This window comes from Colwellia sp. 6_MG-2023, from assembly GCF_030547765.1.
GTDB lineage: Bacteria > Pseudomonadota > Gammaproteobacteria > Enterobacterales > Alteromonadaceae > Colwellia.
The window spans coordinates 115,343-162,070 of record NZ_JAUOPP010000008.1 but is presented as its reverse complement, the minus strand read 5'-3'; the positions used below and the strand labels follow the sequence as shown (position 1 = coordinate 162,070).

Below are 46,728 nucleotides of genomic sequence, written 5' to 3'. Positions count from 1 at the left end.
CACAGAATATTTCAACTAGTTTATTCACGCCCGTTCCTTATTATCTTTCTGTTTTTTCTTGGTCGAAAGATCGGATCGTGGAACGGGCACTTAGTTCAATTTAATTAATTCTTATCCCGAGCTGAGGTTAAATAAGCGATGAGCGGTATAGCAAGAAAAATTAAGTGCCTTAACTTTAATTTTTCTTGCTTATGTTAAGCCTTAGACCAGAAGAAAATATTATATTGAAATCAAGCCATTGTTAATTTGACTTCACTAACGGCAAAGTTAGTCAGATTCTACTAACTTAATACTGTATAAATACGTTAAAATGTAGTCATTATCTTTGCTTGAGCCTCTAATATTCATGAATACTAACAATACCAAAGTTGCTATACCTGCTAGTTTTACGCAGCTTAACCTTATTTCGCCTTTGGTCGCACGTTTAGCTGAGTTGGAATATCAGCAACCAACGTCTATTCAAGCGCAGGCTATTCCTAATGTGTTAGCCGGGCGTGATATTATTGCCGGCGCAAATACTGGGTCAGGTAAAACAGCAACGTTTGCGCTTCCTTTGTTGCAACAACTTTTTAATGAAAAAGCACAAAACAACAAAAGCACTGGCAAGGAGGGCAATTTTGTTAGTGGGTTAATTTTAGTACCTACGCGTGAATTAGCGAAGCAAGTTGCTGACAATATTCGATCTTATGCCGCACACCTTAATGGTGCGATTAAAACCGTGGCAGTATTTGGTGGTGTGTCGGCAAATACTCAAATGTTAGCCTTACGCGGTGGTACTGATATTTTAGTAGCAACGCCTGGGCGATTACTCGATTTGATATCAAGTAATGCTATTAAGCTTGATCGCGTTAAAACCTTGGTGTTAGATGAAGCCGATCGCATGTTGAGCTTAGGTTTTACTGAAGAGCTTTCTGCGTTATTAGCATTAATGCCAACCAAAAAACAAACGTTACTATTTTCAGCAACGTTTCCAGAGCAAGTTAAAGCGTTAACGGAAAAATTACTTAACAACCCTGTTGAAATACAAGTGCAAAATGCTGATGCTAGCACTTTAGTTCAGCGTGTTTTTACCGTGAACAAAGGTGAAAAAACAGTATCACTTGCGCATTTAATAAAACAGCATAAATGGCGACAAGTACTGGTTTTTGTTAATGCTAAAAAAGGCTGTGAACACCTAGCTTATAAACTGTCTAAGCATGGTATTGTCGCTGAAGTGTTTCATGGTGATCAAGGACAAGGTGCACGTAATCGTGTGCTTGAAGGGTTTAAAGCTGGCGAGATTGATGTGCTAATTGCAACCGATATTGCAGCTCGTGGTTTAGACATCGAAAAACTGCCTGTTGTTATTAACTTTGATTTACCAAGAAGCCCGTCAGATTATATGCACCGCATCGGTCGAAGTGGCCGTGCTGGCGAAGTGGGATTAGCGTTATCCTTGATTGATTATGAAGATTATCATCATTTTAAAATCATCGAAAAGAAGAATAAGATCATACTTGAACGAGAAGAAATTATTGGTTTTGAAGTTGATGAAACACTTATTGATCCGTCTTTTTCTGCAAATAAGCCAATGGCGCCGCCAGAAGGTAGGGGTAAAAATAGTGGTAAGAAAAAAGCGAAAAAGAATTTAAAAAGTAAGTCGTCTATTAATACCGATATTTGGGCGGGTTATTTAACATCAGATTCTGAGTAACGCTTAAATATAGATAAGAAAACAAGAAGTAATACACTCAAGTGTTAGCCAGCGTTAGTTTACATTGTTACTAACGCTAGCGTATTTATGGTATTCGCTATCTTTTACCTTTTCTGTCATTAAATTGGTTGTCTGCAAATCGCGTTAACCCTTTTTTATGTGCTGGTGTTCTTTTTCCCTTACCTTGTCCTTGTTTAGGTCTATTTTGTCCAGGGCTGCTTTTAAAGCCATGTGCATTATTTTTACCTTGTCGTCTATCATTATGATTACGTTGCTCATTACGTGTTTCTCTTGGCACTAGGCAGCTTGGTGCAGAGCCAATCAACTTACTTAGTCCCATTTTGGTTAATGCTGCACGTATTTCAGGCCAGTTGTTTTGATCATGATAACGTAAAATTGCTTTATGTAAACGGCGTTGAATTGTGCCCTTAGGAACAGTAATGGTACCGTCGTCTCTAGCAATATTTTTACTGGTTACATTACGTAAAGAGTTAATCTCGGTGTGATATAACGTTGTTGCATTGGCTAAAGGTGATGGGTAAAAATTCTGTACTTGATCAAGTTTAAAGTCGTTATTTTTTAGCCATAGTGCTAAGTTAACCATGTCTCTGTCGGTTGTTCCTGGGTGTGCAGAAATAAAGTAAGGAATTAAATACTGCTTTTTACCTGCGACTTTAGAGTAATGATCAAACATTTCTTTAAATTTATCATAGCTACCCATACCAGGCTTCATCATATTAGCTAATGGACCCGTTTCGGTATGCTCTGGTGCTATTTTTAAATAACCACCAACATGATGAGTTGCTAATTCTTGCACATATTCAGGATGTTCAATGGCTAAATCGTAACGGACACCTGATGCTATAAGTACCTTTTTAATACCTTTTACTTTTCTCGCTTTTCGATACAGCTCTATCGTTGGCGTGTGATCTGTATCTAAATGACCACAGATGGTTGGCCACACACAAGAAGGTTTACGACAAGTTGCTTCAGCTTTTTCACTTTTACAATTAAGCTGATACATATTGGCAGTAGGGCCACCTAAATCAGAAATAACGCCAGTAAAACCTGGTACTTTAAGTTTTATATCTTCAATTTCAGCAATAATAGATTCATGAGAACGAGACTGAATAATACGGCCTTCATGCTCGGTAATAGAGCAAAAAGTACAACCACCAAAGCAGCCTCGCATAATGTTGATAGACGTTTTAATCATGTCGTAAGCGGGGATTTTAGCATTACCATAACTTGGGTGTGGTACACGTTGATAAGGCAAACCAAATACACCATCCATTTCATCTTGCGAAAGAGGTTTGGCAGGTGGGTTCAACCAAATAATTCGGCTGCCATGAGATTGAACTAAAGGTTTTGCCGATGTTGGGTTTACTTCTTGATGAAAAATACGAGATGCATGCGCATAAAGGACTTTATTGTCTTTAACTTGTTCAAAAGTAGGCAAGTTAATATAAGTATTTTCCCAAGGTTTAGCCTTTTTTTCCCATGTAGTATTGCGAGAATAACTACTTTTACTTTCATTAAAATCTGAAATATTGATTACTTGTGCAGTTTTTGTAATATCTTTTAAATCGCTATTTGCTTCAGCCGTGGCGGCTTCATTGTCGCTACAACTTTCTGAGGTTATTTCAGCATAAGGATTGATTATAGGTTCTATTTTACCAGGTCTGTCAATATCACGTGAATCTATACCTTTCCAACCGGGTAGGGCTTGGCTCGCTAAAAATGCACTACCACGAACATCCGTGATTTTTTTAACGTCTTCACCTTTAGCAATACGGTGTGCTATCTCAATAAGAGGACGCTCTGCATTACCATATATGAGTAAGTCAGCTTTTGAGTCAAATAATACTGAGCGGCGAACTTTATCAGACCAATAATCATAATGAGCGATACGGCGTAAACTTGCTTCTATGCCGCCAATAATAACAGGAACGCCTTTAAAGGCTTCTTTACAACGCTGAGTATAAGCAGTTACTGCACGGTCGGGGCGTTTGCCACCTTCATCATTTGGTGTATAAGCATCATCATGACGCATACGACGTTCAGCGGTATAGCGGTTTATCATGGAATCCATATTACCCGCGGTAACACCAAAAAATAGATTTGGTTTACCAAGCTCCATAAAGGCATCTTTTGAGCGCCAATCAGGTTGCGCAATAATACCAACACGAAACCCTTGCGATTCTAACATTCTGCCAATAACTGCCATGCCAAAACTTGGGTGGTCTACGTAAGCATCACCTGTGACAATAATAATATCGCAGCTATCCCAGCCCAATACGTCCATTTCTTTTCTCGACATAGGAAAAAATGGTGCTGTACCGTACATTTCGGCCCAATATTTTGGGTAGTCGAATAAGGATGGCTGTTGTGCTTTGATCATAGAAGAACTCAATTTATTTGGTAATATTCAGCATGCTGAAACTTAGCGCGCGATCATAACAAAAATTGAGTGGTTTTTCTAAAGGTATCTATTATCTTTAAATACAATGCACTTATGTTGGTATTAATTGGATAAATTTAAAAAGAGTTAGTTGGCTAGGTTTTAATGTAATTTACATTGTTCCATTAAGAAACAATGTGTTTTTCCTTTTTTTGCAGATATTTCGAGTTCTGCAATTTCATCAGCGTTAAATAAACTATTCGATAAAATAACAGCAGAGCAATTACCTTTACTTAATACTGAGGTAATTTGTGCTAATGCTATTTTTGCTCGGTTAGTTACAGAGCTTTTATAATTCACCATAAGTATTTTTGATACATCTACACCATGTGTTTTCGCTAGTTTCTCAATAGAGTTTTCTTCTGGGTTAATAAATAATAACCATTTCTTTTCTTGCTTATGTTGATGGCAGATATGGGCATATTGACTTGAAAGCTCGAAGTCGTTTGTGACGTTAGTATGTTGAAACCAATTTATATTTAATGGTGTTGCTGTATTAAAACTATTTTTTAATTTATTGATATTATTGGTGTTAGTGTTAATCATTATTAATTCCCTTAAGGCATATTAAGTAAAAATAGACATACTGTGTTTATATACAGTATGTCTATTTTGTTTAATATTCAACCTTTTTTTGTAATTAATTTATAATTTAGTTTCATTCACGAGTAGATCAGAAAAATAAAATTTCTTTATAGCAGCATTTAATAGATTTTGTTATGGTGTTTGATACATTGAAAGTTTTCATTTGATAAGTCTTAACCCTTCCAATTAATAATTATAATTGGTTAAGCAATGAGTATAACTATGTTTAGTAACATGAAGATAATATTGGCGGATGACCATCCTTTATTTCGCCAAGCGTTGACGCTTACGTTAAAGTCAAATTTTAGTGGTGCAAAAATTTTTGAAGCACAAACTATTCCCGATCTTGAACAGCATTTACAAAGTGTAAATGATGTTGATTTATTATTACTTGATCTTGATATTCCAGGTGCAAAAGGATTTGACAGCTTAATTGCCATTAGGCGTACATACCCTGAGCTGGGAGTGGTTATTATTTCTGGTTTTGAAGATAAAGAGACCATTTATAAAGCGATGAACTATGGTGCGGCAGGCTTTATTCCTAAATCTACGCCTGTGCCAGAAATGGTTATTGCGATAAAAGAAGTACTAAGCGGTACGTTGTGGACCCCTGATGGTAAGTTTAATGGTCATGATACCGAAAAAAATATTGCAAGTGAGAAAGTTGCGTCGTTAACTCCAAAACAACATAAAATATTATTAATGTTTGCTGATGGTTTATTAAATAAACAAATTGCTTATGAATTAGGATTATCTGAATCTACAATCAAAAGTCATGCAAGCACTATATTTTTAAAATTAGGTGTTAGAAGCCGCACTCAAGCAGTAATCCTTTTGAATGAAGTGCAATCAAGTCAGAGCGTTTTTGGTCAAACTTCTATCGAATAGCTGAACGCTCTGATATCTATCTAGTGCTAAATTTATTGTTAGCACTACTTATTTGCATAGTTCTTAGCGAGCTCTTTTGTTAGCAATGCGCTCATAAGCGCTCGTAAAGCTAGCGGTTTAATAATTTTTTGTAAGTAACTAATATTATTTTGTTTGGCAAGTGCCATCAGGTTTTCATCTGTGGTTGCTGTTATTAGTACTGCTGGTAAAGAATATTGACTTGTTGACCTTAGCTGCTTAATTAATTCAATTCCGTTAATTTGATGGTCGTTGTTTTCTTTGTTGCGCTCATCATTTCTTAGCTTATGCATCGTTAGGTTTAAATCTTCATTTTTAGCTTCGGTTAGTTGATAATCAACCAAAAAAATGTCTATTTCATCTTCGTGTTTTCTATAAATTTCTTTGGCTTGTTGAGCGTTAATTGCGGTAAATACTTGGCATTGCCATGCCCTTAACAATGTTGACATTCCCTCAAGTATTGCTTGTTCATTATCAACACATAAGACGCCGACACCTTGTAAATTCATACTAGCAGTAGGTTGTACTTGTTGATCTTTCAACATAGATTGAATAATTGGAACATTAATACTAAATAAGCAACCGTGTCCGGCTTGAGATCTGAGATTGATTTTATGATCCAAAATATTGGCTAAACTTTGTGCTATGTTTAAACCCAGCCCTAGCCCTTTAGGTCCCATATAATGACTGCTTTTTAATTGGGTAAACTGTTCAAATACTTGTTTTTGTTTTTCTATTGGGATACCGGGACCATTATCAAATACTTGAATAGAAAGCTCATTTCCTTGTCGACGACAGCCTAATAACACTTTATTTTTTTTGTTGCTTTTATTTGTGTGTGCATAACGAAAAGCGTTACTTAAGAAGTTTTGGATAATCCTTGAAAGTAAGGTTATGTCACTAGCAACAAACAGTTTGCTTGTTTTACAGTGAAACTCTATTTGGTACTCATCTGTTAGCGCATTAAATTCACTGGTTAGCATAATGAACAGTTTCTCTACAGAAATTGACTCAATGCTGGGATCAATATTACCGCTTTCAATACGAGATATTTCATTGAGATCAAGCAATAAGCTATTCGCTATTTCTAAAGAGTTATCTATTTTATTTATTTGTTCGCGAACGTCATGACTGACTTTAGGGTTTAAAGATACTGAAGATGAAAATAGTCTAGCAGCCGATAAGGGTTGTAGTAAATCGTGGCTACATGCTTTTAAATATTGACTTTTTTTAATATGCGCCTGTACGGCTTTAGCTTTTGCTTGTGCTAATTCGAAGTTAGCTTGTGCAAGTTCCTTATTTGCTTGCTCTAATTCTGCAGTACGAAATTGTACTCTTGATTCAAGGTCTGTGTTTTCATCTTTGAGAACTTTTTCTGTTTGACGATATTTAGTGATATCAGAAAATATCATGACAAAACCACCACCTGGGATAGGGTTTCCTTCAATATGAATGTTTTTGCCATTTTTGAGTTTATACTCGGAGTTGTGACGACTACCCGCTTTAATAAATTCGATACGTTTTTCAACTTGTTGATTAATATCTTTAATAAAATAGTCTTGTTGACTTAGGTTGAAATAAATTAACTGACCGATAGGGCAGCCGATATAAATAATGTCACTGGGGTAATTGAAAATATCTACGTATTGTTTATTCCATGCGACTAATTTAAGTTCGCTATCAATAACGGATATTCCTTCACTAACATTTTCAATAGCGCTTTGTAGCACTGTTCGGCTAAATTCTAGTTGCTGGGTAGAGTTGTCTTCAACTAACTTAGCGACTTGATCGAAGGGCATGGTTTGGCCACTGATCGCAAAAGAAGTCACAAGTTTTGCTGATGCTGAGCCTAATACTCGAGCTAGCGTTGTTTCGGCGTGTAGTAATATAGTTTCATTAAATTGTTTACTGTGTTTGTTACGGTAAGGACGATGAAATTGCTTAAAGCATTGTTTTGCTTTTTCTTGACCAATAAAACGGGCAACTAAAAACTCGAGTTCAACAATGTCAACTTTGGGCTGAGTAGGCAAATTCCACTGCGTGTGTAGTCTATTTTTATAGAAAAATTTACTTTGCATTTGCTCTCGAATACTCTGTCTTGTTAATAAAGAAATCAGCCAAAGTGAAATAATGTTGATAAGCAACCCAAGTAAGGTGACTACAGTCGTTTTAGGTAAGTCACTATTTACAAAAGGGTGTTGGTATAAACCTAATTGTGGTAGTAAATTAAAGAGCACCCAAATAGTAAAGCCGCTGCTTATTCCTGTTAGTACACCTGCAAGTGTTGCTTTACGCCAATAAAATGCGACAAATAAAGCAGGCCCCACTTGAGCTATTGCGCCAAAAGCAACTTCACCTAGTGATGATAGAGTATCTGGTGGCGACAGTAATAAAAGGCCATAACTTAAGAAAATAACAAAGAGGACGAGTGCTTTACGAATAAATAAAAGTTGCGATTGAAAATGATTAAAATTGTGATGTTGTTTATGCGAAAACTTAAACATTAACGGGAACACAATTTCATTACTGAGCATAGTACTTAACGCGATTGTAGATACAATTACCATTGAGCTTGCGGCAGAAATAGCGCCCAAAAAGGAGAATAAAGACAGCCATACTTCGCCATGAAAAGCAGGTAAAAAAAGCACATAAGCATCCGCTGGCAATGAATCTCCATAATTCAAATGGCCGGCCAACCCTAATGGGCCAGCGAAAAAAGCAAAAATAAGCACGTAAATAGGCAAAAGCCATCTCGCCATGGCACTTGTTTTCTGCTCTTTTATTTCAACAAACATAACTTGAAATTGTCTTGGTAAACACAAAAAAGCAGACATAACAATAATTAGCATGCCGAACATACCAACAAAGTTAGAAAAATCAAATTGTTGCTTAATACTTAATTGATCTTTTGATAGCGCCCAAATATCCATTGGCGAGTCATAAATAATAAAACACACAAACAAGCCTACCAAAAGAAAAGCGATTAATTTTACGAGTGATTCAAAAGCAATGGCAATCATTACGCCAGGGTGACGCTCTGTTATATCAATTGTACGAATACCAAAAATAATAGTAAATACGGCCAAAATAATGCTAACAATTAACCCTATTTTCCAAATAGGTAAATGCTGGGTTTCTTGTAAAATTTGATAGGAATAAATAATCGCTTTTAGTTGCAAGGCTATATACGGCATAGTTCCGATTAAAACGACTATGGTAATAATAACGGCCAAACTTTGAGATTTACCAAAACGTGCGGAAAGTAAGTCAGCTATAGAGGTTATTTTAAGTTGTAAGCTTGTTTTTATCATCCGCTGAATAAAAGGCCAAGCAAATACAAATAATAAGATAGGAGCTAAATATACTGAAATGTAGGTATAGGAATTATTAGCTGCTTGTGCACTTGTACCTAAAAAACCCCATGAAGTGCAATAAACCCCTAAAGATAAGGCATAAATAATGGCTTGTTGTTTAGTTTTTAGTTTATTTCTGTATTTACCACCTAAGTGGGCAATCAGAAATAATAAACTTATATAGCCAATGCTAACGCTAACCAATAACCAATTTGCAAACATACTTATTCCAGAAAACTAAACCTTCTTACTAAATTTACCATAGTTCACTGACAATATATTTCTATATTTCTATAACTTAAGTACTAGTACTTTGGTTGTTTAAACACCTAATACTAAAGGACTAAGCGCTAGGTGCTAAGTCTTATTGCCGATTGTTACATTTGTTTACTGTTCTATTATGTTTTTGAACAAAGAGAATAACAAAACAATAAATACAAAAAGTAAAACTATAAATAAAAAATATAAAAAAGGGGAAATAGTAATGTTTAGCAATAAGTCTACAAAAAATAAATCTAAAAAATTATTACTTGCTGGAAGTCTACTTTTAGCTACGGGTGTCGCTAATGCAGCTTACGATATTAAGTTGACGGATGAAGATAGCCTATCTTTTGGTGGCTACATTAAAGTGGATGCTCGCTATGTTGATGGCGATGTTGCATACCGACCATATTGGGCCGGATCAGGTACTAAGCTAGATGAAAGCGCTTCTCAGTTTAATCTTTTTGCCAATGAAACACGCTTCAATATGAAATATACCCATGATGATGTTATGGGGTTTATTGAAATGGACTTTTGGGGAGGCGGGGGTAATGAGATTGTTTCTAATTCTGCTAACCCTCGTATTCGTCATGCGTTTATTAAGTATAAAGATGTATTAGTTGGGCAAACATGGTCAACTTTTATGAATACTAGTGCTATTCCTGAGTCAGCCGATTTTGCTGGCGCTACCTTAGGTTTAGTTTTCATTCGACAAGGTCAAGTTCGCTATACCATGGGAGATTTTCAAGTATCAATTGAAAATCCTGAAAGCTGGGGTGGCGATACCGCTAATGACAGTATTCCCGATGTTGTTGCGCGTTATAACCTAAAAGGTGACTGGGGAAATATTTCTTTTTCTGCATTAGGTCGTCAGCTAAATACTAATTTAGGTAATACCGAAACAGCGATAGGTGCTTCAATTGCTGGCCGCATTAAAACAATCGGTAAAGATGATCTTAGGTTCCAACTTCATCAAGGCGAAGTAGGTCGTTATGTTGGTGCAGGTTTTACTCCCGATATTTTCACTAAAACAGATGTGAATGGCAATGTCATTGAAGAAGTGGAAGATGTTACTTCTTATCTTGTTGCTTATCGTCATTATTGGACTGACACTTTAAGAAGTACTGTACTTTATGGTGCTGCTGATGCGGACTCTTCAGGTGCAGATCGTCGTCAATGGGGTGTGAATTTATTTCAAAATTTAACCAAGCAACTAGCCGTTGGTGTTGAAGTAGGTAACTTCACCATGAAAGAGCAAGACGCTGATTCTAATTACGCCCAACTTTCACTGCAATACGTACTTTAGTTTTCAAGTAAAGCGTTGTTGACGTAACAGTTCCCATTTTGTTGTTACGTTTTGGTGGGGGGATATTCCCCCACTTTTTTTAAACGCATCTATTATTTTTATTTATTTAGGAGAGGGAGTATGGCTGAGTCAATACTCAAAGTAGAGCAAGTTTCATTAGCATTTGGTGGTGTGAAAGCGCTAACTGATGTTAGCTTTGAAGTTCCCCGAGGCTCTGTATTTTCGATAATCGGCCCAAACGGTGCTGGTAAAACGTCCATGCTTAATTGTATATCTGGTCGTTATCGCCCTAATTCAGGCAATATCATTTTTAATGATCAAAATGTCACTAAGTTGTTGCCAAATGATAGGGCCGACCTTGGTATGGGGCGTACTTTTCAAAACCTAGCTTTATTTGGTCACATGTCGGTATTAGACAATATTATGGTTGGTCGTCACCACCTATTAAAAAATAATTGGCTTACAGGCCCACTATATTGGGCTTCAAATGCACAAAAAGAAGAGTTAGCACATAGACGATACGTCGAAGAAGTTATTGATTTTTTAGAAATTTCTCATATCAGAAAATCGGTTGCCGGCACGCTATCTTATGGTTTACGTAAACGCGTCGAGTTAGCAAGAGCAATAGCTTTAAAGCCAGAATTAATTTTACTTGATGAGCCCATGGCGGGAATGAACCTGGAAGAAAAAGAAGACATGGCTCGTTATATCCTCGATTTAAACGAAGAGTTTGGTATTACCGTTGTGATGATTGAACATGACATGGGAGTGGTTATGGATATTTCCCATCAGGTGATGGTGCTCGATTTTGGTAAAAAACTAATTTCTGGTTTACCTGATGAAGTGATGGCTGACCCACATGTGAAACGTGCTTATCTTGGTATAGAAGATGACGATATTGAGAAAGCAACAGTCTATGCAGAAAAGGAGGCTAGCTAATGTCAAGTTTAACAGAAGTAGCAGCGAATAAAGATTTTGATATGGGTGAATTAGATACCTTTCCTAAAATACTTCGTCACAATGCCTTGAAACACCCAAATGATATTTCAATGCGTGAAAAAGAGTTTGGTATATGGAATGAATTCACTTGGTTAGATTATCAAAACCGCGTTAAGTGGCTTGCTCTATCATTAAGAGAATTAGGTATTCAACCTAAAGATGCAATTGCTTTATTAGGTGATAACCGTCCAGAGTGGGTTTGGGGTGAAATATGTGCCCATGCAATGGGCTGTTATTCTATTGGGATTTTCCAAGATTCATTACATGAAGAAGTGGTTTATTTACTTAATAAAAGTAATGCGACTGTTGTGATTGCGGAAGATGAAGAGCAGTGTGACAAATTACTTGAGTTAGGCGAAGACATTCAAGATGTAAAAATTATTGTTTATTGCGACCCTCGTGGTATGCGTAAATATGATGATAAACGATTAGTGAATATTGAAGACCTTTATAAGCAAGGACAAGCAATAGATAAAGCCTCTCCTGAGTTATATGACCTATATGTTGACTCTACACGTGCAGAAGAAACCGCTATTTATTGTACTACTTCAGGTACAACGTCTAAGCCTAAAATAGCATTTTTAGGTGGCGGAAATTTTGTAAAACACTGTAGTTCATACTTGCGAGCAGATCCTCGCCAAGCTGGTGATAACTACGTTTCAGTTCTTCCTTTACCTTGGATTATGGAGCAAGTCTATGCTGTTGGCCAAGCATTAATAGCAAGACAAATTGTTAATTTTGTTGAAGAGCAAGAAACCTTAATGGCTGATTTACGAGAAATAGGGCCAAGCTTTGTATTACTTGCGCCACGTGTTTGGGAAGGCATTTTAGCTGACGTAAAAGCTCGTATGATGGATTCAACACCATTAAAACAAAAGTTATTTGATTATGCCTTTGCCTTAGCTGAAAAAGCACAGAACCAAGGAAAACGCTCTTGGCTCGCCGATTTATTATTAATGAATGCGTTAAAAGATCGATTAGGTTTTACTTTTTTGAAATCTGCCGCAACAGGTGGTGCCGCGATGGGACCTGATACTTTTAGGTTCTTCCAAACTATTGGTGTGCCTTTACGTCAACTTTATGGTCAAACTGAACTATGTGGTGCTTATACCGTGCATGAAGCAAATGATGTTGATTATGACAGTGTTGGTATCGCTTTTGATAGTGCCGAAGTAAAAGTGATTAACACCGATAAAGCAGGCGTAGGTGAAGTTATCGCCAAAACCGTTGGTATGTTTACCGGCTATTTAGATAACCAAGAAGCATATGACGAAGATGTTATTGATGGTTGGATGCATACAGGAGACGCCGGTTACTTTAAACCATCAGGTCACTTGGTGATTATCGATCGTATTAAGGATCTGGCGAAAACAAGTAACGGTGTGCAGTACTCTCCACAATACATTGAAAATAAATTGAAATTTTCATCTTTCATTGGTGAGGCCGTTATTCTCGGTAAAGATAAGCCGTATTTGAGCGCACTTATCTGTATCCGTTTTTCAATCGTATCAAAATGGGCTGAGCAGCACGGCTACAGTTTTACTAATTATACTAGCTTGTCAGCCTTACCTGAAGTGTATGAGAAATTAAGCGAAGAAATAGAAAAAGTTAACGATACGTTACCCGATGCTCAAAAAATTAATAAATTTATCTTACTTTATAAAGAATTAGACGCTGATGATGGTGAATTAACTCGTACCCGTAAAGTGCGCCGTAGTGTTATTGCAGACAAGTATGGAGACATTATTACGTCTATTTATGATAACAAAGAAAAAGTTGATATAGATACTGTGATTACCTTCCAAGATGGTGGGAGCTCACGCATTAAAACTCAGCTTAAGGTATCTACGTTAATCGAAAATGATGGTAGTGCAACTACAGCAAATAATGTTAGCCAAATAGAGAGGAAAGCATCATGAATTTTGAACTCTTAATTCAATTAGTAGTAAACGGACTGATAGTTGGTTTGTTATATGGCGTCATTGGGATGTGTTTCGTTTTGGTTTACAAATCAACCCAAATTGTAAACTTTGCCCAAGGTGAATTTCTGTTGATTGGTGCCTGGGTTTGTTGGGCATCACTTATTTACTTAGAGCTACCATTTTTTGCTGGTTTCTTACTATCGCTTTGCTTTATGGCTGCTTTTGGGGTGTTACTACAAATGATAGTGCTAAGACCTATGATAGGCGAGCCTATTATCTCTGTGATTATGGTAACGATTGGCTTATCAATATTTTTCCAAGCATTAATGAAGTGGATATTTGGTGTGTCACCACAAAGTTACCCTCAAGTATTTGATACTCAAACAATTAATATTATGGGATTAAATATTGAGATGGCGTACTTAATGAGTACCATTATTGCCTTAGTTATCATGATAGCTTTCTACTTATTCTTTAAACATTCTAAACACGGTCTAGCAATGCGCGCTACTGCTTTTGACCAACAAGTATCACAAAGCTTAGGTATATCTGTTAAACACGTTTTTGCGATGAGTTGGGGAATTGCCGCAACTGTTTCAGCAACGGCAGGTATTGTGATTGGCATGGTAAATGGGGTTTCAGATTCACTTTCTATTATGGGAATTAAAGTTTTTCCAGCGGTTATTTTAGGCGGATTAGATTCCATTATCGGTGCCATTGTCGGTGGTTTAATTATCGGTGTGTTAGAGAATGTTGCCGAGTTTTTTGATAGCCAATATTTAAACATTGGCAATATGTATGACATAGCACCATTTTATGTCTTGTTAATCATTCTTTGGTTCAAGCCTTATGGGTTGTTCGGTACTAAAGACATTGAGCGTATATAACGCGACTTAATTAACAAAAAGAATAATTATTAGGAGTAACTTATGTCGAGCTTAACTATGCGTCCGTGCGGAGATTTCCGTACCAGCTATAAACAAGACAATACAATTTTTGAAACGAAAACCATCCGTTGGGTGACTATATTTACTATCATAGCGTTGTGCTTTGCACCTGTATTACTTGACGGATACTTTATTACCTTATTGATTCAAATATCCTATTTAGGCATTGCAGCACTGGGGTTAAATATTTTAGTGGGATACACCGGACAAATATCGTTAGGTCATGGGGCTTTCTTTGGCTTTGGCGCATTTGCCTCAGCTTGGTTGAATACAAGTTTTAATATACCTGTGTTTTTGTGTATTCCTTTAGCTGGTTTTTTAACCATGGCGGTTGGCATGATGTTTGGTGCACCGGCGGCAAGAATTAAAGGCTTATACCTAGCAATAGCAACATTAGCATCGCAATTTATTATTGAGGATTTCTTTGCTCGTGCTGAGTGGTTCTCGGGTGGTGCATCAGGCTCTATGGCAGAGCCAGTAAAATTATTTGGTTTTGTTTTTGATACCGACCAAAGTTTTTATTATATCGCGCTGTTTGCCTTAGTTTTTATGTTTATTTGGGGATGTAATTTAATGCGCAGCCGTGATGGGCGAGCTTTTATAGCGGTACGAGACCATTATTTATCAGCTGAAATTATGGGCGTTAAATTAAATAAATACCGTTTATTATCCTTTGGTATTTCTTCATTCTATGCCGGTATTGGCGGTGCATTATACGCGCATTACTTAGGTTATGTATCTGCAGAAGGTTTTACCATTATGATGTCTATTCAATTCTTAGGCATGATTATTATTGGTGGCTTAGGGTCTATTAAAGGCACATTAATGGGCGTTATCTTTATGGTGTTTTTACCTGAAGTATTATCAAGCGGTGTTGGTTTTATGAAAATGACTGATTGGGGCAATATTCCAATGGTTATCGATGGTTTAGCTTACATTAAAGAAATGGCAATTGGTTTGGTTATTATCGGATTTTTAATTTTTGAGCCAGAAGGTCTATCACATCGCTGGACGCAAATTAAAAACTATTGGAAATTCTATCCATTTGCTTACTAAGTGCTTTGTTTAAGTTATTAGTAAGTCATGGAGAATAAGATGAAGTTAAGTTTATGGGGAGAATTTTAGCTTAACTTCTTAATAAAATGTAAAAAAGTTTAACAATCTAATATATAACAATAAGTTAAGGAACATCACATGAGAAAAACTATAAATAAAAAATTATTACTAAGTTCAATTGCGACTACTGTTTTGTTAAGTGCTATTAGCCAAGCACAGGCACAAGATTCTGTTTTTGTTGGTCATTTGGCAGATATGTCGGGTCCAACAGCATTTGTTGGTAAAAATTATGCTGATGGTGTACGAGACTCTCTCGCCTATATAAATGCTAATGGTGGCATTAGTGGGACTAGACTTGAATCTGAAACAATTGATTATGCTTATAAAGTACCACAAGCGATTGCCAATTATAAAAAATGGAAAACGCGTAAAAATATGGTGGCGATGCAAGGTTGGGGAACGGCAGATACTGAAGCATTAATCTCTTTTGTTGCTCGTGATAAAACGCCTGTTTTTTCTGCGTCTTATTCCGGACATTTGACTGATCCAACCGCTAAAAATCCACATACGAAAAAGCCAGCACCATATAATTTCTTTTATGGAGCATCTTACTCTGATGCTTGTCGTGGTTTAGTTCAGTGGGCCGCTGATGATTGGAAAAAGCAAGGTAAAGACGGCAAACCAAAATTTACCCATATAGGCGCCAACCATCCATTTCCAAATGCTCCAAAAGCTGCTTGTGCAGAGTATGCTGAAGAACTCGGTTTTAATGTGCTACCACCCGTTGTTATTTCTATGAAACCTGGCGATTTTAAAGCCCAATGTTTAAGTATTAAAAGCTCAGGTTCAAATTATGGTTATATCGGTAACTTAGGTGGTTCAGTTCAATCGTTAGTTAAATCGTGTAGTACTGTTGGTGTTGATATTCAATTTATGTCAAATATTTGGGGTGGTGATAAAGAAGTCTTTGCAGCTGCAGGCGAAGGAATTCAAGACTATATATTCCCAACGATGACCCCTTTTTGGGGAGATGATGTACCTGGCATGAAGCTGCTACGTGAAATTTCTAAAATGTCAGATGAATCAGGTAAAGAAGAGCGTGTTCATCACTATATTCGTGGTGTTTGTTCAACTTACTTTATGAAAGAAGCAATGGAGTGGGCTAAAGACAATGGTGGTATTACTGGTGAAAATATCAAAAAAGGGATGTATGTTCATAAAGATTGGGTGCCAAAGGGGTTAGAAGGTGTTTGTTTAGCTGCTAATTGGACGAGTGAAGATCACCGTGGTGTTAACCAAGTTAACATTTACAAAGGCAACTATAACGATGGTGATATAAAAATTGAAAAAGTATCACAAGTTACCTTAGACCGTCGCGATGATTGGTTAGGTTATTAATTTTAACTTATTAATTTCAAGTAAGCGATTGCAGCACCAATGATGTCATTGGTGCTAGTCATAACCACTCATTGCGTTATTTAGCGCTGTGGTTGTGGCGATAACTTGATGATTTTTAGCGTAATAAAATTAGTTAGCGAGTTTGTGATTATATCTAATGGGTATTGATTTCAAATTAGACAAATATAAAGATTTTAACGGAGCCTATAAATATGTCTCAGGCAGCAGCAAAAATTCAAACAGCCACACCTATGTTATCAGTTAACAATATAGAAGTTGTTTATGACGAGGTTATCCAAGTACTTCGAGGAGTATCTTTAGATGTACCAGAAGGTGATGTTGTTACTTTACTTGGACCTAACGGGGCAGGAAAATCGACAACATTAAAAGCGATTTCTGGACTTTTAAAGACAGAATATGGTGAGGTCACTAAGGGTGATATCACTTTTATGGGCGAACGTATCGACAAAAAGAACGCAGAAGATGTTGTGCGTAGTGGACTTTTTCAGGTAATGGAAGGGCGTCGTATTATTGAAGATATGACATCAATTGAAAATTTGAAATTAGGTGCTTATACCCGAAACGACTCTCAAATCAATCAAGATATAGAGATGGTTTTTCATTATTTTCCAAGGTTAAAGGAGCGTACCGGCTTAGCAGGGTATTTGTCGGGTGGCGAACAGCAAATGTTGGCGATTGGTAGAGCATTAATGGCACGTCCTAAAATGATCTGTTTAGATGAGCCATCGATGGGCTTATCACCATTGTTAGTAAAAGAAGTTTTTGGAATTATTAAGAAAATAAATGTAGATCAAGGTATTACCATGTTATTGGTCGAACAAAATGCTAACTATGCAATAAAGGCTGCTGATTATGGTTATATTATGGAATCAGGGAAAATAGTGCTTGATGGTACGCAAGAACAATTAATGAGTAATGAGGATGTGAAAGAGTTCTATTTAGGTGGCGGTAATGAAGAACGCAAAAGTTTTAAGAATTTAAAATCTTATAAACGACGTAAACGTTGGTTATAAGATTGTACTTAATGATTTATTGCCATGTTGAGCTTCGTTTTATTTTGTAAACATTAAATGGCTTGACGGTGAACTTAAAAGTACATTGCAAATTTAAATAATAATAAACGTTATCATAAGAGATTATCGAGTGACCATGAATAAATACTTTTACGAGAGTGAGTGCGAGAGCTCACCATTGCGAGAGCAAGCATTATTAAGACGTTTGGCAGATTTTATCAATTATGCTAAACAGGAGTGTGAACATTACAAGGAAACGCTAGCTCATATTGATGGAGAGAAAATCACTAGCCGTGAATTATTAGCTCAGCTTCCTATTACCCGAAAGTCAGATTTAATACGTTTGCAGGCTAAGCAATCTCCTTTAGGTGGATTAAACGCTGCAAAAGCTAATTTAGGTCGAATCTTTCAATCACCAGGTCCTATTTATGATCCTGAAAACACGAAAGATGATTGGTGGCGTATGGGCCAAGCTTTTTACGCCGCGGGATTTAGGCAAGGTGAACTTGTTCAGAATTGTTTGTCTTATCATTTAACGCCGGGCGGTTTTATACTTGACTCAGGCGCTAGAGCTTGTGGTTGTATCGTGATTCCTGCAGGTCCAGGACAAACAGATCAACAACTCGATATTATTGAACATTTAAAACCACAAGGCTATGCCGGTACACCTTCATTTTTAAAAATTTTATTAGATAAAGCCAAAGCTGAAAACCGAGACGTATCTAGTATAACTAAGGCGTTGGTTACTGGTGAAGCTTTACCTAAACCCTTAAGAGCCGAGTTAGCTGCTGCAGGAATTGATACTTTGCAAGCCTATGCGACTGCTGATGTTGGTCTTATTGGCTTTGAATCACAAAGTGATGAAGGGTTAATCATCGCAGAGGATTTGCTGGTTGAAATAGTGCGACCAGGAAGTTTAGAGCCTGTGGCTGAAGGCGAAGTGGGTGAGGTTGTTGTTACTAGTTTTAATGTAGATTATCCACTTATTCGCTTTGCTACTGGAGATTTATCTGCTGTGAAGTTAGGTGTAAGTGACTGTGGTCGGACGAATATGCGTATTAAAGGCTGGCTAGGACGTGCTGATCAAACAACTAAAGTGAAAGGTATGTTTGTTCATGCAAGTCAAATTGAGCAGGTGAGACAAGCTTATCCTTACATTGCTAAAATGCGCCTAGTAGTCTCGCAAGCTAATTATAATGATAAAATGCATCTACAGTGTGAAGTAACAGACAATAAGTATTTAAAAGAAGATGTTACCAATATGCTTGATAGAATTAGTAGCACATTAAAAAAGGTTACTAAATTAACCGGTACGATAGAGTTTGTTGCACTTGGGTCGCTTGCTGATGATGGCAAAGTGATTGATGATTTGCGAACTATTGATTGAGTTTAGGGAAGTTAATTGTATAAAAATAGGCATTAAGCAAAATTAAGATAAATTAAGTTATAAGTAAGCTCTAAGAAAGCTCAGTTAAAGTTAAGTTTAATATTTTTAATAAACAAAGTTGAGCGCTATTTTATCTACTATTAAGGAATAAATATGGAAATCAAAGCTTTTCAGGATTGTTACCCAGAAGAACTAAGTCATTGTTATGGTTGTGGTAAAAATAATAATTATGGTCACCAACTAAAAAGTTTTTGGCAAAATATTGATAAAGATAATGTATTAGCAAGTACGACTGTAGCTCATTATATGCCGGCAGATATATACACTGCGATTCCTGGCTTTGTCTATGGCGGCATGCTTGCCTCATTGATCGATTGTCATGGCACTGGCAGTGCCTCAGCAATGGCTTATCTTGCTCAAAATCGTGACATGGGAAGTACCCCAGCATTGCGTTTTGTAACAGGTGCGCTCAACATTAATTATTTAGCACCAACACCTCAAGGGGTTGAGTTAACGTTAATTGGACGTTTTAGTGAAGTAAAAGAAAGAAAAGTTATTGTGGATATATCTTTGTCTGCTAATGACATTGTTTGTGTTAAAGGGCAAGTGATTGCAGTATTAATGCCTGAAGGTATGACACCTAAACGTTAGTGTGTATTTATATACAGATGTGATAATTCAACCTAGCTTAAGTTAATTAGTCTAAATTGCTATGGTAGTAGTTGTAGGACTAATTAACTTTTCAGACTGATTTTTGACCCATTTCTTGAACTGCCTTTTTAGCTAAGCGCTTACCCACTAAACTCTTTCGATTCTATATTTATATCCTACTCACAATTACCTTCGTAAGTTTCAAACCACTAAAGTATTTTATACAGCGACTTATTTCCGCCATAAACAACCCTTTATTTTTTCTAATAACATCGTTACTGTCAACTGAACTATTAGTGATATCGTTTTACCCCCCCCCTAAGTATTACATGTTTTTTATTGGCTAAAGGAAGTCGATTTACTTGTTATTTGATGAGCAATTAAATATTTTTGGAAGTGATCGGTGGCTAATGGTTTACTGTATAAATAGCCTTGTAATTGTTCGCAGTGTAGGCCTGATAGAAATTTTAGTTGTTGATTAGTTTCAACACCTTCAGCCACAACATCCATACCCAAGTTATGAGCGATAGTGATAATGGTCGCAACCATATTTCTACCTTGCTCAGACTCTTCAATATCATCGACAAAAGCTTTATCTATTTTTAAGGTGTTAAGTGGGAATTTTTTTAAATATGCTAAAGATGAGTAACCGGTACCAAAATCATCTAGCGATAAATGAATGCCCATAGCTCTTATTTGTAGCATGGTCTTAATGGCGCTTTGCGGAGAGTCCATTACTGTGCCTTCGGTTATTTCTAACTCTAAATGCTGAGGCGGTAGCTCGCTTTCTTTTAAAATAGTTGCTATTTGTGCAACTAAGTTCGATTGGGTGAATTGTACAGCAGATAAGTTAACAGCAACTCGACCAGTAAATAAGCCAGCATCAACCCATTTTTTTGTCGCGAAACAGGCTTTTCTTAGTACTATTTCGCCAATATCAATAATTTGTCCCGTTTCTTCTGAAACTGGAATAAATACAACTGGGCTAATAATACCTTTACTGGGGGTTTCAAAGCGAACTAAAGCCTCCATTCCAGAAATTTTGCCACTCGCAATTTCAATTTTGGGTTGATAGTAAACAGAAAATGAATCGTCTTTTAAGCCATGTCGAATTAAACTTTCAATTTGTAATCGTTTCACTGCTTGTTTGTTCATGGAGGCACTAAAAAATTGATATTTATTACCGCCACTGCCTTTTGCATGATACATTGCTGTATCGGCATTTTTAAGTAGCTCGTGCCCAGTATTACCATCTTCAGGAAATAAGACAACACCAATACTACTGTACAAAACTATTTCTTGGTTGTTTATTTTAAAAGGGATGGCAACAGTGCGTAAGATATCTTTGGCTAATGAAGTAATAGTATGTATATCATTAGTACCTTCAAGAATAATACTAAACTCATCGCCCCCTAATCGATAAACGGTATCTTGTTCACGTCCAAGAGTTAACATTCTTTTAGCAACTTGGCATAAAATAGCATCACCTATTTGATGTCCCATAGAGTCGTTAATTTTTTTAAAGTTATCTAAATCAAATACGAATAAGGCATGATTAATATTACTTTTGACTAACCTTGCTTGGTGAGCTTGAAAATATGAGCGATTGGGTAAACCTGTTAAAATATCTGAACTAGCTAGCTTTCTTAATTCAGATTCTATTTGTTTACGTTTGGTTATGTCAGAAAAAACACCCACAAAATGAGATATTTGATCATTTTCATCATTAATAATATCTAAGTTTAAATCAGCAAAAAACTTACTGCCGTCAGCTCGTAAACTTTCAACTTCGCCATGCCAACTGCCTTTGGTGACTAAGTGTTGTTTAAGCTTTTGGGTAAAGCTTTGAGGGTACTGTTTGAATGTGATCGGTTGACCAATCATATCCTCTCTTTCTTGTCCTGTTATTCGCTGAAAAGCTTTATTGATATCGACAATTGTAAATTGACGATCATAAATGACAACAGCATCCGATATATTTTGAATACATTTAGCAAATAATTTTAAACTTTCTTCCGTTTTTTTAAGTTTACTTATATCCTTAAGTGTACCAGTCATACGTGAAGGATTATTTTTTTCATCACGTTCAACTATTTTCCCTCGATCTAAAATCCAAATCCATTGATTGTATTTATCTTTAACTCGGTAGGTTGCTTCAAAATGCTCTGTTTTTTCAGAAACATGATCGGCGAGGGCCTTTTTTACTCTCTCAATGTCATGTTGATGTATGTTAGTAGCTTTACTACCATTGTGATGTTTTTGCGCACTTTTATTTCGAGTTCCATCTTGTGGGAAGTCCAAGACTCCCCAAATATTAGAGCGATAAATTTTATCAGTGATAATATTCCAATCCCACATTTCATCACCACTTCCCCAAAGTGAGAGTTTTAAACGTTCTTCACTTTCTTTTATTTGAGAATTATAGTGTTTCTTGTTTTTATACTGTTGAAATATATAAGTTAAAAATAAAAAAGAAATAAAAGCATAAACGGCTATCATGCTTGCTGATAACCACCATGGAGGTAAAATTCGTACATGTAATCGACTGATTTTCGTTTTTTGAGGGGAATGAACATCAAAGGCTTGTACTTCAAATATATAATTACCCGGGCTTAAGTTAGTGTACGTAGCGCGGTTGTTATATCTTCCTGTATTAAGAGAAGCATCAATCCATTCAGTCTCTAGTTCAACTAATCTATACTTGTAACGGATTTGATTATTAAGTTTTGCGTTAGGAGAGACAAACTCAAAGCTGATAGGGGATTGTTTGTAGGCTAATTCGAGCAAGCTTAAAGCATTTAGCTGTTTTTTTAAGGTAAAAGGAGCATGAGTATTGGTTAATTCAGCCTCATCTACTTTTATTGGTACTTTTTTGTTAGCAACATAAAGGTTGGTAAATATTGGTGCAGTAATGTTTTGCTCTATTTTTAATAATTCATCAGGGTTAAATTGATAAAATCCATTGGGGCTACCAAAAAACATATCGCCATTACTTGATTTAAAGGCCGCAGATTCTTGGAATTCAGGGGTATTAATATCGAAGTCTACATCAAATTTTATTACTTTTTCTGTTGCCAGTGATATTGCGTTTATACTTGTGTTTGTTGCTACCCAAATATTGTCATTGCTATCAACTAATAGTGATGCGATATAGTTATTTTGTAAGCCATTATTTTCATTGAAAGTATATGTTTTTTTTTCATTGAATATAGTTAATCCTTGTGACTCTGTGCCTAATAGAACATTATTATTTTGCATCCAAATGTTATTGATTAAACTATTATTAATGATGTCAGTTAACTTTTTACTGGTTTTTTGATAAGAATATTCATTTGTATCAAAGATAAAAGCTTGATTTTTTGTTGATAACAGAAATAATTTATCGCCATTAACTTGAAAGTTAATGAATTGACTTTTATTTAGGGTTGGATAAACAGTAAATGTTTTTTGCGCTATGTGATATTCAGCTAGAAAGTTTTTGCTGTTAAGGTACCAAAGGCTGTCTTTTATTTTTACGACAAAGTTTTCAACAGGGTGGTTTGACTCATTGAACCAAGCTTTATGTTCCGTTACGCTATTTTTATTAATATCATACTGATAGAGCTTGCCACTTTCTGTTCTGAGAAAAAGCTCATCATCATTAGCTGAGAAAACCTGCCAAATATTTTCATTTAAATTTAGTTTACTTTTAGCTAATACTTTTGTTTTAGATAAGCTAAATAAACCATTTTTTTCAGTAGATAACCATATAGTGCCGTCAGAGCTCTCTGCAAAAGACTCAACACGATAACCTTGACCATTATCTCTGGCTAAACCATGATAAATAAAATCTTTCAATGCTGAATATTGATTTACACCACCGCCATAACTGGCAAGCCACATATTATTATTGTTATCACGATATATATCCATTAACCAGTTGTCACTGATAGACGTTGATTTTGGGCTGCTTTGATAGCTTTGAATTTGTCTATTTAATAAGTTAATTGTATTTAAACCATTGTGAGTAGCTAACCAAATGTGGCTTTCATCATATTGAGCAATGGCTCTGACATTATTAGACAATAATACTTGCTGATCATTAACATCTTGTTTAGTTGTGGTTAAATGTGAAATTAATTGGTAACGGTCATCAACAATATATAAGCCATTATCTGTGGCTAACCAGTATTGATTGTCAATAGTTTTCATATCAAATAAGGCAGTGGCAGTAATTGATAAGTTATGTTTATTTTGTTTATTAAGGGATCCGATATAATTGAGATTTTTACTGAGTAAATGAATGCCTTTATCATAACTACCAAGCCAATATGTACCTGCATTGTCTTGGAATATCGTTTTGATTTCTTTAAATAATTCGTTGTGATTCCGGATGTAAATGGGGTCGAAAGCTATCTCTTTAACTGGTGTTTTGACCGACAACGTTTGTAATCCTTGAGTTGTCGCAATCCATAATAACGACTCACTTTGGCCACCTTGTGCCGAGCTGCGCTTATTTTGATAGATATCCCAAATAACGTTATCTTTGAGTGATAAATTATTTTGCTCTTCATGAACAAAGTTATTGAAGTTATCGAGCTCATAATTATAACGGCTTAAGCCATTTTCAGTACCAACCCAGAGTGTTTTCTCACTATCAATGAATATTTTTCGAATAATATTATCAGCAATAGAGTGTTTATCTTTAGTGTTATGTCTGTAGACAACAATATTATTACCGTCAAAACGGTTTAAACCATCTTCTGTGGCAAACCAGATAAAACCCTGATGGTCTTGGGTGATATTAAATACATTGGAGTTTGATAAACCGTCTGACGTTGATAATTGGTTAAACTTGAGGAAGTTATTACTTAAAGTGCTTTGAGCAACCGATTGGCTGCTTGGTAATGCGTTAGCTGTATAACTATTTATCGATAGGATTGCGAGTAAAAGGCTGCTGATAAACTTTTTTATAATAACCATTCGCGGTATTTTATCGGCAATTAAATACAAGGTTATAATAGCAATAAATGTAAAAAAATATGGCAGCACAGTACAACCTAGTTTGATTTAAAGTAAAAGAGATATAAAACATTATTGTTTTTTATACAAAAAAAGAAAAATAAGGTTTGTACCATTAAAAATCATGCACCGCTTTAAGTCAACTTTTCTCTTTAATTGTTTTAAATACTGCTTATTATCTACTCATAAATTTATATCGGTAGTGTTAATATTTTCTTTTACTTTTTTTAGTGAAGTAGTTAGGTGTTATTATATTTTTTCTCTTTAATTTTGCTTCTATTTTTTGCGTGAATTCAGGTTCATTTGTTGGTGTAGACATAAGAATGATTCTGTCAGGGTGGGAAATAGTCATCAATTGAGCCTGAATAAAGGTTATTATTTCTTCAAACTTTATACTTAAAATAACGTTGATAAGTTGTTTAATATGTGAAAAGTGTACATCTTTATTGCAAATAGCTGCCCAGAATCGCTGACTTTTTATTCTTAAGTTATTATCTTTTTCTTGCAACTGTCCAGCTAGACCTTGAATAAGGTGTGTCCAGTCATCTGGAGAGATGCTTGTTATTGTTTCAACACTTTCATTAATGAAGCGATCAATAGCCTGCGTTAAGGTAATTGCATCGGTATGTGGCGACTGAATGTAAAAGGCAATGCCTGGGTAGCGATTTATTGGAACATAACCAACACCGACTAAATAACCATATTGTTTATTTGTGCGCATCTCTTGAAAGAATAAAGGAGATAATAGGTGACTAGTTATCATGGCTAAAGCAATTGAGTGATTATTTCTCGTTTCTAATGGGGCGTACACTACGGTTGCATGATCATGTTCCGGTATGGTTATTGGGAGTACAAGCGTTTCTGTATTGGATATATCAACAACAGGGCAAAGAACTGAATAGCCAGCATGATAATTGTGATTAAATGCGCGTTTAATGTTAGCGACTATCTCATTAGCATGTTCCATTAGCCAATTACCATGGATAAGTACTTCTAGGGTAACTTTTTCGAAAAGCTTTTTACTATAGGCTTGATAATGGGCAAAGGAAATGTGAGTTAAAGCCTGTGCTAAATTGGCTGACGTTGGGTTGTTTGGTTGCATCAATGAACTTAATGTGGAAAATAATTGTGAAATAGATTTACTCTTATTGCTATTTTCCCAATGATTGATTAATTGTTTTTTAAATAAATTGAAATCGTCTTGAGTGATATAATGATGCTTTAAGCGGTATATAAGTTTCTCTAATAATTTAGGCTGATTTTCACTAAATCCTGATATTTGTAACGTCATACCACCTTGATGAGCATATAAATGATAGTGAATAGAGGCAAGCTCTGCATCATAATTTTCTTCGATTACGGTATTGGTGAATAAGTCGACAAATAACCGCGTCATGGCAATATTCTCTATACTCTCTATTGAGCAAGGTGAATCTATACCAACATATATATACCCTTTGGGGACTTTAAAGGTTGTGTCTTGTTGATACCATACAACTAAGCCATTAGAGTCTTCAATTTTTGTCGGGTGTTTTTTATCATTATTATTATCAAAAATTTGTGGTTTACCTGTAATGTAAGGGTTTTCTTTAGGGAGATATAGAGCCTTATTTTCCTGAAAAGCTTCACTGGTTGGTGTTGATAGGTTATGCCAACGAGTTAATAGGTGCTTTTCTATTTTAGTGACATGATAAGGAACTTGATACCAAGTACTGGTTTTAGAAAAACGGTTGTTTTGGCTAACGTGAATAATGCGTACATTGTCTGCATTCAAATAATTAAGTAAATGATTAACATTTTTATGACTCATACCTGACATGATGTAGTCACCAAAAATATAGTCTTTAGCCGGATAATGCTGCATATTAATGACCAATTGGCTTACATTATCGAGCGGGGGGCACTTTTCATGGTAAATAAAAGCGAGTTCAGCAATGGTTTGTTTTTCTTTATAGTAGTAGCAAGGGATTTTTGTGGATTTCAACAAACCAATATAGGAGAAAACAAGGCTAATAATTTCATTAATATGTGCTTCACCTAATTCAGTTAAACTAATGCTGACGTTAAAATCTTTAAAGTTAGAGCCATTAATGCCAGAGCCTGCGGTTAAATTCATCGCCCATTGTGTTTTTTTTAGTGCTGATAAAATACTGCCTTTACCTTCATGTCCAATTAAATAAGCTAAGATAGATTCAGGTTTATCTTGATAATATTTATCAATACTTTCCATTGCAAAACTGATAATTAATTGATGTTCATTCTTTACCGGCTGCACATCTATTTGTATACCTTGATGTTCAGATAGATATAACGGCTCAGTAATTTTATTTAATGGTTGGCTATTGTTTTGAATGCCACTGAACATGCTTTCGGCTAAGTGTTGTAATTCAGCTAAAGGTTGTGGCCCTTCAATGGCAAGTGTCATAGAACTTGCTTGGTAATATTGATTGAAAAAAGCGTTGATTTCCTTACTTATTGATTCATTATTTCTATCTGCAAGTGTATCTAAATTTCCGACAGAAAATTTTGAAAATGGGTGGTGTTGATTAATTGTTTCTTTATGTACGTCATATAACCGTCGAACATCATCCTTTAGTTTTAATTTAAATTCAGCTTCAATGTTTTTTCGTTCTGTGACAACAAAGTCATCGGAAAGTAACGGTGAAATAAAAAACTGACTGAAGCGCTCTAATGCTTCGGTAAAATATTGATGTTGGATATCGAAGTAGAAACAAGTGTGCTCAGTTGCAGTCCAAGCATTGTTACTGCCGCCATGTTGGTTAATAAATTTTTGATACTCACTACCATCAGGAAACTTACGTGTACCTAAAAATAACATATGCTCTAAGAAGTGAGCTAAACCTTGCCTTGTTTGTGGATCATTAAAATGCCCTGCATTTACCGCTAATGCAGCGGCAGACTTTTCAGACTCTGCATTATTAATCAGCAAAACGCGTAGACCATTGTCCAAAGTAAGTGGTTGGTATTTTTTTAAATCATTTGGACTTTGCTTCAAGTTGCAGCTCCTAAATTAGCTTGAGAACTCTTTTTTAAATTGAGCTGTTTTTTTATTAATTGGCAGCCTTTAAATTACCTTATGAAATAAGTAGAGTCTAATTTATTCTTAACAGTTGATTTATATTCTATTACCATTACTATAGCCAAAATAAAGACAATAAGGGTAAGTTTATCTACTCGATAAACTGGAGAATAAATGCATATTTTTATCATGCGCCATGGAGAGGCTGCAAATACTGACACTGAAGACTCAGTTAGACCGTTAACAAAAGTAGGCATTATTGAAACTACCAAAATGGGAGCGTGGTTAGCACACCGAAAATTATCGCAAGTGAAAGTGTTTGTTAGCCCTTATCTTAGAGCTCAGCAGACGTGTGCGAATGTTATTGAAGCTATACCTGAAATGGCAATTAATAGTGGACTCATGCCTGAAACACTTAATTTAATTACGCCTTCAGGTAACCCGCAGCAAGTGCATGATTTTATTGATGGCTTCATTAAAGATATTGGTTCTTTTAATAAAGAAACAACTCTAGATAAAAAACAAGGTGTCTTATTTGTTTCGCATATGCCTTTTGTTAGTTATTTTGTTGCCGAGTTAACTAATTCGAGCAATATGCCACTTTTTGCGACAGGAACAATAGCGATAATTGATTATGATATTGAAAAAATGCATGGTGAATTAGTCGGTATGGTATCACCAGAAAATGCAGAGCTTTACAGTGAGGAATTTTTTTAGTTGTTATTAGCGTAAGTTAGCTGAATCGATATATTACATTCTTGTAAATTTATCTTTGAGTTCAATAAGAGCTAATAAAGCGCCATTACCACCCCATTCTAAAGGCGCTTGGTGAAATGCCATTACATCAGGGTGTTGCACTAACCAATGAGGAACTTTATTTTTTAATATCTTTGAACCAAGACCATGAATAATACAAACGCATTGCGCATGTTCTTTTTGACAAGCATAGAGTAATGCAGCTATTTCTTGCTTGGCTTGATGTTGATCTAAACCATGTAGATCTAAAATTAAATCAGGTTTGTATACACTACGTCGTAAATTCTTAGCTTCAAAACTGTCAACATCGGCGCGTACATATTTCATTGGCCCCTGTTTATTTAAATTGGGTTCAAACTCATCAGAAAAATGAAATTGTGCATGGGCTTTGTTTTTGTGTTGTAACGTACTTTGTAGCGAATTTTTTAGCTGATATTTACTTTTTGGCTTGCTGAGCTTTTTATCAAAGTGTATTGTGTCCACCTTTAAAGGTTTCACCTTGCCAGTGGCTTGTTGAAACAACTTTTCTTCCACGTTGTCGTTTGATTTTTGAAATATATCTTTCATTTTTATCATGGCAGTTTAAAAATATCAGTTAATCTTTACAAGAGATGAATGTAATGAATTATAATCAAACAAACGTAATTGATGATGCATACATTCTAAAGAATGTAGAGTATACAGAAAACTTAAAGGTTTTAGGAACTAAAAATGAGTAAGTTCACCGCCGTAACGAGCCAACTTCACACAATCGCTGATTATTGCCGATATGGAGCAACGTTATTTAATCAAGCAGAGTTGTTTTATGGCCATGGTAGCGATAATGCTTTTAACGATGCTTATATATTAGTTATGTATGCTTTGTCTTTACCTAATGATACTGACGACAGTATTATGTCATGTCGTTTGATTGAAACTGAAAAAGTAGATATTTTGGGTTTGTTTACTCGTCGTATTGAAGAGCAAATCCCTGTTGCTTACATTACGAATGTGGCTTACTTTGCCCAACTACCTTTTTATGTTGATGAACGTGTATTAATCCCTCGTTCACCGATTGGTGAATTAATTGAAACTAAATTTTCACCTTATATTGCGCAAAACAATCCACCTAAGCGTATTTTAGATTTATGTACCGGTAGTGGTTGTATAGCAATTGCTTGTGCTAGTTATTTTGACGAAAGTGAAATTGATGCAGTTGATCTATCTATAGATGCGTTGAATGTTGCTCAAATAAATATAGAAAATCATGGTCTTTGTGAACAAGTTATTCCAATTCAGTCTGATATATTTTCTGGGGTTGAAGGGCAAAGTTATGATTTAATTGTCAGCAATCCACCTTATGTTGATCAACAAGATATTGATAGCTTACCGCAAGAATATCATCATGAGCCTGAAATGGGTTTAGGTTGTGGGGAAGATGGTTTAGATATTGTTCGTGTTATTTTAGCTGAGAGTGCTAACCACCTTAACGATGAGGGATTACTTTTTTGTGAAGTAGGAAACTCAGAAGTTCATGTTAAAGCCCTATATCCAGATGTTCCTTTTACTTGGCTTGATTTTGAACGAGGCGGGCATGGTGTTTTTATGTTAACGAAAGCGCAGTTGATTGAGTTTTCAGATGTTTTCGTTGCTGCTTTAAAACACGATTCAATAAATTAAATAGTACTAAGCTAGTTTAAGTAATTAATATTAGTGAGTTAATATTAGAAATTAGCAGTATAAATTCATATATTTGTAAAATAAGAAATAGATCTTGGAGCTAAAATGTCAGGCAATACCTTTGGAAAATTATTTACCGTCACCTCATTTGGCGAAAGTCACGGTTTAGGACTAGGCGCCATTATTGACGGTTGTCCTCCGGGAATCGAATTATGTGAAGAAGATTTACAGATTGACTTAGATAGACGCCGTCCAGGTCAATCACGCTTTACTACAGCTAGAAATGAAGCGGATAAAGTTAAAATAATGTCAGGTGTTTTTGAAGGGAAAACCACTGGCACGCCTATAGGGCTTATTATTGAAAATACAGATCAGCGTTCTAAGGATTACGGAAATATTGCGCAAAGTTTTCGACCAGGCCATGCGGACTATACTTACACACAAAAATATGGATTACGCGATTATCGAGGGGGCGGTCGTTCGTCAGCAAGAGAAACAGCTATGCGTGTTGCTGCGGGTGCCGTAGCTAAAAAGTATTTATTGCAAAAGTTTGGTATGAAAATACAAGCTTGTGTTACACAAATTGGTCCTATTTCGGCAACAACTGCTGAAGGAAAGCCACTTGATTTTGCAAACATTAATTGGAATGAAGTTGAAGAGAATCAGTTCTTTTTTCCAGATAATAATAAGCTTGAACAGTTAGACCAATATTTACGTGATGTTATGCGTACTAAAGACTCTATAGGCGCAAGACTTAGTGTTGTTGCAACAAATGTACCTGTAGGCTTAGGCGAACCTATTTTTGATAGACTTGATGCAGAGATTGCCCATGGTTTAATGAGTATTAATGCTGTTAAAGGTGTCGAAATTGGTGATGGTTTTGCTGTTGTTAATCAAAAAGGCTCTGAACATAGAGATGAGCTAACGCCGGAAGGTTTTAATAGTAATCATGCTGGTGGCGTTTTAGGTGGAATTTCTTCAGGACAAAATATTATTGCTCATTTAGCCTTAAAGCCGACATCTAGTATTGGTGTTAGTGGTAAAACAGTTGATGCTAATGGCGAAGCAGCAGATATTATCACTAGAGGTAGACACGACCCTTGTGTTGGTATTCGTGCAGTACCTATTGCTGAAGCTATGTTAGCACTAACATTAATGGATCATTACTTAAGACACCGCGCACAGAATGCTGATGTAGTTTGCACAACGCCGGTGATCACAAAGCATTCAATTTAATTTTTATGATGTAGTTATTTACTCAGTAACTATTTAGCAAGTTGTTGTTTTTCAATTAATCATAACTCATAAATTATCATAACCTAGACATAAAAAAGCCCAGTCAATGACTGGGCAAAAATAACAAATAAGTAGGAAATAGGGGAGAATTACAAACGCTTAACTATCACTTAGTAAGCTTTTACCATTGATTGCAATTTTTCTTGGTTTTAACGCTTCAGGTATTTCTCTTTGCAAATCAATATGTAATAAACCATCCTTCATAAAGGCACCAATGACTTTAACATGTTCACCTAATTGAAACTTTCTTTCAAAATTTCGTTCGGCTATCCCTTGATGTAAAAATTTTCTCGGTGCTTGTTTTTCTGAATTATTATTTAGTGCTTTTGTGCCAATAATAATTAGACTGTTGTCTCTTGATTCGATATCAATATCTTCTTCACTAAAACCAGCCACAGCCATAGTAATTCTATACTTATCTTCGGCTAGCAGTTCTACATTATATGGTGGGTATGAAGATTGTTTTTCAGCTTGTGAAGCTTTGTCAATTAAGCCAGCTAAGTGATCAAAACCAATAAATGAACGGTAAAGTGGGCTGAAATCTGTAGATGTACGCATAATAAAATATCCTAATAATTAGCAATAATAATATTATTTTAAACAATAAGTGATTGTAACTTCTGATCTCTATATTGAGCGACTCTTACCAACTAGGTTGCATAAAAGTAAATTTTCAATACGCTATTACATAGTGATATAAAGTAATACTCATTGATAAAATAATGCTGCCTTTCTTACCTAATGTAGGCGTTAACGAACAGGCAATGAGTTATACCATTTGGTATTGTGTAGCCCCTTACGGCGACTACACTAATAAAGATGGGACTGGTAAAATATTTTTCAAGGAAAAAAATAAAAATATTTTTATTGTATTGATTTATATGGAATTATTTATTTAATTAATTATCAGGTAACTCATCATCGTTATCATTATCTTTACTTTCAACGACTAAAATGGGGGCTATATCTCTTACTGCTTTTAATGCAGCGGTGTAATCTGGATGTTGAGAAATATTTTTAACTAATTCTTTATATTTCACTTTTCCTTGAGCATCAACAATAAAAATAGCACGAGTTAGTAAGCCCATATCTTTGATAATTAAACCGTATTTTTCACCAAAATCACGCCAAACTGAGTCGGATAGTACTTTAATTTGATCAACATTTTCGACTTTGCAAAAACGCTTTTGCGCAAAGGGTAAGTCATTACTGATGGTTAAAATAGTTATATTACTGGGTAATTTTGATGCTTCATCATTAAAGCGTTTGGTTTGAATAGAGCAAATGCCTGTGTCCAAACTAGGAACAACAGAGATTAAAATAGTTTGATCTTTAAAATCAGATAGTTGCACAGGCGCAAAGTTTTTGTCTACTACTTTAAAGTTAGGTGCTAGATCGTTTATAGCCACTTGAGTTCCAAGTAATGTGACATACTTATTATTTGCTTTAACTAAGTTTTGTGTTTGATTCAAATTGTCCTGACTAAATGCTTGAACATTGAAAGTTAAAAGAGAATTTATAATGAGTGATGCAAATAAAAATTTGTTTAAGCTAGTAGTTTTCATCATTAGTTGGGATAATTAGATTAAAAATTAAGTTTACCGTTTTTCTGATCTAATTTCTGCATTATTTTTAATAATAGTTGTCAAGTTCTGAAAGATTAACCTATTGTTAGATTATATTATGAAAGTATTTTACTTGATGTAAATAAAGCCTTCATATTGTACATTTTTCTTAAAAAAGTGATATCTATATGTCCACTAAGCTACTAATTTGTGACGATTCAAATATGGCACGAAAGCAACTTGCACGATCTTTACCTGATGGTTGGGATGTAGAAGTAAGTTTTGCAACGAATGGTATCGAAGGGATTGAAGCCATAAAAGAAAACAAGGGAGATGTGTTACTACTTGATTTAAATATGCCTAAAATGGATGGCTATCAAGTACTGGAAGCTATTTTAGCGCAAGATTTACCAACATTAACGATAGTGGTTTCTGGTGATATTCAACCAGAAGCACATAAAAAAGTTATTGGATTAGGTGCATTAGCCTTTATTCAAAAACCTGTTAATAAAGATAAATTAACTGAAGTTTTATTGTCTTACGGTCTATTTACAAAAGATGAACAGCAAAATGATCTCCAAGATATTTCTGATCGTATACCAACAGCTAGTAAGCCTGAGCTAACTAAAAGTGGTAATAAGCAACTATCATCGCCACAAGCGAATACTAGTTTCACACCGACCTTAAGTGATGAATTAACTTTAGCGCCGAGCCTACGTGACTGTTATCAAGAGATTGCTAATGTTGCTATGGGCAGAGCAGGTGATTTATTAGCGCGTTTATTGGATGTATTTGTAAAACTACCTATACCTAACGTAAATTTTATTGAAGTTAGTGAGCTCAGAATGGCATTGGGGGATGTTGAATCCAATGAGAGTACATCTGGTGTTTGTCAGGGCTTTATTAGCGCAGGGATATCAGGTGAAGCATTACTTATTCTTAATGATTCAAGTTTTAAAGATGTCGCTTCTTTAATGAATTATCAGTATAACGAAGACGAAGGTACAGAGTTAGAGCTTTTAATGGACTTATCAAATGTATTGATTGGTGCTTGTTTAAAAGGAATATCAGAACAATTAGATATTAATTTTAGCCAAGGCCATCCCGTAGTTTTAGGTCAACACAGAAAAATATCAGAATTAATCGCTAACAATGTAAATAAATGGAAAAAAACTTTAGCCATAGAGATCAGCTATAGCATTGAAAGTTATGAAATTAAATGTGACTTGTTGCTGCTGTTTACCGAGCAATCAATGCGAACGTTGAATAATAAACTTACTTATTTGTTAGAGTAAGTTTATTACTCGTTGAATAAATTTAAACCGTTATACTTAGAAAGTAGGATTAGACCGTATGTCGTTAGAAACCTCGCAGTTAAATGAATTACACTGGTTAATGGAAATGCTTCACAGCATTGACGTTGGCTTAGTTGTTTTAGATACAGAATATAAAATTCAACTGTTTAACGGTTTTATGGAAAATCATAGTGGTTATTTGCCTAGAGAAGTAAAAGGAAAAATACTTTTTGATCTCTTTGATGAAATCCCTAAAGATTGGTTTAAACGCAAAGCTGAGTCGGTATTTTTATTAAAGAATAAAGCGTTTACTATTTGGGAACAGCGACCTTATTTATTTAAGTTTGATAGCTATCGTCCAGTAACCGGTAGTGCTGAGTTTATGTATCAAAACTCGACGTTTATTCCATTGGCTTCTTCTACGGGTGAAATAACACATCTTTGCTTACTTGTTTATGATGTAACCGATAATGCTATACATAAAATGAGTTTAGAAAAGGCAAATGCCGAGCTTGCTATTTTAAGTCAAACAGATGGTTTAACTAACTTATTTAATCGCACTCATTGGGAAAGTTGTTTACAAGCAGAATACAAACGTTGGATTAGAAGCCAACACCCTTGTTCGTTAGTGATGCTTGATATTGATCACTTTAAAAATGTGAATGATAGCTATGGCCATTTAGTCGGTGATGAAGTTCTTCGGCATATTTCAGCGTTAATCAAAGAACAGGCACGTGAGACTGATATTTCTGGTCGTTATGGTGGTGAAGAATTTACTATTTTACTCACTGATACTGAATTAAAAAGTGCTTATGTTTTCGCTGAACGTCTGCGTAGAGCAGTAGAAACAGCCGTTGTGAATTATAATGATATTAAAATTAGTTATACTGTGAGTATTGGCGTAGCTGAAGTAGATGCAAGCATAAAAACGCCAGCAGCTTGGATTGAGTGTGCAGATGCGGCGCTTTATAATGCAAAAGAAAATGGTCGCAATAAGGTAATATTACATTCAAAACAAGATTAGTTTACTTTTTAGCCATTAGAATAACTAGAGATTCTAATGCTTACTTGTTTGGTATTATTCTTTGTTTAATAAAAATAAATACCATTGGTACTAAAATAATTAGTAATAATATTAATCTTGGCCACTGGCTATAAGGTGTTTTTCCTACCACTAATGGTACATCAGCTTTTAATACACCTTCTTTAAATTGTGGAATGCGAGCAATATAGTCGCCATTATGGTCAACAATAGCAGTAATACCATTATTTGTTGCTCGTAATAATGGTCTGCCAAATTCTAATGCGCGCATACGTGCAATTTCCATATGTTGATGTGGCCCATGAGAATGACCAAACCAAGCATCATTACTGACTGTTAGCAGTAAATCAGTTTCAGGTGTTAAATTAGCGGCTAATTGATGAGGAAAGGCGATTTCAAAGCAAAGTAACGGTAGTAAGTGTAAACCGTTAGCGACTAAGTTAGGTTGAACATAATCACCTCGACTAAAAGAAGACATAGGGAGATTAAAAAGAGGAGCTAATGGACGTAATAATTCTTGAAAAGGGACAAACTCACCAATAGGTAATAAATGGTGTTTAGAATAACGGTTTTGATGATTATAGTAATAGCTTATTTCATCTGTCGGCTGTGCTTTTCCTAGAGTAATTAAACTATTGAAATACTCTTTACTTTCAAAGTTATAATTAAGAATTCCGGTAATAATAGCACTATTATTTAATAGAGCGGAATCGTTTACAGTGGTTAAATAGTCTTGAACGGTAGGCTCTAATGCCGGAATTGCTGATTCAGGCCAAATTATAATATCGGCATCATAATTTACGCGGGTAAGATCTAAATACTTGAGCATGGTTGGCCACTCTTGTTCAGGCGACCACTTTATTGATTGTGCAATATTCCCTTGAACTAGCGCTACTTTAGTGGTTTTACCATTCGTTTCCACCCATATCATTTGAGATAAAACAAAGCTAAGCAAAGCCAATGAACAAATAATACTTGTAGGGAGTACCAATTTCCCACGTTTTTGCTGTGTTAATGCGATAAAAATTTTAACTAAAGATATATTTATCAATAAGACAATCGCTGTTACCCCTACCTCACCAATTAAGGGAACTAAGCTCGCCAAAGGACTGTCTATTTGGCTATACCCTAATGATAACCAAGGAAAGCCAGTAAGGACTACACTACGTAGATATTCACAAATAAGCCAAAATGAAGGTAATAGCCATAAGTTTAATTGTTGGTTATTGGAAAACCGGGCGGTTAGGTAAGCAGCAAGAGCAGGGAATATTGTCAAATAAAGACAAAGTAGCAGCATTAAGGCTAATGAAATAATTAAGGGCAGACCACCAAATTGGTCAATACTGACATGAACCCAACTAATACCGCTAGCAAACCACCCAAAGGCAAATAAGGCCATGAATTTGGCTGCTTTTTTAGGTGAAGTATTACGTATTTTGTAAAAAACAAAAGCAGGAAGAAATAAGGCTAAATACCACTGCGAAAAAGGGGCATAAGCGAAAACTAAGCTTAAGCCAGTTAAGAAACTAAGCCAATAATCTTTATTTTGTAGTTTTTTCAGTAAACGTGAATAGACTATGTTAACGTTTATTTTAGTCACTCACTTTACCATTGATTGTATGTTTTTTATTAACGGTTACTTGTAACATTTGCATACATCGAGTATCGGCAGCTACTACTTTAAACTCAAAGTTGCCAATAGTTACTTGTTCACCTTTTCGTGGCATATGATGTAAATTTTGTAAAATAACGCCTGAGATCGTATCCGCTGATTTCTCGTCAAAATCACTGTTAAAATAACTGTTAAAATCTTCAAGTTCGGTTAATGCTCGAACCAAATAGACGTTACCAGCGAGTACTTTAATATCTTCTTCAATATCTTCATCGGTTTCATCTTCAATTTCACCAACAATTTGTTCAAGAATATCTTCTATTGTAATAACACCTGAAATACCACCATATTCATCAGCAACTAATGCCATATGATAACGATTAGAGCGAAACTCTTTTAACAAAGGCTCAACTTTTTTGCTTTCGGGTACAATGATGGCTGGGCGAATTATGTTATTTAAACTAAATTCTTTGTCATCTATGCCTAAGTTAACGCTATTAAAACCAAAAGCGATTAAATCTTTAGCTAATAAAATACCATCTACATGATCAATATCTTCATTAACGACAGGGAATCTTGAATGTCCAGACTCTAAAATTATTGGTAAGAACTCATCTAAACTTTGGTTTCTATCAATAGTAACCATTTGTGAACGCGGGATCATGATATCGCGAACACGCATCTCTGATACACCTAAAACGCCCTCAATCATTAGTTTGGTTTCAGGGTTTATAAGTTCACGACCCTCAGCACCAGTTAATACGTCGACGAGGTCATTTTTATTTTTCGGTTCAAGACGAAACATATGCATAAAGTTGTGAAAAAATGATTTCTTCTTTGAACCGCTATTCGAGTGGGGGTTGTCATCGCTCATAGAGCTTGGGTATTTCCTATATTAATTTATACGTTATATGGATCATTAATGGCTAATGTAGCTAAAATTTTAATTTCTAGCGCTTCCATTTCATTTGCATCAGTATCGTTTATATGATCATATCCTAATAAATGCAAGCATCCATGTATTACCATATGTGCCCAATGATCAAATAATGCTTTTTTTTGTTGCTTTGATTCTTCTTCGACAACCTCAGAGCAAATGATTAAATCACCCAACAAGTTGAGTTCAATGCCTTCAGGGACTTCGAAAGGAAAAGATAACACATTAGTCGGTTTATCTTTTTGTCTATATTGTTTGTTAAGTTGCTGGCTTTCTTGTGCATTTACCAGACGTATAGTCAACTCAAACTCTTTTTCTGTAACAGTTGTTAATGCTGCATTAACCCACTGTTGAAAAAGTTCAGCAGTAGGTAGATTCTGCGCATCACAGGCATTTTGTAAATCAACAATATGTTTCATTACTCAGTACTACTTAATTTATTTTCTTTTAATTTTTTTTGTCTATTTAATTCTTGTTCATGAGACTCATAAGCATCAACTACTCTAGCGACAACAGGGTGACGAACAACATCTTTCGATTGGAAAAAATTAAAGCTAATACCATTAATGTTTTGTAACACTTCTATAGCATCACGTAAACCTGACGTTTGGTATTTAGGTAAATCAACTTGTGTTATATCCCCTGTGATAACCGCTCTAGAATTAAAGCCAATACGTGTTAAAAACATTTTCATTTGTTCAACTGTTGTATTTTGACTTTCATCTAAAATAATAAAGGCATCATTTAATGTTCTACCACGCATATAGGCTAAAGGGGCTATTTCAATAACATTACGTTCAATCAACTTTTCAACACGCTCAAAGCCTAACATTTCAAATAATGCATCATAAAGCGGTCTTAAGTAAGGATCGATTTTTTGTGATAAATCACCAGGTAAAAAGCCAAGTTTCTCCCCCGCTTCGACAGCAGGGCGAGTTAGAAGTATGCGACGAACTTCTTGTCGTTCTAATGCATCTACAGCACAAGCGACTGCAAGATAAGTTTTACCTGTTCCTGCAACACCGACCCCAAAACTAATATCATTGGTGATTATATTTTGTACATAGGTTTGTTGGTTACCATTACGAGGCTTAACTACACCACGTTTAGTTTTAATGGTAACCATTTTTTCATAGTTAGCACCTAACTCTGACGCTTCTTTAGTGTTGTTTGAAGTATCGGTTGCGCTATCTTGCTCCATCATATCAGCTTCAATAATTGCAAGATGCACCATTTCACTGGTTATTTCTTTATGTTGTCCTTTTACGGGAGCTGTTTCTATATACAGATTTTTTAATAAATTAATAACGGCAATACAATGACTATCTTTACCTAAAACGGTAAATTGACTACCACGGTAACTAATTTTAACCCCTAAACGACGTTCAATTGTTTTGAGGTGATCATCCATAGGACCACATAAATTAGCCTGACGAGCGTTATCAACAGGCTCTAGGCTTAATTGATGGTTATCTTGTTTACTTGTTTGCTCTAGTGATTTATCAGTCAAAATATTATCCAGTATTTTATATGTTCATCTAGTATTAATAACAATGTTTTAACTTGCAGGGTTATAAGTGCCAACACCTAAATCATCAATATTACTTATGATTGATTTTGATGTTTTATGATGGTTATTCGCTAATATATCAGCTGGTGAATGCGCTATACGAAGGCCCATTTCACTTTCTTGACGAATTAACTCGCCACGCAAAGAGTTAGCGTAAACATCGGTAATTTTTACATCAACAAATTGGCCAATCACAGAATGTGGTGCCACAAAGTTAACTGTGCGGTTGTTTTCAGTTTTACCACGGAGCTCCATCGGGTTTTTCTTTGATGGACCTTCAACTAAAATACGTTGCTCCGTATTCAACATTTGTCTGGCAATACGTAATGCTTGTTGCGTAATTTTATCTTGTAATAGCGCTAGACGTTCTTTCTTGATCTCATCGCTAATATCATCAGGTAAATCAGCTGCTGGCGTACCAGGACGAGCACTGTAAATAAAGCTAAAACTTAGATCAAAATTAACGGCTTCAATTAAATTCATGGTATCCATAAAGTCGTCATTGCTTTCACCAGGGAAACCGATGATAAAATCAGAAGACATACAAAGATCAGGTCGTACTTTTTTTAATTTACGAATTTGAGATTTATACTCAATTGCCGTATGCCCACGTTTCATTTGCGTTAAAATTCTATCACAACCACTTTGTACTGGCAGGTGTAAATGATTGACTAATTCTGGTACGTCAGCATATGCGTCAATAATATCATCAGTAAATTCAACAGGGTGTGAGGTGGTATAGCGGATGCGGTCAATACCATCAATGGTTGCAACTAAGCGTACTAAGTCTGCAAAACGACAAATACTACCATCATGCATTTCACCACGGTAAGCATTAACATTTTGTCCTAATAAGTTAACTTCACGTACACCTTGCTCAGCAAGTTGCGCTATTTCATATAATACATCATCAAGAGGTCTACTAACTTCTTCACCACGAGTATAAGGTACAACACAGAAAGTACAGTATTTACTACAACCTTCCATAATTGAAACAAAAGCGCTTGGTCCATCGGCAACCGGCTCAGGTAAGCGATCAAACTTTTCAATTTCAGGGAAACTAACATCAACAATAGATTTCGAGCCATGTTGTAATTGATTAAGCATCTCAGGTAAGCGGTGTAAGGTTTGTGGACCAAAAACCATATCGACAAATGGTGCTCGTTTACGAATTGCATCACCTTCTTGTGAGGCAACACAGCCACCAACACCAATAACTAAGTTAGGGTTAATGTCTTTTAAATTTTTCCAACGGCCAAGTTGGTGAAAAACTTTTTCTTGTGCTTTTTCACGAATCGAGCAGGTGTTGAGTAAAATCACATCAGCATCTTCAGCTTCTTGTGCTAGTTCAAAACCATGAGTTGAATCTAGTAGTTCGGCCATTTTTTGCGAGTCATACTCGTTCATTTGACAGCCCCAAGTTTTGATATATAGCTTTTTACTCATTTATTTTACTCTTACATATTCGTTTAACGATAGAAACCGACATCTAATTTACTCAACTTACATTGAATGCCAATTGATTTGTCGATAAAAGGAGACGTATTTTACATTAATTTAATCAAACATTCGAGCAAACTCCGTGTTGTTTCGGTGAAATTAATTTCTGTCTATTTTCACTAGGTTTAACTCAAGCTCTTCGATACAATAACCGTTATCATTTTTAATGGAAATAAGTGCAAAATGAAAGACTTTGATTGTGTTGTTATTGGTGGTGGCATGGTAGGTGCCGCAAGTGCATTAGCATTAGCACAGCTAGGATTGACTGTGGCTCTAGTTGAGCAACATCAGCCGCAACCATTTACGAAAGAACAAAGTTTTGATTTACGTGTTTCAGCGATATCGCTAGCCTCTCAATATTTATTAGAGCAATTAGGGGCGTGGACACAAGTCATGCAATGGCGAGCTTGTCCTTATAAACGATTGGGTGTTTGGGAACAAGAATATGCTTATACTGAATTTAATGCTGATAATATTAGTCAGGCTCATTTAGGGCATATTGCTGAAAATAGGTTATTACAATTATCTTTATGGCAACAAATAAAGCTGCAATCTAATATTGAAGTATTTTGCCCAGAAAAATTGATTTCGTTATCTCAAAACAGTGATCAAGCGACGTTAGTGCTAGAGCATATAACGTTAACTGCCAAGTTAGTGATAGCGGCTGATGGTGCTAATTCTCAAATAAGAGACTTAGTTAATATAGGAATTACATCATGGGATTATCAGCAATCAGCTATGCTTGTGAATGTAAAAACCGAGTTATCTCAACAAGATATTACTTGGCAACAATATTTACCAACAGGTCCGGTGGCATTTTTACCATTATCAAAAAATACAGTATTACAAACTACAAAGCCGCAAGAGACGATTGATGATGTAAGTTCAAAAGATAAAGTTGATACTGGTGGTTATGCATCTTTGGTTTGGTATCATCAACGTGATGAAATTAAACGATTGGCCGCTTTATCAAACCAGCAATTGCAGCAAGAAATATTGTCAGTTTTTCCTAAACGATTAGGTCAAATAGAGGTACTCGATAAAGGAGCTTTTCCATTAACTCGACGTCATGCCAATACTTATCAGAACAAGCGGGTACTGTTGTTAGGTGATGCAGCCCATACGATAAATCCGATGGCGGGGCAGGGTGTTAATTTAGGTTTTAAAGATGTTCAAGCATTACAAACTGTAATTTCATGTGCGATTGGTAATGGCGAATGTTGGCATAATACAGTTGTATTAAGCCGTTATGAAAGAATGAGGCGCAAGGATAATTTGTTGATGCAATCAACCATGGATGTTTTATATCATGCATTTAGCCACCCATCACCATTAATTAAAACCTTAAGAAATGCGAGCTTATTTGCGGTTAGTAAGGTTCCTGGACTGAATAGTGTCGTAAAAAATAAAGCCTTGGCTTATGCTTGTGGTGTGTAGGTAAACCAAGTTCAGAGTATATAGTCAGAATAAAAAAAGAAGGCTTTAGCCTTCTTTTTTTATTAACAATTAATCATTTTTATCTTAACTAGAATTATTAATCTAATTCTTCAATAAATGATACAGCACGACCAATATAACTTTCCGGAGTTAACAAACATAATTCAGCTTTAACGCTATCCGGTAGCTCAAGGTTATTAATAAATTCGCGCATAGAGTTGCCATCAACACGTTTACCACGTGTTAATTCTTTTAATTTTTCATACGGCTTTTCAATACCGTAACGACGCATGACCGTTTGTACAGGCTCTGCTAGTACTTCCCAGTTATTATCAAGTTCTTTAGCTAGGTTTTCTTCGTTTACTTGTAATTTGCTAATGCCTTTTAATGTTGATTGGTAGGCAATAAGTGCATGACCAAAACCAACACCTAAGTTACGTAGAACAGTTGAGTCAGTTAAATCACGTTGCCAGCGAGAAATTGGCAGCTTTTGAGCAAGGTGATTGAATATTGCATTAGCAATACCTAAGTTACCTTCTGAATTTTCGAAATCAATAGGGTTAACTTTGTGCGGCATTGTTGATGAACCAATTTCACCTGCTATAGTTTTTTGCTTGAAATGACCTAGGGCAATATATCCCCAAACATCACGGTCAAAGTCGATCAAAATAGTATTAAATCGAGCGATCGCATCAAATAACTCAGCAATATAGTCATGTGGCTCTATTTGTGTTGTAAAAGCATTCCAAGTTAATCCTAATGAACTAACAAATTCATCTGCAAATTGATGCCAATTAACTTCTGGATAAGCACTTAGGTGAGCATTGTAGTTACCAACAGCACCATTTATTTTGCCTAGTAATGCTACTTCTGCAATTTGCTTACGTTGACGTTGTAAACGTACATAAACATTCGCCATTTCTTTACCTAAGGTGCTAGGAGAAGCAGGTTGCCCATGAGTTCTACACATCATAGGAATATTTTTATATTCAACTGCTAAACCTTTAATTTCAGCAAGAATTTCATCAATGACAGGCAATAAAACCTTGTCATTACATTCTTTTAGCATTAAGCCATGAGAAAGGTTATTAATGTCTTCAGAAGTACAAGCAAAATGAATAAATTCAGTTACTGCATTTAACTCAGCATTATCAGCAATTTTTTCTTTTAAAAAATATTCAACCGCTTTTACATCATGATTAGTCGTTGCTTCAATTTTCTTGATGCGCAAAGCATCTTCTACGTCGAAATTATTAACAATGCTATTCAATACGTCATTTGCTGTATCACTAAACACAGGTACTTCTGCAATAGCTTTAGTCGCACTTAATTTCTGTAACCAACGTACTTCAACCGTCACACGGTATTTAGTTAAACCAAATTCACTAAATATAGGGCGTAAGTCACTTGTTTTGCTGCCATATCTGCCGTCTACTGGCGATATAGCTGTTAATGCTGAAAGTTCCATGATGTATTCCTAGGTTAAAAATTTATGTTTTATAGTATTTGTTAAAAGTATCTTTTTAAAATACGGTTACAAAATAGGTTAAATAGTATTAACAAGCTGTTGTGCTGTTTTTACTATTTTACTACGGTTAAAAAATATGCTTCTTCGTTTACCGCCCACTTGTCGCCATAATACGGCTGATCTTATACCTGCTAAGAGTAAGGCTCTAATTTTATGTTGATTTATAGATTGTTTTAATATGGTTGGCTCGCCAGTTACTTGAATACGAGCTCCTAGTGGACTAATAATATCACTATATATGCTAGCAAAGCTGGAGATAAGTGTATCGCTGGTAATGCTGTAATGGTCTATTTGTCTTTTACTTGCATCAATACGTTCACCGAGCTTTGTTAACTGTTTTGGTTGTTTTGCTAATTTTCGCTCGAGATTGATTAAACCAATAATGTAGCGGGTAAGCTCAGGATCTTTTACTTTTTTACCTTCGCTATTACTATTTTCACTTGATGGGTCACCTAAATGATTAATTAACAGCTTGAGCCCCAATTTCACATTAGCTAAATCTCCACCATATACTGCTAAGGTATTCTCGGGCGACGTAATGGTTATACTGTTGACTAATACGGTCAGGTCATTTTCATCAACTTGCCCTGTACGTGAAACTTGTTGTACCAGATATGCTGCTTGAAAAATGGCGGCTAAAGTTATCGTTTGATCTTTCATTGCTACTTTAATTACTTCTTTAAATAGGTTTATTTTCGTTAATAAATAATTAACGAATAAGAGTATTGATAATACCGCCGCCAAGACAAACGTCGCCTTGATAAAATACAACAGATTGGCCTGGTGTTACTGAGCTTTGAGGCTCATCGAAATCAATTTGATATTGTGGGCTATTATCGTCATCTTTCATTTCTGATTGTGCGAGTGGCATCACTGTACAAGCTACATCATCTTGTCGGTAACGTGTTTTTACCGTACATTTTATTGGCGCAGATAATTCTTTTCGATCAACCCAATGTAACTGATTAGCAATTAAACCTTTTGAAAATAGACGAGGGTGATTATGTCCTTGACCAACAATAAGTACATTACGTAATAAGTCTTTTTCCACAACATACCAAGGCTCTTCACCTGCATTAGCTAAGCCACCTATACGTAAACCTTTACGTTGACCTAGGGTATGATACATTAAACCATCATGATGACCGACAGCTTCACCTTCAGCTGACTCAATAATACCGGGTTGTGCGGGTAAATATTGCCCTAAAAAATCTTTAAATTTACGTTCGCCTATAAAACAAATCCCAGTACTGTCTTTTTTGTTATGCGTAATTAATCCTGCTTTTTCTGCAATAGCACGCACTTGAGGTTTCTCAATGTCGCCAACAGGAAATAATGTTTGTGAAAGTTGCTTCTCATCTAAGGTATATAAGAAGTAGCTTTGATCTTTATTATTGTCTAAACCACGTACCATGGTCCAATGATTGTTAGTAAATCGACGCTGTACATAATGACCAGTGGCAATATAATCAGCGCCTAAATCTTCACAAGCAAACTCTAAAAAAGCTTTGAATTTGATTTCTTTGTTACACATTATATCGGGGTTTGGTGTTCTACCGGCTTTATATTCAGCCAAAAAGTATTCAAAAACATTGTCCCAATATTCAGTGGCAAAGTTAATTGTGTGTAATTTTATGTCTAATTTATCACAAATTGCTTGAGCATCTTCTAAATCTTGTGCCGCTGCACAATATTCATCGGTGTCATCTTCTTCCCAATTTTTCATGAACAAGCCTTCAACCTGATAGCCTTGTTCTTTTAATAAATAGGCTGAAACTGAAGAATCTACGCCGCCTGACATGCCAACAATAACTTTCGTTGCTTGTGGTGATGAGGGCGTTAGTGTTTTGTTTTGTGGATCTTGAAGCTCAATAGACATTGAAAAACTCTTGGTCGTAAAAAATGAATGTACGCAATAAATGGGCGCAGAATTATAGCACGCTCATTATCGCGATTAAATAGCCATAGTTAATAACAACTATCATTAATCTAATCAATTACCTTATATGCACCATTATCAATATTATTTATTGTCCATTGACCAATGGAAAAACGTATTAAGCGCAGTGTAGGATAGCCGATATGAGCTGTCATTCGTCTAACTTGACGATTTCGACCTTCTGTAATAGTTATTTCAAGCCAAGTTGTTGGAATATTGGCGCGCTCTCGTATAGGTGGAGTGCGTGGCCAAATGTTAGGTTGTTCCATTATTTTTACTTTTGCCGGTAAAGTAATACCATCTTTAAGTATTACGCCTTTACGTAGCATAGCTAAATCATTATCGGTTGGACTGCCTTCGACTTGTACCCAGTAGGTTTTAGCTGTCTTTTTTTTCGGGTTAGCTATTTGATGTTGTAATTTTCCATCATTAGTCAGCATTAATAAGCCTTCACTATCTCGATCTAGCCGACCGGCTGCATAGACGCTTTCTATAGGAATATAGTCTTTTAATGTTTTTCGTTGTTGTTTCCCTTCATGTTTTTCATCGGTAAATTGGCATAAAACATCAAAAGGTTTATTGAAGAGTACAA

Annotated in this window: 34 protein-coding genes (1 of these 34 running past the window's edge); 17 read left to right on the top strand and 17 right to left on the bottom strand. The window is 35.6% G+C overall.

Annotated features, from left to right (window positions below; all coding sequences use genetic code 11):
• The first annotated feature begins 346 nt into the window (after nucleotides 1–346).
• Nucleotides 347–1,693, top strand: a complete 1,347-nt coding sequence (locus Q4503_RS07440; RefSeq protein ID WP_303601849.1) for a DEAD/DEAH box helicase — start codon at nucleotides 347–349, stop codon at nucleotides 1,691–1,693.
• A gap of 97 nt (nucleotides 1,694–1,790) precedes the next feature.
• On the opposite strand, the gene Q4503_RS07435 is transcribed toward Q4503_RS07440, so the two are convergent.
• Together Q4503_RS07435 and Q4503_RS07430 are read right to left on the bottom strand one after the other, a co-directional pair.
• Nucleotides 1,791–4,094 (bottom strand): YgiQ family radical SAM protein, encoded by a 2,304-nt coding sequence (locus tag Q4503_RS07435; protein WP_303601848.1) that lies wholly within the window; start codon nucleotides 4,092–4,094, stop codon nucleotides 1,791–1,793.
• Nucleotides 4,095–4,256: 162 nt separating this feature from the next.
• The gene (locus tag Q4503_RS07430; RefSeq protein WP_303601847.1) at nucleotides 4,257–4,700 is read right to left on the bottom strand and encodes a hypothetical protein; all 444 of its coding nucleotides are present in this window, start codon (nucleotides 4,698–4,700) and stop codon (nucleotides 4,257–4,259) included.
• 261 nt (nucleotides 4,701–4,961) lie between these two features.
• Between Q4503_RS07430 and Q4503_RS07425 the strand changes: the two genes are divergently transcribed.
• The gene (locus tag Q4503_RS07425; protein ID WP_215974631.1) at nucleotides 4,962–5,627 is read left to right on the top strand and encodes a response regulator transcription factor; all 666 of its coding nucleotides are present in this window, start codon (nucleotides 4,962–4,964) and stop codon (nucleotides 5,625–5,627) included.
• A 44-nt stretch (nucleotides 5,628–5,671) separates the two neighbouring features.
• Here Q4503_RS07425 and Q4503_RS07420 read toward each other — a convergent pair whose 3' ends face one another.
• A complete protein-coding gene (locus Q4503_RS07420; RefSeq protein WP_215974598.1) occupies nucleotides 5,672–9,220 on the bottom strand; it encodes a PAS-domain containing protein in 3,549 nt (1,182 codons plus the stop codon).
• A 262-nt stretch (nucleotides 9,221–9,482) separates the two neighbouring features.
• Here Q4503_RS07420 and Q4503_RS07415 point away from each other — a divergent pair, with 262 nt between their 5' ends.
• From Q4503_RS07415 to Q4503_RS07375, 9 genes are all read left to right on the top strand, one after another.
• On the top strand, nucleotides 9,483–10,565 hold the full coding sequence (locus Q4503_RS07415; protein ID WP_215974597.1) for a DcaP family trimeric outer membrane transporter: 1,083 nt from the start codon (nucleotides 9,483–9,485) through the stop codon (nucleotides 10,563–10,565).
• A 120-nt stretch (nucleotides 10,566–10,685) separates the two neighbouring features.
• Nucleotides 10,686–11,504, top strand: a complete 819-nt coding sequence (locus Q4503_RS07410) for an ABC transporter ATP-binding protein (protein WP_215974596.1) — start codon at nucleotides 10,686–10,688, stop codon at nucleotides 11,502–11,504.
• Entirely contained in the window at nucleotides 11,504–13,483 is a 1,980-nt protein-coding gene (locus tag Q4503_RS07405; RefSeq protein WP_215974595.1) for a long-chain fatty acid--CoA ligase, read from the top strand. Before Q4503_RS07410 ends, Q4503_RS07405 begins: the two co-directional genes overlap by 1 nt.
• Nucleotides 13,480–14,373: a branched-chain amino acid ABC transporter permease gene (locus Q4503_RS07400; protein ID WP_215974594.1), complete on the top strand. Its 894-nt coding sequence runs from the start codon at nucleotides 13,480–13,482 to the stop codon at nucleotides 14,371–14,373. Before Q4503_RS07405 ends, Q4503_RS07400 begins: the two co-directional genes overlap by 4 nt.
• A 42-nt stretch (nucleotides 14,374–14,415) precedes the next feature.
• Nucleotides 14,416–15,489: a branched-chain amino acid ABC transporter permease gene (locus tag Q4503_RS07395; protein WP_215974593.1), complete on the top strand. Its 1,074-nt coding sequence runs from the start codon at nucleotides 14,416–14,418 to the stop codon at nucleotides 15,487–15,489.
• 138 nt (nucleotides 15,490–15,627) lie between these two features.
• A complete protein-coding gene (locus Q4503_RS07390; RefSeq protein ID WP_215974592.1) occupies nucleotides 15,628–16,887 on the top strand; it encodes an ABC transporter substrate-binding protein in 1,260 nt (419 codons plus the stop codon).
• Between the two features lie 212 nt (nucleotides 16,888–17,099).
• Nucleotides 17,100–17,921, top strand: coding sequence for an ABC transporter ATP-binding protein (locus tag Q4503_RS07385; protein WP_215974591.1), 822 nt, complete (start codon nucleotides 17,100–17,102; stop codon nucleotides 17,919–17,921).
• Between the two features lie 136 nt (nucleotides 17,922–18,057).
• Nucleotides 18,058–19,308: a phenylacetate--CoA ligase family protein gene (locus Q4503_RS07380; RefSeq protein ID WP_215974590.1), complete on the top strand. Its 1,251-nt coding sequence runs from the start codon at nucleotides 18,058–18,060 to the stop codon at nucleotides 19,306–19,308.
• A 153-nt stretch (nucleotides 19,309–19,461) separates the two neighbouring features.
• A complete protein-coding gene (locus Q4503_RS07375) occupies nucleotides 19,462–19,959 on the top strand; it encodes a PaaI family thioesterase (RefSeq protein ID WP_215974589.1) in 498 nt (165 codons plus the stop codon).
• 336 nt (nucleotides 19,960–20,295) lie between these two features.
• On the opposite strand, the gene Q4503_RS07370 is transcribed toward Q4503_RS07375, so the two are convergent.
• A complete protein-coding gene (locus Q4503_RS07370) occupies nucleotides 20,296–24,990 on the bottom strand; it encodes an EAL domain-containing protein (protein WP_303601846.1) in 4,695 nt (1,564 codons plus the stop codon).
• 175 nt (nucleotides 24,991–25,165) lie between these two features.
• Nucleotides 25,166–27,976, bottom strand: a complete 2,811-nt coding sequence (locus Q4503_RS07365; protein ID WP_215974587.1) for an insulinase family protein — start codon at nucleotides 27,974–27,976, stop codon at nucleotides 25,166–25,168.
• Between the two features lie 198 nt (nucleotides 27,977–28,174).
• Here Q4503_RS07365 and sixA point away from each other — a divergent pair, with 198 nt between their 5' ends.
• Entirely contained in the window at nucleotides 28,175–28,717 is a 543-nt protein-coding gene (gene sixA / locus Q4503_RS07360) for a phosphohistidine phosphatase SixA (protein ID WP_215974586.1), read from the top strand.
• Between the two features lie 33 nt (nucleotides 28,718–28,750).
• Here the strand turns inward: sixA and smrB are convergent, their stop codons facing one another.
• On the bottom strand, nucleotides 28,751–29,323 hold the full coding sequence (smrB, locus tag Q4503_RS07355; RefSeq protein ID WP_303601845.1) for an endonuclease SmrB: 573 nt from the start codon (nucleotides 29,321–29,323) through the stop codon (nucleotides 28,751–28,753).
• Nucleotides 29,324–29,467: 144 nt separating this feature from the next.
• Here smrB and prmB point away from each other — a divergent pair, with 144 nt between their 5' ends.
• The gene (gene prmB, locus Q4503_RS07350; RefSeq protein ID WP_215974584.1) at nucleotides 29,468–30,415 is read left to right on the top strand and encodes a 50S ribosomal protein L3 N(5)-glutamine methyltransferase; all 948 of its coding nucleotides are present in this window, start codon (nucleotides 29,468–29,470) and stop codon (nucleotides 30,413–30,415) included.
• Nucleotides 30,416–30,520: 105 nt separating this feature from the next.
• Entirely contained in the window at nucleotides 30,521–31,651 is a 1,131-nt protein-coding gene (gene aroC / locus Q4503_RS07345) for a chorismate synthase (protein ID WP_215974583.1), read from the top strand.
• Nucleotides 31,652–31,810: 159 nt separating this feature from the next.
• Here the strand turns inward: aroC and Q4503_RS07340 are convergent, their stop codons facing one another.
• Nucleotides 31,811–32,269 (bottom strand): Hsp20 family protein, encoded by a 459-nt coding sequence (locus tag Q4503_RS07340; RefSeq protein WP_303601844.1) that lies wholly within the window; start codon nucleotides 32,267–32,269, stop codon nucleotides 31,811–31,813.
• A 341-nt stretch (nucleotides 32,270–32,610) separates the two neighbouring features.
• A complete protein-coding gene (gene tpx / locus Q4503_RS07335) occupies nucleotides 32,611–33,183 on the bottom strand; it encodes a thiol peroxidase (protein WP_354668422.1) in 573 nt (190 codons plus the stop codon).
• 281 nt (nucleotides 33,184–33,464) lie between these two features.
• On the opposite strand from tpx, the gene Q4503_RS07330 reads away from it, so the two are divergent.
• Nucleotides 33,465–34,571 carry a response regulator gene (locus Q4503_RS07330; protein ID WP_303601843.1) on the top strand — a complete coding sequence of 369 codons (1,107 nt, stop codon included), beginning with the start codon at nucleotides 33,465–33,467 and terminating at the stop codon, nucleotides 34,569–34,571.
• Nucleotides 34,572–34,629: 58 nt separating this feature from the next.
• Complete coding sequence (locus Q4503_RS07325) at nucleotides 34,630–35,595, top strand: GGDEF domain-containing protein (protein WP_303601842.1); 966 nt, start codon at nucleotides 34,630–34,632, stop codon at nucleotides 35,593–35,595.
• Nucleotides 35,596–35,635: 40 nt separating this feature from the next.
• Here the strand turns inward: Q4503_RS07325 and lnt are convergent, their stop codons facing one another.
• The 5 genes from lnt to miaB all read right to left on the bottom strand — a co-directional run bounded on the left by lnt (nucleotide 35,636) and on the right by miaB (nucleotide 41,178).
• Entirely contained in the window at nucleotides 35,636–37,213 is a 1,578-nt protein-coding gene (lnt, locus tag Q4503_RS07320; RefSeq protein ID WP_215974578.1) for an apolipoprotein N-acyltransferase, read from the bottom strand.
• Nucleotides 37,206–38,099 carry an HlyC/CorC family transporter gene (locus tag Q4503_RS07315; RefSeq protein WP_215974577.1) on the bottom strand — a complete coding sequence of 298 codons (894 nt, stop codon included), beginning with the start codon at nucleotides 38,097–38,099 and terminating at the stop codon, nucleotides 37,206–37,208. Before Q4503_RS07315 ends, lnt begins: the two co-directional genes overlap by 8 nt.
• Before the next feature lie 26 nt (nucleotides 38,100–38,125).
• The gene (gene ybeY / locus Q4503_RS07310) at nucleotides 38,126–38,581 is read right to left on the bottom strand and encodes an rRNA maturation RNase YbeY (RefSeq protein ID WP_215974576.1); all 456 of its coding nucleotides are present in this window, start codon (nucleotides 38,579–38,581) and stop codon (nucleotides 38,126–38,128) included.
• Nucleotides 38,581–39,573, bottom strand: a complete 993-nt coding sequence (locus tag Q4503_RS07305) for a PhoH family protein (protein WP_215974630.1) — start codon at nucleotides 39,571–39,573, stop codon at nucleotides 38,581–38,583. Before Q4503_RS07305 ends, ybeY begins: the two co-directional genes overlap by 1 nt.
• A gap of 147 nt (nucleotides 39,574–39,720) precedes the next feature.
• A complete protein-coding gene (miaB, locus tag Q4503_RS07300) occupies nucleotides 39,721–41,178 on the bottom strand; it encodes a tRNA (N6-isopentenyl adenosine(37)-C2)-methylthiotransferase MiaB (protein WP_215974575.1) in 1,458 nt (485 codons plus the stop codon).
• A 237-nt stretch (nucleotides 41,179–41,415) separates the two neighbouring features.
• Here miaB and Q4503_RS07295 point away from each other — a divergent pair, with 237 nt between their 5' ends.
• Nucleotides 41,416–42,669 (top strand): FAD-dependent oxidoreductase, encoded by a 1,254-nt coding sequence (locus Q4503_RS07295; protein ID WP_215974574.1) that lies wholly within the window; start codon nucleotides 41,416–41,418, stop codon nucleotides 42,667–42,669.
• Between the two features lie 97 nt (nucleotides 42,670–42,766).
• On the opposite strand, the gene purB is transcribed toward Q4503_RS07295, so the two are convergent.
• The 4 genes from purB to Q4503_RS07275 all read right to left on the bottom strand — a co-directional run.
• Nucleotides 42,767–44,137, bottom strand: a complete 1,371-nt coding sequence (gene purB / locus Q4503_RS07290) for an adenylosuccinate lyase (RefSeq protein ID WP_303601841.1) — start codon at nucleotides 44,135–44,137, stop codon at nucleotides 42,767–42,769.
• Nucleotides 44,138–44,215: 78 nt separating this feature from the next.
• The gene (hflD, locus tag Q4503_RS07285) at nucleotides 44,216–44,857 is read right to left on the bottom strand and encodes a high frequency lysogenization protein HflD (RefSeq protein WP_215974572.1); all 642 of its coding nucleotides are present in this window, start codon (nucleotides 44,855–44,857) and stop codon (nucleotides 44,216–44,218) included.
• A 49-nt stretch (nucleotides 44,858–44,906) separates the two neighbouring features.
• The gene (gene mnmA, locus Q4503_RS07280) at nucleotides 44,907–46,076 is read right to left on the bottom strand and encodes a tRNA 2-thiouridine(34) synthase MnmA (protein WP_215974571.1); all 1,170 of its coding nucleotides are present in this window, start codon (nucleotides 46,074–46,076) and stop codon (nucleotides 44,907–44,909) included.
• A 110-nt stretch (nucleotides 46,077–46,186) separates the two neighbouring features.
• A protein-coding gene (locus Q4503_RS07275) for a pseudouridine synthase (protein WP_215974570.1) crosses the window boundary here: on the bottom strand, nucleotides 46,187–46,728 show its 3' portion. The gene runs 79 nt beyond the window's last position; the window shows 542 of its 621 coding nt (coding positions 80–621); the start codon falls outside the window, past its right edge; the stop codon is at nucleotides 46,187–46,189.

Excerpts from the sequence above, each read along its gene's own strand:
- Q4503_RS07380 (WP_215974590.1), top strand. The coding sequence starts at position 18,058 with ATGAATAAATACTTTTACGAGAGTGAGTGCGAGAGCTCACCATTGCGA.
- Q4503_RS07385 (WP_215974591.1), top strand. The coding sequence starts at position 17,100 with ATGTCTCAGGCAGCAGCAAAAATTCAAACAGCCACACCTATGTTATCA.
- Q4503_RS07305 (WP_215974630.1), bottom strand. The coding sequence starts at position 39,573 with ATGGATGATCACCTCAAAACAATTGAACGTCGTTTAGGGGTTAAAATT.
- Q4503_RS07400 (WP_215974594.1), top strand. The coding sequence starts at position 13,480 with ATGAATTTTGAACTCTTAATTCAATTAGTAGTAAACGGACTGATAGTT.
- Q4503_RS07430 (WP_303601847.1), bottom strand. The coding sequence starts at position 4,700 with ATGATTAACACTAACACCAATAATATCAATAAATTAAAAAATAGTTTT.
- Q4503_RS07420 (WP_215974598.1), bottom strand. The coding sequence starts at position 9,220 with ATGTTTGCAAATTGGTTATTGGTTAGCGTTAGCATTGGCTATATAAGT.
- purB (WP_303601841.1), bottom strand. The coding sequence starts at position 44,137 with ATGGAACTTTCAGCATTAACAGCTATATCGCCAGTAGACGGCAGATAT.
- Q4503_RS07390 (WP_215974592.1), top strand. The coding sequence starts at position 15,628 with ATGAGAAAAACTATAAATAAAAAATTATTACTAAGTTCAATTGCGACT.
- Q4503_RS07295 (WP_215974574.1), top strand. The coding sequence starts at position 41,416 with ATGAAAGACTTTGATTGTGTTGTTATTGGTGGTGGCATGGTAGGTGCC.
- Q4503_RS07440 (WP_303601849.1), top strand. The coding sequence starts at position 347 with ATGAATACTAACAATACCAAAGTTGCTATACCTGCTAGTTTTACGCAG.
- Q4503_RS07405 (WP_215974595.1), top strand. The coding sequence starts at position 11,504 with ATGTCAAGTTTAACAGAAGTAGCAGCGAATAAAGATTTTGATATGGGT.
- Q4503_RS07340 (WP_303601844.1), bottom strand. The coding sequence starts at position 32,269 with ATGCGTACATCTACAGATTTCAGCCCACTTTACCGTTCATTTATTGGT.
- smrB (WP_303601845.1), bottom strand. The coding sequence starts at position 29,323 with ATGAAAGATATATTTCAAAAATCAAACGACAACGTGGAAGAAAAGTTG.
- Q4503_RS07395 (WP_215974593.1), top strand. The coding sequence starts at position 14,416 with ATGTCGAGCTTAACTATGCGTCCGTGCGGAGATTTCCGTACCAGCTAT.
- mnmA (WP_215974571.1), bottom strand. The coding sequence starts at position 46,076 with ATGTCTATTGAGCTTCAAGATCCACAAAACAAAACACTAACGCCCTCA.
- Q4503_RS07375 (WP_215974589.1), top strand. The coding sequence starts at position 19,462 with ATGGAAATCAAAGCTTTTCAGGATTGTTACCCAGAAGAACTAAGTCAT.
- Q4503_RS07330 (WP_303601843.1), top strand. The coding sequence starts at position 33,465 with ATGTCCACTAAGCTACTAATTTGTGACGATTCAAATATGGCACGAAAG.
- Q4503_RS07415 (WP_215974597.1), top strand. The coding sequence starts at position 9,483 with ATGTTTAGCAATAAGTCTACAAAAAATAAATCTAAAAAATTATTACTT.
- Q4503_RS07410 (WP_215974596.1), top strand. The coding sequence starts at position 10,686 with ATGGCTGAGTCAATACTCAAAGTAGAGCAAGTTTCATTAGCATTTGGT.
- hflD (WP_215974572.1), bottom strand. The coding sequence starts at position 44,857 with ATGAAAGATCAAACGATAACTTTAGCCGCCATTTTTCAAGCAGCATAT.
- aroC (WP_215974583.1), top strand. The coding sequence starts at position 30,521 with ATGTCAGGCAATACCTTTGGAAAATTATTTACCGTCACCTCATTTGGC.
- sixA (WP_215974586.1), top strand. The coding sequence starts at position 28,175 with ATGCATATTTTTATCATGCGCCATGGAGAGGCTGCAAATACTGACACT.
- Q4503_RS07435 (WP_303601848.1), bottom strand. The coding sequence starts at position 4,094 with ATGATCAAAGCACAACAGCCATCCTTATTCGACTACCCAAAATATTGG.
- Q4503_RS07425 (WP_215974631.1), top strand. The coding sequence starts at position 4,962 with ATGTTTAGTAACATGAAGATAATATTGGCGGATGACCATCCTTTATTT.
- Q4503_RS07315 (WP_215974577.1), bottom strand. The coding sequence starts at position 38,099 with ATGAGCGATGACAACCCCCACTCGAATAGCGGTTCAAAGAAGAAATCA.
- Q4503_RS07325 (WP_303601842.1), top strand. The coding sequence starts at position 34,630 with ATGTCGTTAGAAACCTCGCAGTTAAATGAATTACACTGGTTAATGGAA.
- ybeY (WP_215974576.1), bottom strand. The coding sequence starts at position 38,581 with ATGAAACATATTGTTGATTTACAAAATGCCTGTGATGCGCAGAATCTA.
- miaB (WP_215974575.1), bottom strand. The coding sequence starts at position 41,178 with ATGAGTAAAAAGCTATATATCAAAACTTGGGGCTGTCAAATGAACGAG.
- prmB (WP_215974584.1), top strand. The coding sequence starts at position 29,468 with ATGAGTAAGTTCACCGCCGTAACGAGCCAACTTCACACAATCGCTGAT.